Below are 49,438 nucleotides of genomic sequence, written 5' to 3'. Positions count from 1 at the left end.
GTTCGGTGCTCATTGAGGCGTTCCCGTTAAGTGCGTACTTGCCGTTACTCTAGCTTCCGACAAGAACCGGTTTCTTGTCATATCTCAATTTATTCAGATACTTAGAAACGTCAGAAGATCAAATTATCGGCGTTTCCAAGACACCCATCTGCCGGGAACAGATCCTGACATTGTCGCCTGGCTGGAGAAATTTGGGTGGTTTAAACCCGATCCCCGGACCAAGTGGTGAGCCGGTTGAGAAAATATCACCGGGCAACAACGTGATACCCCTGGAGAAATACTCGATCAGGTCCTGGGGTTTGAACAAGAGGTCGGCTGGATTGCCATGCTGACGTTTCTCGTCGTTGACATAGCATTCAAAGGCAAGCTGGTTGAGGTCGTAGATTTCATCCGCCGTGACAATCACCGAGCCCATAGGCATGTACCCGTCAAAGGACTTGCCAACGACCCATTGGTCATGACCTTTTTGCCAGTCTCTTGCTGTCAGGTCGTTGACCAGGAAGTATCCGAATATCGCGTCGCGGGCTTTCTCGCCGGACAGATGACGCCCACCACTCTTCAACACAAAAGCCAGTTCGGCTTCGTAATCCATTTCTTCTGTAACGTCTGGCTGCGCTTCGACGCTATCACCGGAACTGACCACGCATTCGGCAAGCTTGAAAAACGCAACAGGCTTGTCCGGTACTTCCTGAGCATCCGTTTTGTCGTAGCCGCTCTTGGAGTATTCGATCGCGTGATCTCTATAGGTTTTACCCGCACAAAAGATCGTTCGGCGAGGTCGGGGAATAGCCGCATGCGGTGTCAGGTCAGAAAGTGGCCCGACCGACTGATCTGTCGTGAGCAGTCCTAGTGTCCGTTTGACTGCGTCCAGGGTATGTGGTCCAGCGTCGATCAGGTCCAGCAGATGGCCATCGAAACCACACACATCGAGAGGGTAGACAAGTCCGTCTCGAAGGACGCCAAGACGAGGCATGTCCAGCCACTTGTAGCTTACAAACTGCATTGGAGTATCCCGTTGGGTTTGTGAAGCCGGGCGCGGGACCGCACCCGGCCGATATCAAAGGAACCGAGGGTCGAAAATGTCCGGCACCGTGAAGTTCTCGGTGAGAAAGCCATTTTCCCGCAGAACTTTGGTAGTCGAGTCCAGTTCTTCCTCACGCACCATGCCATCGACAGAAACCGCTCCCTTCACGCGGTCGCAGGCCGCCACGAGCACGTCGCGATCGATCTGCCCGAAGACATGGCTGACTGCATTGGCGACCTCTTCAGACGATTTTTCGACAATGAACTTCGAGGCGCTGTGCAGGGCCTTGACGACTTTGCCGACGGTTTCCGGGTGCTGATCAATAAACTGTGGCGTGACCCAAAGGCCTTCCATCAAGAAGTATGGAATGTTTGGATCTTCTCCCCGCGCATTGTCGATGAGCGTTATGCCATTACCGCGGGCGACAACCCGGTCACCGATTGGCACGGAAATATACATGGCGTCGATGTTGTCATTCTCGAGCGCGGCCGCCAGTGCACTGGCCCCACCGACACCGATGACTTGTGCGTCCGTGTCCGGATTCATTCCCGCATTGATGAGGTTCGAACGAGCAGTCTGCCAGGTCAGCGACCCTGGACGCGTGACGCCGATGCGCATGTTGCGCAGGGCAGCAACCTTGGCATCGAAGGGTGAGGATTCGCTCACACCCGCGGCTTCCGCGGCTCGCTTGCTCATCGTGACATTGATTATGGAGCGGTTCAAAAGGTTGAGGACACAAACAAGTTTCTGCCCCCTTTGAACGGCAGGCAGCACCTGCGCACCATCGTTGGTGGTGAAGTCGGCGCGTCCTGCCAGAACCAGCTGGACATCCGGGCCACCGCCACGTGTGTCGATGAAATGTGCGTTGAGGTCGTTCGTTTCGAAAAAGCCCTGACTGTCAGCGACATAATTCTGGATGAAGGCCAGCGCCGTGACAGCCTGGGTGATGGTGACCGGTTCAGCTGCGAATACGGAGCGGGTACCTGTTATTGACGCAAGAGCGGTTGCCGCTGCGCCAACTTTAAGAATTGATCTTCTGGTATGCATGTCAGTCCTCCTTCTTCAGGTGATATTTCAAAATCAGCTTGCAGTTTTCCTGTTCACCAAGGGAGCATGTCTTGGTGTTGCTTGTTTTTTTGCTTTTTATAACTTGTGGCGGGACTAGATTTCCGCGCCCAGGGTCTTCTGCCGTGGCCGCCAGGCGAGAAGGTGACGTTCCATATGGTCCAGTCCCCAATTCATCACCATGACGATCGTCATGAGAACGATCAGCCCGGCCATCGTTCCTGTTGTATTGTAGAGACTTGTTTCCACCTGGATTTTCCAGCCCAGGCCAGCGCTTGATGCCACGAATTCACCGATGATCGCGCCGATCAGCGCATATGGTATCGACAGCTTGATCCCGAGAAAGATGTAAGGCATGGCGGCCGGAAGGATGACCTTCCTGAACATCACCCGGTCATTGGCTCCCATCACGCGGGCCAGATCCAGATAGTGGCTCTCCACGCTCCTGACGCCTGAATAGGTATTGTAGAAGATCACGAAAAAAACCAGCGTGAACACCAGAACTATCTTCGGCATGAGACCGATACCGAACCAGACAACAAACAACGGCGCGAGAGCAACTCGCGGAATGCCGTTGATAGCAACCAGGAACGGATCCAGCACGCGCGCCCAGAACTCGGCACGACCGAGGATCAAGCCTGTAAAGAACCCCGTAATCCCACCGGCTGTAAAACCAATGAAGGTGGCGGCCATGGTGAACTTGAAGTGATGCCAAAAGTCACCCTGGAAGACCCAATCGGTGATGTAATGCGCGATATCGGTTGGCCGGGACACCCAGAACGGATCTATCAAGGTACCGGAGGCGAACTGCCAGAACGACAGGAGGCCGAAGCAAAGCAGAAGCTGGCAGGAAATCACCTTCTGTTTGACAGAGAAATTCCATTGCATCGGGTCTACCCCCCTCTTTTCGAAGCGACGGTAATCTTGATCTCCTCCGCCAATTCGTCCCCCAATCGGGTCAAAAGTTCGCGATAACTACTTTCCTCGTGGATGTGCGAAATGTCGCGCGGGCGCGGAATATCGACGTCGAGCAAACATTTTGCCCGTCCAGGCCGCGCGCTCATCACCATCACCCGATCCCCGAGAGCGATGGCTTCGGGAAGGTCGTGCGTAATGAAGATCACCGTCTTCTTCTCTTCTCGCCAAAGTTCGAGAAGTTGCATTTGCAACAGCAGTCGAGTCTGGGCGTCGAGTGGTCCGAACGGCTCGTCCATGATCAGCAGGCTGGGTGAAAAAGACAGAGCACGGACGATGTTGCCTCGCTGTCTCATGCCGCCAGACAGCTCGTAGGGATATTTGTCCTCAAAACCGTCCAGTTGAACCTTGGCCAGATATTCCTCGGCGATCGCCTTCCGTTTCCGGGCTGGTATCCCACGGATTTCCAAGGGAAACATCACGTTCTGAATGAGCGTTCGCCAGGGATACAGATTGTCGTTCTGCATCACGTAGCCGATTTCGCGCTGCGCTTCGGCAACAGGGCGCCCACGAAGCAGGATTTCTCCTTCGGACGGCCTCTCAAGTCCGGCCAGCATGTTCAGGAGCGTCGACTTTCCGCAGCCGCTCGGGCCAACAATCGTCAGGAATTCGCCATCCCGGACCTGCAGGTTCAGGTTGGACACCGCAAGCACGGCCCCACCACGTGTCTCATAGGATTTGCTCAGGTTGCGGAATTCCAGAAGGATCTCTTCTGTATCGGGTTGCTGCATACTGTCCATCGATAGTACCAGGCTCATGAGACGACCCTCTGCTCTTGAGCGCCGAGGCCCTCGATCTCGAGCCGCATGATATCACCAGGCGCGAGCCACCGTGGATCGGGTTTTTGCCCCATGCCCACACCGGGAGGCGTCCCAGTGCTAAGGATGTCGCCTGGCTCAAGTGTCATGTAGCTGCTTACATGGGCGATGAGTTCGGCAAGGCCAAATATCATCGACGATGTATTGCCGCACTGCATCTCCTTGCCATTCACTGACAGTTTGAGACTGAGGGCTTGAGGATCGTTAATCTCGTCCGCTGTGACGAGCCACGGCCCCACCGGACAAAACGTGTCTGCGCTCTTTCCCTTGAACCACTGGCCACCGTGATTGAACTGAAAGTCTCTGTCTGAAACGTCGTTCAGAATTGTGTATCCGGCAACAAAGGACAAGGCTTCGTCAGACGACACAGAACGTGCGGTCCGGCCGATGACGGCGGCAAGTTCAATTTCCCAGTCGAGCTGCGTCGATCCGGCGGGCTGAACGACCGGATCATTGGGACCACTCAGCGAAGAGGTTGCCTTCATGAACAGCGCAGGCTGTTCCGGGATCGGCAGGCCAGCTTCCAGGCAGTGGTCCCGATAGTTCATGCCCGCGCAAACAATCTTACCGATGCGCGCTACGGGCACACCCAGCCGGATGCCGTTGTTCACTTCAGGAAGACTTGAGGGGTCAACACCCCGCAACGTCGTGATCCCACCGGATGCCAACCAGGCTCCGTCGATATCGTCAATCACGCCTGAAAGGTCGAGTATTCTACCGTTGACGGAGATCATCGCGGGCCGTTCCAGGCCCGGGTCTCCTATTCTGCAAAGTTTCATTGCGGCCCCCAGCGACTAGGCGAGTGCGATTGCTTCGATCTCGATATCAAACTCCCACGGCCAGGCGCCGACAGTAGCAAAGGTCCTCGCCGGCTGATTATCCGGAAAGTACTCCGCATAAATCGCATTGATTTCATTGAAGTAAGCGCAGTTGACCGCGTAAATCGTGGTCTTGCATACCTTGCTCAGAGACGAACCGGCCGCCTCCAAAGTCGCCTTGACATTCTCAAGGCACTGACGGGTCTGGGTCTCGATGTCACCACGTACAAGCTCGCCGGTTTGCCAGTTGACCGGCGGCAGGCCGGACACGAAGACAAATCCGTTCGCTTTGGTCGCGGCATTGAGCGGGATTTTCCGCTTTGCAATTGCTTCGGTCAGTTTTCCGACAGTGATGATTTCCACGCTCATTTTCCCCTCGCGGTGTTAGAATTGATCCTTTTAGAGTACCAACAATCCGCAACCTTACAAGCACCTTTTTATTTTTAATATCTTTTTGAGTTCTTTTTGATCTTGGAAATTTTGTGCGTAACTGGCTAACTATCAGAAAAATAAGGAGATGGTGAATTCGAGCGAGCTTGCTAAATATAACCCTTTTGCCTATAATGATCCTCAAAAGGATATCATTAAGTGAATAATATTGAGCCATGAAGCCAGTTGAAGCAGAGCAGAATATACGCGAGCGCGCCCGGTCCGTAGCCGATGCGTTGCGCAGCTTTATCGAAACCGGTCTTAGCGACGGAACATTGAGCGTCGGAGACCGGCTCCCGACCGAAAAGGAAATGATGGAGCAATTCGGAGGTGGCCGGACCATCATCCGCAAGACGCTGACTGCACTTGAGGCGGAGGGAAAGGTTATCCGCCGCGTTGGCAGTGGTACGTTTGTTGCCGATTCAAGCGAGTTGGACCAGCAAGCGCAGGATCACGACGATTTTTTCGAGCAGATTGCGCGCAATTCCGGGCCGCAGGAAGTTATGGAGTTGCGGCTGACGATTGAACCCGACGTTGCCGCTATGGCAGCAACGCGCGGCAGCGCGAAGGAAGTTGGCAACGTTCGGGACGCCTATCAGCAATCGCTGAAGGCGATCTCCATCGCTGAATTCGAACAGGCCGACGACAAGTTTCATCGGGCTATTGCAATAGCTGCGAGAAACTATCTGTTCTGCAAGGTCTATGACATCGTCAGCGCAGTGCGCAACGAAACCGAATGGGGGGTCATGAAGAAGAACACCCTCCGGCCCGAATTGCGCCAGGTCCACAGTGACGAGCACGGAAAAATACTGGAGTGCATCGAAAATCGGGATGCTTCAGGCGCTCGACAAGCCATGGAAGAGCATCTTGTGAACGTCAACAAGATGCTGTTTGCCTCTCATTAAAAAGGCGCTAGGGCGCTCATAAGGTCAGTTCCCATTGTCCAAGAGGCGTTCAGACCCGGGCAAGCAGATTTCTGTGCTGGTCGCGCGCGGTCTCGATTTCACTGCCGATCCAGGCTCGCAGGTCGCGGTAACCCTCCGTGCCCGCATAGGCGGCCGTCGTGACAAGCCAGTATTTTGCTTTCGAGGCGACAGGCGGCCCGACGACTTCCAGAAATCCTGCCTCGATGTCGTTTTCGATCAGCAGCGTCCGACCGAGCGCGATGCCCATACCGCTGATGGCAGCCTGGATCGCAAGATCCGCCCGGGCGAAGGAGCTCACGGGCTTTGCAGGCGGCTCTGCCCAGTTCCGGCCCTTGAAATAATCGCTCCAGCTGAAGCCGGTCCCGTCCGATGTGCCGGACTTGTCGGCAAGCAGAGCGGACTGCTCCCCACCGGGAACCATCGGTCCTTCCAGGAGGCCGGGCCGAGCGACGGGCACCAGTTGCGCCGTCAGGAGCGCTTCGGCATGCAAACCGGGATAGGGGCCGGCACCGTAGCGGATCGCGGCCTGCGCTTCGCCCGCATGAAGATCAATGAGCCTGTCTTCCACATCTACCACGAGATCAAGGCCGGCAGATTGCGCCCGCTGGAGAGCCGGAACGATCCATTTCATGGCGACCGAGGACGACACGGACAAGCGGATGGTCCTGGACGTTTTTACGTCCGTTATCCGGGACAAGGCACTGCCCAGGATCTCCTGGCAACGTTGCGCGGCGTCGCAGACGATCCGCCCAGCTTCCGTGGGCACAATACGCCGGGTTGTCCGTTCGAAAAGCCGGATGCCAAGCGCGGCTTCCAGAGACTTGATGCGATGACTGACAGCTGATTGCTCCAGCCCAATCGCAAGAGCAGCCCGAGAGAAATTGCCTTCCTCCGCGATCGCGTGCAGCAACGATGCATTCAGCAACAACCGGTTTTGCAGCTCGTCCCGCTCATTCATGAAACTGACTCATGTATTAAGGCATTGAAAGAGTAATAAGTCGTCATCATTCTTGTGTCCAGTTAATGACGGAAAGGATGTTGAGATGAATGAAGCCAAAGAAATTGTCGCTCGTATCGTGAACGGGTTCGTTACCCGCCGCAACGGCTCGGAAGCCTTTGGCGGCAACCCGGCGGGTGTCGTCCTTGACGCTGACAGCCTGTCGGAAGCAGACATGCTGTCCGTAGCAGGCAAGATCGGGCTGTCAGAAACCGCATTCGTGTCCAAATCGGCGACGGAAGGGTTCAAGTTGGACTTCTTCACGCCGAACCGGCGGATCGCCCATTGCGGCCATGCGACAATCGCAACCTTCAGCTACATGGCGGAACTCGGCCGGGTACGGGAGGGTGTTACCTCGAAGGAAACCGTCGACGGCCCACGCAAGATCGTCATCAAGAACGGTGCGGCCTACATGGAGCAGCTCGCCCCGACATATGAACGGAGCGCGGAGTGGGCAGACCGCGGCGTCAGCGAAGCCGACGTCCTGGCGTCGCTCGGGCTGGACGAAGAGCAACTGGATGATCGCCTGCGTCCGGTTCTCGTGAATACAGGCAACAGTTTCATCGTGATTGCTGTCCGCGATGCCGATGTCCTGAAACGGATTGCCCCGGACCAGTCGAAGATCAACGACATCAGCAACAAGCTGGACCTGATCGGCTACTATGTCTTCACGACCGACCGCAGCGCCACGCAAGCCGACGCCACCACCCGCATGTTCGCACCGCGCTATGCGATTGAAGAGGAATCCGCCACAGGGATGGCTGCAGGCCCGCTTGCCTGCGTGCTCCATGACCTGCTGAACGAGAAAAAGTCTCGGCTCGTGATTGAACAGGGGCACTTCATGACCCCCGCTTCGCCGAGTGTCATTACCGTCGATCTTCATCTCGTGGACGGTAAAATCACCGGTCTGATGGCAGGTGGTTATGGATCTGTCATGGAGGAAATGACTGTCACGATCTGACGGCAAATGGCCGGTATGGTGCGGTTCGATGAAGAGCGAACCAGTGAAATGCCTTGCACAAGAGAGACCTGCGTGAGCAGGTCTCAAAGGCGACCTTCGACGGGCGGTTCAGTTGAAACTCATGTCAAGCAGACGCGTGAAGAAGTTTTGCGCCTTCTCATTGCCAGGTTTGTCTTTTTCCAGCCGAACCGGCAGAAACTCGAGCACCACTTGCCGGGAGGACTGCTTGCCAATGAAACATGTGCGGATGCGGTAGTGGCGCTTGAGGCCGATATGGCTTTGAACCTGCCACACGCGTCCGGCATCCCAGCCGACCTTGTCGAGAACAAGTGTCAGGTCGCGCACGTCGTTGGCACTCATGAGCGTGTCGGAAAGGCGTTCGGTTCCAATCTGCCTGGCGGACAGGCCAAGTTCGCCGCGGCCGGCCTTGTTGGCGTATTTGATCCGGCGAGAATCCAGATCCGCAACCAGAATTGGCGTAGGCACCGCATCCAGAACTTCGGAGGCGGAGATTTCCATTGAATGGGTGGCAAGTTCGCCGGCAAAGATGATGCCGCCGTTTGGATTGTCCAGCACCATCGGGTGGAGATCGTAGAGAACCTCGACAGGCTCTCCCTCGGAACGAGGCAATTTAAGCGTTCCCTTGGACGCAAAGTTGCTCCTCAAGATCTCGGCAAATGCCGAGGCGAGCTTCTTGCCTATGTAGTTGGGGATCGTTCTCGCATCCCGTCCAACGATCTGTTTGGCGTTATTGATGCCGAACAGTTTCAGGAACTGGCGATTGGCGGACCGCACCACCCCCTTGTTGTCGGTAATCAGGACTGCACTGGCGTTGGAAATGAAGACGTTGGACAGGTTCTGCAGAATGTCTGGCAAGTCCGCGTTTACGGGCGCTTCCGGCAGGCACTCCTTCATCAGCCCGATGATCAGAAACGCCGGCTTGCCTGAAATTCGAGAGGCTACCAGGTCGTAGGACTTTAAACTGCCATCCGTTTTCATGGTCACGCGGGTCGTCTGAGACAGACCGTGCTCCACCGCGTTGGAAATCACCTGCAAGAAGCGGGTTCTGTCCCGCTGCACGTAGTACTGAAGCGCCCTGTGAATGGACAGTTTTGCCAGACGATACCCTCTGACAGATGTCGGATCCGTTCTTTGCCAGCACAGCTCTTCTGCAACCGGGTCATAGGCCCAGTAGGAAACCCCCATAGCAGACAGGATCGCGCTCGTCTCCGGATTGGGTACCAGCTGACGCATGGAACGAATGAGGATGTTGACTTCTGTAGACATGCCGCGACTTCATGATTAGCGCCAACTTGCACCAGATCATTGAGCAATCTAAAGCTGAAGAAAGCCTGAATCCGCATTTCAGAAGTCGGCCTATTTAGTCGAAAATGTCGAACAAAAGTCTGGAATCACCTCGATTTGCCCGGGCCAATCAGGCCGATCAGACCAAGTCTTGCGATTTTGCTCCCAGCTCGAGAACAAAACGGGTCTTCGATAAACAATTGGCGCCGTTTCTTCTGTAAAATGCCGTCGCTTGCCTGTTCCAGTCAGGCGTCTGCCATTCAAGTCGAACACATCCGGCCAATTGCGCCGCTTCACGCACCTTGCAGAACAGCGCCTGGCCGACGCCATTGTCCCGATATTCCGCCGATACGAAGAGGCAATCGAGATGACCGTATCGCGCTCCGGACCAGAGCGAATAATCCGTCGTCAGCGCGGCATATCCTGCAATTTGATCAATCTCGGCAACAAAGATCCGAACCGGTGGAACCTCGACCTCAAGGATTCGATCCAACACGTTTTGTTCGATGGTGGCTGCCCCGCCCTCGTACCGTGCATGGTCCCGGATCAGCCGAAGCAGTTGCGGTAAATCCTCCGGCCGCGCGATCCGGACCATTATCGCTCGGCTCGCAGCATGCGCACGGCAATGTTGTGAAGGCATTTGGCAACGCAATCATCTTTTGAAGCTGGGGGCATTTAAGATTCCGCGTTCAATATCGACCCGCAGATGTGGCGGAAACTCCGTCTGGGAAGCAATCGGGTTCCAGGACTTAATGCGTAAAAATCATGCCAAGATTCCCGGTCGCCCGAGGCCTATTGGGGTGTCCCCCTTCAAATACTACTTAAGTACTCCCACGAATTGAGAACATTTCCGATCGCGCATAAAAAAGACGACGGTTTCAAGTGATCCCATCGCCAAAAAATAATTACGCCTTGGAGCTGCTTAGACGATAAAAACGGTGAGCCAAAGATGTCTTTAAACATAAGAATTCTTGAGCCATTGGAACAAAGCAGCGGCACAACGCTCGAGGACTTGCAGGAGAAAGGATATTCACTTTCCAGCTACTGCAAGTCTTGCAACAATCTCCACTCTCTGGAAATTGAATACTGTATTCAAGCGCTCGGAAGAGCGTTTCCGCTTTATCTCATCGATACCAATATCGAATTATTCGGGATTGACCAATGCCATCCCGAAACCAGGATCTGCTGTTTGTCGAGAAGCGCGGAAGACACCTGGGTGTAAGGCGCGCGCCCGGTTGCGGATGATAGCCCCGCCGGAGGGAGATCACGCCTGCATGAGAATGCTTGTCGCAAGCGCTCAGCTTCAAACGACACTTACGCAACGCAACGCATCGTCAGAAATTTGAGGTGTCGTCGCTTTCAGCTTCCGCGGGCGTTTGAAGATCCTCATTCTGTTCAACGCTCTTCTTGAGAGCCCCCAGCATGTTGGCTGCATAGGCGGCATAGGGACCGATCCATCGCTCGTGAACTGCATGAATTGGCAGGGCATCCAGATGGTTCCAACGTTCTCGTCCACGTCTTTCGACCACTACCAGCCCAGCTGTTTCCAGAACCTTCAGATGCTGCATGACGGTGCAGCGGTCCATCTGTGGCAACGCTTCGCAAAGCTGACCCGTGGTTTTCGGACCGTTCTTCAAAAGGTCCAGCATGCACCTGCGGGTCCTGTGGCCAAGCGCCTTGAACAGCGCATCATCCTGATCTTCTGTTGACATGTTATAATTCTATAACATAATAGCGTCGAAGAGCAAGAAGGACCGGTGCAGTGGAACTGAAATTCACAGTTGGCGGGCGGATATCCAAACCGGTCGCAGAGGTGTTTGAAGCAGTCGTCGAGCCGGATCAGCTCTCCGAATTTTTCACGACCGGCGGGGCTCGAGGCCGCATTGAACCAGGCACCGAGGTCACCTGGGACTTTCATGACTTTCCCGGCGCCTTTCCTGTTCTGGTGCAGGATGTGGTGCCGAACGAGAAGGTGGTTCTGCAATGGGAGGCAAGCGATGACGCTCGCACCTGGACCACCGTGACCATCACCTTTCAGGAACTGGAAGACGGGCGCACGTATGTCCGGATCAACGAATACGGCTGGCCGGGAACCGAAACGGGTTTGAAGTCCTGTCTGGGAAACTGCGAAGGCTGGACGGGAATGCTCTGCGCCATGAAGGTCTGGCTGGAACACGGCATCAGGCTGCGCGACGGATTTTACAAATAGGCAACACGCATCGAAAGAGAATTGAAAATGGAACCGGGCAAAAACATCGCGATCAAGGTGCCGCTGTATCGGTGGGACGAAACGGTGGCCTTCTACCGGGACAAACTCGGATTAAAGGTAACACGTGAACTCAAGGACAGCACCGGCTTCTCATTCGGCTCAATGACATTGTGGATCGACCGGGTACCGCATCAAAGCCAGACAGACGTCTGGATAGAAATGTTCGACGACGATCCCGTATCTGCCCTGGCGGCTTTGGGTTCTCCCAAACGCGATGAACTGGAGCCTTTGACCGACGTGACGGGTCACTGGACTTGCGATCCGGCAGGGACAGTCATTTTGCTTCGGAAAGAAGCCTGATTGTCCGGCACTTTCGCCATTGAACGCCCATGTTGAAAGAGACGCTTGCGGGCTCAGGCGATCAGGCTCAGAATTCCGCCCAGGATTTTTGTGCTGGTCGGCTGGGCAACACGCCGAAAGGCAGCAGCCAGTCAGACTGTCTTTCCCGCGTTTCCAGATTGGATCAGGAGCAGTTCCGCGCTCCCATGTTCCTTGAGGGCAGCCTCAAGCGCACTCTCATAATCGGGCTGCGCGGCTTGAAAATGCGCACGTCCCTTGTCGGTGAGAACGGTATAGACGCCGCGTTTGTCGTCAGGACAAAGATCACGAACCGTGAAACCGCCCCGCTCCAGACGCTCGACCATGCGTGATACGGAACTTTGGTTCAGTTGCAGATGGGTGGCCAGTTCCTGCATACGCAATTCGGAGCTGGGCGATCTGGAAAGGATCTCTAGGGCGCGATAATCCGAAAGGCCGAGGCCATGCCGGTCTTGCAGGACCTTGGCGAGATCAGCTTCGACATTGGCGACCGCGTGGATCAGCTTAAGCCAGGAACCACTGCTGTTGGACATGATCGATAAGACTCTTTGAATGTATCTGCGCTTGTTCAAACATATGTATGCTCATGCAAGCGCAGTAACAAGTGACCGCCTTCAGCTTTGACCTCTGGTACCAAAATCCAAGAATGGACGGAGAGCGTCCGGGACGGACAGTCTGGCCACATGAGGTGTCCTCCAGCTCAGCGGATCCTGGGCAAAAAGCCCATATGCGTCTCGATAGTCGAAACCATGCGTTGCCGCCTCATCACGATCTGCAGCGAAGAAGACCTGCGAAATACCTGCATAAAGCGCGCTCATGTAACACATGGCGCAAGGTTCTCCTGAAGCCAGAAGAATAGCCCCATGCAGGTGTGGTGTTCCGCGTGCGCGGCAAGCGTCGCGGATCGCTTCGACTTCCGCATGCGCGGTCGGGTCGTGTTGATCCCGGACGCGGTTGACCCCGCGCCCGATTATTGTGCCGTCCCGGTCAACGACAAAAGCGGTGAAGGGAATCCCGCCATTGTGGACATGGTCCACGGAGAAGGCGACCGCCGCCTCCATGAGCTGGCTCAAGGACCAGGAATGTTCCGAACACATCAGGCCGTTTCCGAGAGCTTGGCGCTATCAGCCAGCTTCAGCCAGACCACGCCTGCAATAATGACACCCAGCCAGACTGCCTGGATCAACGTCAGCGGTTGATCGAGCAAGATGCTGCCGAAGACGGCTGCGCCTACGGAGCCGATACCCGCCCACACCGCGTAGCCAATGCCCACATCAATGGTTCTCAGCGCGGCGCTGAGGAAGTAGAGCGTGAGCAGGAAGAATACGGCGGCGGCAAGTGACCAGCTCAGAACGGTGAATGCCTGGCTGCCTCCAACACTGAGCGCATAGCCGATTTCGAAAGCGCTGGCGAGCAACAGCATGCCCCATGCAGTGCCATTGCTTTGGGTCTTCTGGGAATTATCCATGATCTGCGGTTCCTTTTGTTCAGAATGAAATTGAAAGAGATAGTCCGTGTTTCAGCCTGTCAGGCAGCACCACTGAGGCGCAGGCCGACGACACCGCCGATGACGCAGACAATCCCCAGCGCCTTCTTCCAGTCGAGCTGCTGACCGAAGAACAGCGCGCCGAGAATGACGATCCCGACACCAGAGACGGACGTCCAGATTGCGTACCCCACGCCCACATCGAAGGTGAGAAGGGCAAGGCTCAGGAAGAAGGTGGCGATAGCCCCGCTGACCAGGGTTGCAACGGTCCACGAGAACCGGGTGAACCCTTTTGCATTCCCTGCACTTATTGCGACCGCGATCTCAAAGATCACGGCGATTCCGAGATAAAACCAGCTCATTGCATTTTCCTTTTGGAGTTGGAGGTTTGTGAAGGCGGATGCCTGTCGATTTGGCCGCGTCGTTTAACGGGAGCGGCCGCTATTGCCGGCGATGCTGCCGAGCCGGTCGATTGCCTGCTGCAATTCGCCCAGCGGGGGCACACCCCGGAAAACCTGTTGTCCGGCCACGATCGTGGGAACTGACGTAATCGCCCTGTCTTCGCTGGCGTGGCGCAGCGCCTCGCGGTGGCGGGCGGCAAAAGCTCCGCTTTCGAGAGCCTGCCGGGCGTGTTTGGACTCGATCCCCGCCTCCGCTGCCAATTCGATCAGGATTTCGGGATCGCCGATATCGCGATCCTCCTGAAAGAATGCTCGCAGCACTGCCATGGAATACCGATGATCCAGTCCCAGATCCTGCGCCAAGGCGAGGAGTTCAAAGGCCTTGCCTGTCCGCGGCTGCGGCGAAATCGACGGCAACTTGATGGGGACCCCGAGCCTGTTTGCGAGCGGATAGACGGACCGGTTCCAGATAGCCGGCAGGTAGGGATCTTCCGGCCTCAACGTCGGTACCGGCTCAGGTCGCAATTCGTAGGCGCGCCAGGAAATGGCTATATCCCTGCCGTCGATCGCGACCGTCACCACCTGTTCTGCCAGCAGGCAAAAGGGACAAACATAATCGGTGTAGACGGTAACAACGCTCATCGTGCGGGCTTTCATTTTATTTGTATGTGCATGCAATATAATAAGGCAATTATGATCGTCAATATATTTGCATGCGCATGCATGTTTTTTCTTGACCAATCCGCAACCTAGCCCCTTCTCACGCAACGTCGGGCGCCCTCTCCGGGGGCTGCATGTCGGCGAAGCCAATGGCGGCCACGACCGACGCGGTGTGATCGCTTCGGCGGCCGCGGCGATCAGCCGTTGTGGTGGGATGGGGAGATTTTGTTCAAAGGCTCGTTCGACGAGGTGCACGCGCGACTGAATATTCGGCCGAACCGAGCCGAGCGGCGTCACCATTTTCAGGCCTGTCGGGAATTTTCATGGTCACCCGACGTTGACCATCGGCGGGGAGCGGCTTGATCAGGTGCGACTAAGACACCAGAAGGTGGGAAGCCAATTGTCGCTTGTCAGGATCCACGCGTGTCTGTTCGGACAAATTGGTCAAAAGACAGGCGTTGAGAATGGACATGAGACCGTCACCACCTCTTTGGATCACCACTTCATTGTCCGACTACATTTCCGGATGAAGTGCGTGCCAGTTTTGCCAGAAGGTAGTCGGCTATGAGTGAAACGTGCGCTTTGCTTTCGACAGACCGATGAACCGAGATCACCACGTTGGGAAGTGATCGAAAACCCTCCCTTCCGTCGATGATTATGAGACTTTCGGGGATGGTTGAAGCCTCCATCACCAAGACACTGGAGCTTTCGAGAATGGCTTTCTCCATCAAGCCGATACTTCGGGGGAAAGTACCAGCGCCCGTCGCGGATCGGGAGGAAGCCGCCATCGTCGGTGCCCACCTCGTCGGCGATGAGATCATTGAGCAAGGTGTTGAGCGACAGGATCAGATCGGCATTCCGCTCGCGGTCCATCGCAAGATTGTCGACTTCCTGCGGATCCACCTCGAGATCATAAAGCTCGACGTCATTGTCGCGAAACAGGGCGTCGAGCGTGGTCGGCGTGTTGAAATTGAGCGGCGAGAAATACCGGTTGAACCTGTAGCGCCCGTCATAGACGCTGCGCGCCGCACCGGTCTTGAAAATCCGGTTCGTCGGCCAGCGCAGCATCGATCCGGGTCTGTGCGGGCACGGAGGCCAGATCCATGAATTCCGCCATTCGCTTCGACCAGGCGGCACCTGGCGCGACGTGGAACCCCTGCGTGTAGTGGCTGGCCGGTGGCGCGATATGGTCTGGAGACACGGGAGTAATCATCAAAGCCGTCCTTTGCAAAAGATCGTTGACAATTGCCGTTGCGGTCACGCGGGTCTCTCACCTCCGTCGGGAGTATCCACCTGGTCTATACCGTTCTGTTTCTTCAGTGGACACGGCCGGGCCTTATCCCGCCAGTTCCTCCTGCTCCAGGGCATCTCGGACCGACGGCCGCGCACCAACGTCATCGGAATGTCGCTGCAAGGCGGGCCAGTCCGCAATCGAAAGATTCTGGTCGCCAAGCCAGCGGCAGACGGTGAAAAGATAGGCATCAGTCAGCGCAAACGTCTGCCCCATCAGATATCTGTGTTGTTGGAGGTGTCGCTCAATCACTCTCAGCCGACGTGACAAGTGCGCGCGCCCTGGCGACAGAAATGCTTCTGGCGTTGAGGGGCGAAACAGCGGGCTGAAGCTCTTGTGAACTTCGGTCGCTATGTAATTCAGCCATTCCAGAGCTCTGAGGCGCTCGAATACCGCTTCGGGTAACAAGCGCGCCTCGGGGCTGATCATATCGACATATTGCAGGATCACCGGGACTTCGGTCAGATATCTGCCGTCGTGCAGTTCGAGTGCCGGAACGTACCCTTTGGGATTGATCTGGTGAAAGTCACACCCTTGCGCAGTCCGTCGCGAGGTGTAGTCGACCTTGACCAAACGATAGCGCAGACCGGCCTCGCGCAGAGCGATGTGCGGTGCCAGAGAGCAGGCACCCGGCATGTAGTAGAGTATCATTCCGGGTGCCCCCCGGGCGGCAGGTCAGGAATGCGATCCAGCAGGACGAGTGCAAGGTCGTACGCTTGGCCATTTGCTTCCTCCATCCTGTGCCCCGAGCCGTTCAGGTCCGCAGCCAGGAACTGATCACTGGGCGAAAGCAACCGCGTGTCTCCGTCGCTCGTTTCTATGCGAACTAATCCGCGGAGAACTGTCCCGAGAACAGGTACAGGGGCGCAATGCCATTCGTCCCTGTAACCGGAGGGGTGATGCATCATGAGAACACCGGTTGCACCCATGGTTTCGGTGACACTGTAGCCCGTCGGCGAAGGCGGTGTGAAATCCCCCTCCGAAAGCGTCCAGCGTTCATCCGAAAAATAGGAACCGCCATTTGCGCTTGAGCAGATTTTGACGAATTTCATTCTCTTGGTTCCTCTGCGAAACTGATTTCGCCGTTCCTGCTCGGGTCACTGTCATGCCGAGATTGGGTCACGCCGGGATCGGCAGGTTCAAGGACATCGCTGGCCGGCACCTCACTGTAATTGAGACGGAAGCCCTGTTGCGTCTGCCGAGGTGGAGCGCCCGTTGTCCGCGTGAACCTTGCGTGCTCCGCGGTTTTCAAGCGATGCGATGCTTGGGGCATCAGCGACAGTCCCGGCTGTGATCCCGGCTGCAATCCTGGCGGATGCGATCCCGGCGGCATCAAAGTAACCTGTGAAGATCGGCTTGAAACCGGTGAACCAGAGCCCGGGATTTCCCGGGTCCCGCTCACCCATCGGGTGGTGTGGCCGCCCGTTGGCGTCGAGCACACCGAGATGTCCCACCAGCGGTTCAAGCCCCGTGCGATAACCGGTTGCCGCGATGACCACGTCGGGTGCACAGCTGGAGCCATCCGAAAGGATGACGTTGCCGCCCTCGAAGCGATCAACACTGGGTACGATCCGGATTCGCCCGGCCTTCAGCGCGGCGACGAAGCCGTCATCTATTGCAAAGGTCACACCGTCCCGCAAAAGCCGGGTCCCGCCTCCCTCTGGGTGGGTGGTCAGCCCGTATCGGCGAAGATTGCCAAGAAACACCCGCTCGGTCAGCCGAAAGGCCGGATCCAGAACCCGGGCCGGCAGTGCGGCGAAGACCCGCGCCAGCCGGTGCAACGGAAATCCGAAAATCCGTTGCGGAACGACTGAAGGTCCGTATCGGACAGACACGATAACCTCTGCCGGGCGGTGCCGCGCGAGATGGTTGAGCGTGTCCGTACCCGAGTTCCCTGCCCCGACGACCAGAACGCGCTTGCCGTCGAAACGGGACACATCACCGAGGTCCGCCGTGTGCAGCAATTCACCTGAAAACTGGTCGCGTCCCGGCCAGTCCGGGATGCACACAATGCTTTCACGGCCCGTCGCAATAATCAGGTTATCAGCTTGATACTCACCGATCCCGGTGGAGACTTGCCACCCATCCGGAGTGCGGTTCACACCGGTCACCTTCTCGCTGTATCGGACTGGTGCGGCCAGTCCCTCTGCATAGGCTTCAAGATATTCCACAACGGTGTCACGCTTCAGGTAGACGCCATCGGTCTTGGGCGCCTCCTGGCCGGGAAGGCCTGCAAACTTGCGGTGTATATTAAGCCGAAGCTCCGGGTGGCGTGCCCGCCAGGGTTCAGCAATCCGGTCCCTTGCTTCCAGAACGGTGACCTGAAGGCCCCGTTCGGAGAGGGTGCGCGCCGCGGCAAGGCCCGAAAGTCCTGCCCCGATCACCAGCGTGCTGCCGTGTTGTTGGGATTTCATGATCAGTCCTTTCGGTGGTTTCTCAGCCATTGGTGAGGAATTGCAGGGTCCCGCAGTTGTGCGTACCGCTCGAGCCCCAGATCCCGCAGGAGATGGTCCGAGAGCCGCGAGAGATCTCCGAAATTCCGGCGAATGCGTCGTATTTCGCGGGCTTCTCTGATCCGGTGTCGAAGGCGCTCCACGCGACTTGAAACAGTCCTGCGTGGCCCGTCGACGAAGGGGGATATCATTGTCATGTCATGTGTCCTTGTCGGTGCCCGGTCAGATACGCGCGGCGAAATACGCATTGATGGGATCGTGCGGCAAACGATGCGTCTCGACCGATGCGAATCCGGTGTCGGCAAGGTACTCTTCGGCTGTTTCCACACCCCACATCGCCCCCAGGCCCGGACCTCCCTGGCCGATGGAGACCGGTGTGCAGTGCATGCTTGAGATCGTGTACAAGAGCGGCGCAAAAGGATTTGCGATGTTCTTTTCCAAATCGCGCGAACCGCCGATATCCTGCATCAGGAAGACGCCGCCCGAACGCAGTGACTGCCGGACGAGACGCAGAAACGCCTTGGGATCCGCCTGATCGTGAACTGCATCGAAGGCGGTCACCAGGTCGAACCTGCCCACTTCATTGGCGGAAGACAGATCACGCGCCTCGAAGTGCAGGTTCTCCAAACCTTCGGTTTGGGCTGCAGCGGCAGTCTCGGAGAAGGCGTCTTCGCAAAGATCGAAACCATGAAAGCGACTGTTTGGATACACCCTGGCCAACGCCATCATCGCCTGGCCTCGTCCACAGCCGAAATCGGCCACGTCGATGCCGTCCTCCAATCGCTGGATCAAGCCTGGCACCACCGGCAGGATAGCACTCACAAGGCTTGCGACGACCAACTGCGCGCTGTCCTCGGCCATCACTTCGTGAAAGCGATCAAAATGGTGATAGCAAAGGCCCTCGCCACTGCGGAACCGGTCCAGCAGCTCGGATTCGATGGACGCCGCGATGGCGATGAATTGTGTCGTGACGGCCATGTTGTTCGGGCTTGCACTACGGGTCAGAAATGCCGCGTGCTCCGGTGGCAAAGTGTAACTGCCCGTCCGCGGGTCATAGTCGACGACCCCCGAAGTCACCATCACGCCGAGCCATTCGCGGAGGTAGCGCTCGTTGACATCGGCCTTTTGCGAAAGCGCCTGAGAATTGTGGCCGGGATTGGCCGCAAGCGCATCGAATAATCCGGCACGGTGCCCAAGCGAGGTCATGATCGCAAGTGCCGCTTCGTTCAGCGTACCGACAAAGCGTTCGGCGAAGGCCTCGGCTTTCGCTTCATTGAATGAAAGGTTCGGGTTCTGGTAGGTCATCTGGTCCTCCTGCGTTGGTGACACGCGACACGATCTGCCGCAGTCCTGACCAGGGTGATGGACCAAACTCGCCAATCGCGTTAGAAGAGAAAAAGACCAAATCGGTGATTATCAGACCAAAACAAAGGGAAATTGCGCGAAATGAGCCTCAACACGACTGTTATCGGATCACGCTTAACCGGTACGTCCGTGCTGTTCTCGATCCTTGACGTGCTGGCCTCCGTTGGCCGCGATTGGGAAATGCTGCACGGGTTGCCTGCTCAAGTGCCAGTGTTTCAGGTCAACTTCAGAACCATTGATGGTGCCCCTTATTGGGATGTGAACGGGCGGAAGATCACACCCGACGGGATGCTCACCGAGGAGCCTAAACCCGATTTGATCATCGTTTCCGATTTGCACGTCGACCCGAACGGCGAGTTGCCCGAGGAGTTCCGCCCGGTTGCGGACTGGCTAGGGGAAGCCTATGCGCGCGGCGCCATTGTCACCTCCGTCTGCTCTGGCTCAATCCTTCTGGGCGCAGCGGGGGTGCTGGATGGCAAGGAAGCGACGACGCATTGGGGCTTTGCGGATATGCTTGGACGAAACTTCCCGAATGTGAAGGTCTGCCCTGAACGCATTCTCGTTCCGGCAGGGGAAGGTCACCGCGTTGTCACAGCGGGTGGGGCCTCTGCCTGGGCTGATCTCATGTTGTATCTGATCAGCCGGTTCGCCGGGACAGACGAGGCACGCAGGATCGCGAAGATCTACTTAATTGATCCACATGATCAGGGCCAATTGACCTACGCGTCCCTGGCCTCGGGGCGACAACATGATGACCAGCGGATTGCGGAGGCCCAGGTCTGGGCAGCGCGAAACTACCAGACACCAAGTCCTGTTGCCGCAATGGCGGAACAGGCGAATATGACCGAGCGAGGATTCCTGCGCCGTTTCAGGAAGGCGACCGGACAATCGCCAACGGACTATGTACAGACCTTGCGTGTCGAGGAAGCCAAACAACTGCTCGAGACGACTTCGATGTCGATCGACGAAATTTCAGCCGAGGTCGGATATTCCGAGCCTTCGAGTTTCCGGTCAGCCTTCCGAAAGCGGGTCGGGACCTCTGCATCTGCCTACCGAAAGAAGTGGCAAGCCCTGGCTCCGGTTACAGCCTGATTTTGGGCTTCTCCGTGTTGGCGGCCCCGTCTCAAAGATATTCGCGTTGACCGTGTCTTGAGATCTGGCTGTGAAAGAACACTCCTATATCCAGATGTTTTGCGTCATGATTTTCACTGCCTTTGTCGACAAGCTGAAGCGCCAAACGAAGGACCCTTCAAGGACAACAGGTCGAACCCCGGCTGATCATTCCGACAGCGCCTTGGTATTTGCACTATCCACCGAGCTTTTCGAACCTGAAGGAAATGTTCCTGGACCGCAGCTCTGAAGTGGGCAACAGCGCCGTCAACCGAAGAGTTCTGGCATCTGCACCGCTGATCGATAAGCGTTTGCGGCGACCCCGTTAGCCACATTGCAGCTCGGTCAAAATCCGGGGACAATGGCATTCGCCGGTTTCCGCCGGAAATCACCGTTCCGACGTTTTTTGGGAGAGGCGCACAGATCACATGTGACAGGGCTTGGATAGAGACTGTTAACCTAATTTTCCTACATCTCTTTCAAAGGCGTTCACCCCAAAACACTAGTCTTCTCAGTCCATGCGTATTTCCCGGAAGAACTTCTCAGTTTCGAATTCGAACGATGCCGGCCAGGCAATTCCCGTCGATGACATTCATCGGGAAGCACCGGGCGGAATCCATCTGGGGCAATCCGGCACCTCTGACGGTGAGCGGGCGGATGAGGCACGCCGGTTGCCGGGAGTGGCAGACACCCCGCAACAAGGTTCAGAAGATGGATACCGGGCGGTGGACACCCCTGCGGACGACTCCTGTCAGAGCTATTTCTATCTCGCACCCAACGTTCGCTTCACCCGGACGCCGGACCGCGGCGCGAAGCAGCGAGCGGCTGCAACGGAACCAGAAAACGAAGGCAATGCCGGTATAACGGTTCCCCCGGTCGACATGGAGCCCGTTGCGCAAGCCCCTCTGACCACGGCAAGCCCCTCGCCCGTCGTGCCGGCATCTCTGCCTGTTGCGCACATGCGCGCTCACCCTGCCGATGGCGGACCGGTGAATGTGCAAGCGGCTGCAAACGATGCCCACTCTTCCACGGCACCTCTCGGCTTCCTGTCCGATCATGCCTTCTTTGAATTCATGTCCGACGATGCCCTCGTTCCCCGGGCAAGCGCCGTTGTCCCTGATCGGAAGGTTGTCGAACCGGTGCGGCCGGTTACGACGGTATACGAGGAAGTTCCTGTTGCCGGACAAGTGGCACGGTCGCCGGAAGGTATCGTTTCGCTTTACCGGGTCGTCGAATGTAACGGGTCCGCATCCGCCAGGCCGGAGCTCTCCTCCGCCAGACAGGTTGCTGCAAGGTCCGCAAGTCCAGCCGCGCAGCAGGCCGGCCAAAAACCGGGGGCAATCCGGAGCGTCGAAAGCAATCAAGGTGAAGCCGTGCGGCCGAAAGTGCCGATTTCGATGCCAAGCCCCGCCGCCAGACCGTCCGGCACGCAGGCCCTCCCGCCAATTGGAGCAAGAGCCGGTCGACAGGGGCTGTTCGGCAGTTACGAATTACCGTCCGGAGATCTGCTGCAGCAGCCTGAGGACGGCCCCGGCTTCCTGATGACGCAGGAGCAGTTGGAGCGGAACGCAGGGCTTCTGGAAAGCGTTCTGGAAGACTTCAAGGTGCGCGGCGAGATCATTCACGTGCGGCCCGGTCCTGTCGTCACCCTTTACGAATTCGAGCCGGCACCGGGTATCAAGTCCTCGCGCATCGTCAACCTGGCGGACGACATTGCCCGCTCCATGTCGGCCATCTCGGCGCGTGTCGCGGTCGTGCCCGGCCGGAACGTCATCGGGATCGAGCTGCCAAACACGGAGCGCGAAACCGTCTATTTCCGAGAACAGATCGACTCGAACAGCTTTCGTGCCACCAATTGCAAGCTCGCACTGAGCCTCGGCAAGACGATTGGCGGAGAACCCGTTGTCGCCGATCTTGCGAAGATGCCGCATCTGCTCGTCGCCGGAACAACCGGTTCGGGAAAATCCGTCGCCATCAACACGATGATCCTGTCGCTGCTCTACCGTCTGAAGCCGGAAGAATGCCGCTTGATCATGGTTGATCCGAAGATGCTGGAACTCTCGATCTACGATGACATCCCGCACCTTCTGACACCGGTCGTGACCGATCCGAAAAAAGCCGTGACGGCGCTCAAATGGGCTGTCCGCGAGATGGAGGACCGTTACCGCAAGATGGCGCGCCTCGGTGTGCGCAACATCAACGGTTTCAATCAGCGGGCCGCTGCAGCAAGTCAGAAGGGCGAACCGGTTATCGTAACGGTCCAGGCCGGATTCGACAGGGATACGGGCGAACCGCTCTACGAGCAGCAGGAAATGGACCTCGCCCCGATGCCCTACATCGTCATCATTGTTGACGAGATGGCAGATCTGATGATGGTCGCCGGCAAGGAGATCGAAGGGGCTATCCAGCGGCTGGCACAGATGGCCCGCGCCGCAGGCATCCATCTGATCATGGCGACGCAACGCCCGTCGGTGGACGTGATCACCGGCACAATCAAGGCGAACTTCCCGACCCGGATTTCCTTCCAGGTCACCTCGAAAATCGACAGCCGCACGATCCTGGGCGAGCAAGGCGCGGAACAGTTGCTTGGCATGGGGGACATGTTGCACATGTCAGGCGGCGGCCGCATCAACCGTGTCCACGGTGCCTTCGTCTCGGACGAGGAAGTCGAACAGGTCGTCGCGCACCTGAAAAGCCAGGGCCGGCCAGCTTACCTCGAAACCGTAACTGCGGAAGAGGAAGAGGAGCTGGAAGAAGAGGAAGCTGTCTTCGACAAGGGAGCGATTGCATCCGAAGACGGTGATGATCTTTACGACAAGGCGGTGAAGATCGTTCTGCGCGACAAGCGCTGTTCGACTTCCTACATCCAGCGCCGCCTCGGCATTGGCTACAACCGTGCCGCCACCCTGGTCGAGAAAATGGAAAACGAAGGCCTTGTCGGTGCCCCCAACCACGTCGGGAAACGCGAGATTCTGGCGGGTAAAAGAGAACAGCCGGCGGAGGAATAGGCACGCCGGCAGGCCTGCCGATGTTCGATCGGGGCAGCGCCTCGTTCCTAATGGTTCTCACGCCTATTCGTTGGCACTGTTCCAGCTGTTGAGAGAGGCAAGGAGACGTTCCAGAGACGGCTTGATCCGGTCCGCATCCGATTGGTTCAGGGCGGAGAGCAAGGTTCTTTCGTGTTCCTTTGCCTCTTCGACCACTTCGGAGCTCAGCTTCTGCCCGGCCTCCGTCAGATGAACGCGAACACGGCGGCCATCGCCCTTGTCGCTTTTTCGTACGACCAGACCTCGCTTTTCCATCTGGTCAACAATGCGCGTCATTCTGGATTGTTCCAGAAGCGAATATTTTGCCAGCTGTGTGATCATCAGTCCGTCCTGATCGTAAAGGCAGGCCAGGACACGCCACTCCGGAACCCTGAGGCCCAACGCGCGGACGCGCAGGTGAAACTGGTGACTTGCTGCTTCGCTTGACGCCGCCAGCAGGTACAGCAAGTAAGAAGAAACGAATTTTTCCGGCGTCAGGGTCAACACCCCCTCCAACTATGCACCTGTTTTCTAAGTGTCATTTATCCCGGACCGATCGGGAAAAAAAGAGGCTTGACTCATTTTATATGAAATTTCATATTTTTTAAAGGAGGAGGCATTGCGGTGAAACTTGTTCTTGAAAGTGTGGAACCGGAAACCGATCAGATCCGGGTTTTCAGGTTTCGGGCGGAAGCAGGCGGGCCATTGCCCGGCTATGAGCCCGGTGCGCATGTCAAATTCGATCTCGGCCCCCTGGGTGAGCGGGAGTACTCCCTGATCGACTGGCCGGAGCCTGACGACCTCTATACGGTCGCGGTTCAGCGGGAAGAGGACGGTGCAGGCGGTTCCAAGGCGATGCACACCTTGAGTGTCGGCCAGGCGATCTCCGCAAGCGAGCCCAAGAACGACTTTCCGCTTGCAGAAGACGTGGCCCACGTCCTGCTTCTGGCTGGCGGCATCGGCATCACGCCGCTGATATCAATGGCGACACGGCTGAAATCGAAGGACCGGTCCTTCGAGCTGCATTTTTCCGCCCGGACGGCATCCCGGATGGGCTTTGCCGGCAAGCTGAAAGCGGCCTTTGGCGACAGTGCAAAATTTTATTTTGACGACACGGACCCGCTCGATCTGGCCGCATTGATGAAAGCCCAGCCCTCCGGAACGCATCTTTTTGTCTGCGGCCCCAAGGGGATGATCGATGCCGCACGCGCTGCCGCGACCGCAGCCGGACTGGCGGAAGACGCCATTCATGTTGAACTCTTCACCGCCCCCCAGGCGCAGTCTGGCGATGCGGCATTCGAGGTGGAGGTCCACAGTACGGGACAGGTTGTGACCGTCGCCCCGGACCAGACAATCATCCAGGCACTGGAAGATGCCGGCCTCGACGTCATGTATGATTGTCAGCGCGGCGACTGCGGCATCTGCCAGACGGATGTGATCAGCGGTACGCCCGATCATCGCGACGTCGTGCTGTCGGATGCCGAGAAGGCATCGGGAAAGGTCATGCAGATTTGTGTCAGCCGCGCGAAGTCCGCGCGACTTGTCCTCGATCTTTAGGGTTTCGCATTCCAGGGAGGAGCCAGCATGCAAACGGCCAGCCAAATCGCCGCTCTGTTCACGGGGCCGCAGGTGCATCGGGACGTCTACACGAGCCCGGAAATCTACAAGCTGGAAATGCAGCATCTGTTCGCAAACACCTGGGTGTTTGTCGGCCATGACAGCCAGACCCCGAACAAGGGCGATTATTTCACCACGCAGATCGGCGACCAGCCTGTTATCCAGGTGCGCCACTCCGACGGCGAAATCCACGTTCTTTACAATCGCTGCCCACACAAGGGCACCAAGATCGCGATCGACCGGGAAGGCAACACGGGCAAGTTCTTCCGGTGCCCCTATCACGCCTGGTCGTTCAAGACGGACGGCTGCCTGCTCGCGATCCCGCTGAAGAAGGGTTACGAGAACACCGGCTTCGAAAACACCGAAAATGCCAAGGGCATGACAGCCGTTGGTGCGGTCAAGAACTATCGCGGTTTTGTCTTCGCCCGCCTGGCTGCCGAGGGCATCAGCTTCGAGGATTACTTCGGCGACAGCCTGAGTTCCATCGACAACATGGTCGACCGGTCTCCGGAAGGGCGCCTGGAAATCGCCGGTCCGCCGCTGCGCTACATGCACAAGTGCAATTGGAAGATGCTGGTCGAAAACCAGACCGACACCTGCCACCCGATGGTTGCCCACGAAAGCTCCGCCGGAACGGCGGTGAACATCTGGAAGGAGATGGGCAACCCGGAACCGCGTCCGCCCGCGATGGAGATCATCGCGCCCTTCATGTCGCCCTACGAGTTCTTCGAGAACATGGGCATCCGCACCTGGCCGAACGGGCACGGGCATACGGGTGTGCATCACTCGATCCATTCCGACTATTCAGCCATACCAGGCTATTTCGAGGCCCTGAGCGAAACCCACGGCGAGGAGCGCGCGAAGGAAATTCTCGGCGAGAACCGGCATAACACAGTCTATTTCCCGAACATCATGATCAAGGGACCGATCCAGCAGCTGCGCAACTTCATTCCACTGGGGCCCGACAAGACGCTGGTTGAAAGCTATATCTACCGCCTGGTCGGGGCTCCGGATGAACTGCTGGCGCGCACCGCCATGTACAACCGGATGATCAATGCACCGACGTCGATGGTCGGGCACGACGATCTGGAAATGTACGAGCGCGCCCAGGAAGGCCTCATGTCCAACGGCATGGAATGGGTCAACGTACAGCGTCTGAGAACCGAAGAGGAAGACTTCAGCGAGGAGGCCGTTGAAAACGGCACCACGGAACGGCAGATGCGCAACCAGTTCGATGCCTGGGTGAAATTCATGACAGCTACGATGGAGAAGGCGTGATGGCGGTTTCCAGAGAAGAGGTCATCGACTTCATCTATGACGAGGCAAGAATGCTGGACGAGGGGCGCTACAGCGAATGGCTGTCGCTATGGCTGGAGGACGGCCACTACTGGATGCCGCTCGACTACAAGCAGACTGATCCGCACCTCGTGACGTCACTGCTCTTTGAGGACATGTTCATGCTGCGTTTGCGCGTGGAACGACTGAACGGGGCCAGAACCTTCAGCCAGAAACCCAAGAGCCGTTGTCACCATGTCATCCAGCGCCCCTTCATCGATGAGATGGACGGTGACCGGATCATCACCAATACATCCATGCATTACGTCGAAACGCGCCTCGATGAGCAGTTCCTGCTGGCGCTCACGGCAACCCACGAACTGAAAGTGGTCGATGGAGCGATCAGAATCGCCGACAAGCGGGTCGATATCCTCAATTGCGATGCCGCCTTCGGCAATATTCAGTTGCTGCCGTGACCACCATGGCAGCTGATACAGTTTATGATGCCTTCGCCGCGACGGCGGAGAAATACCCGGACCGGCCGTTTCTGAACGTCCAGCCCGGGACCGCGGACATCTACGGCATACCGGCCGGTGAAAAGACCTACGGAGCCGCCCGCCAGGTGGTGGACGCGCTCGCACGGGATCTGGCGGAGGCAGGTTATGGCGTGGGCATGCGCGTTGCCCTGCTTCTGGAGAATCGGCCGACGTTCTTCCTCCATTGGCTTGCGGTGAACCGGATCGGCGGCTCCGTGGTGCCGATCAATCCGGATCTGAGAGCCGCTGAGCTGGAATATCTGATCGGCCATTCCGAACCGGCGCTGATCGTCTCGATCGCGGACCGCCACAAGGACCTTGAGGCCGCCGCCACCGCTGCCGGCATAACGGCAGCCGTGATTGCTCCCAGTGACCCGATCCCCGCACCAAGGAAACAGGCAGTCACCGCCCGGCTGCTGGACGGCGAGGCCCGCGAGGCCGCCATCCTCTACACCTCTGGCACCACCGGCAAACCGAAAGGCTGCGTGCTGCCCAATACCTATTTCCTGCTCGCCGGACGCTGGTATGCCGGTGTCGGCGGACTGGCGACGCTAACGGAAGACGGCGAGCGCATGATCACGCCCCTGCCCGTCTTTCATATGAACGCCATGGCCTATTCCTTCATGGCGATGGTCATGGTTGGTGGTTGCCTCACCGTTCTGGATCGTTTCCACCCGCGCACGTGGTGGCAGGACGTCGCCGCGTCCCGGGCAACCTGCCTGCATTACCTGGGCGTAATGCCGTCCATGCTGATGGGGTTCGACCCTTCCCCTGAAGAGAGCGCGCATCAGGTACGCTTCGGCTTTGGTGCTGGCGTCGATCCGAAGCTGCAGATCGCATTCGAGGACCGTTTCGGCTTTCCGCTGGTTGAAGCCTGGGCGATGACGGAAACCGGTGCCGGGGCAGTAATCGCCGCCTCGGGTGAAGACCGGCTGGTGGCCCAGGCAAGCATCGGCAAGCCAAGCACCGGTGTCGAATGCCGGATCGTCGACGACAGTGGCAAGGAAGCGGATCAGGGCGAGTTGCTGGTGCGCCACGCGGGGCCGGATCCACGCTACGGCTTCTTCTCGGAATACTACAAGGACGCTGCCGCGACGGATGAGGCCTGGAAAGACGGCTGGTTCCATACCGGCGACATCGTCCGCCAGGGCAAAGACGGCAACCTGTTTTTTGTCGACCGCAAGAAAAACGTCATCCGGCGGTCGGGTGAGAACATCGCCGCCGTGGAGGTGGAATCGATCCTGATGCGCCATCCCGACATCGAGGCGGCCGGTATCGCCCCTGTGCCCGACCCTGTTCGCGGCGACGAGGTGTTTGCCTGCCTGAAAGTGAAGAACCCGAGCCGAGACAAGGCCGAGGCGATCACACGCTGGTGCCTGGAGCAGATGGCCTATTACAAGGCGCCGGGATACATCGCCTTTGTCGATAAGCTGCCGTTGACGCCGACCCAGAAGATCCAGCGGGCTGCCCTGAAGGAAATGGCGCTACAGCTTCTGGAAGATCCCGATACAATCGTCACCGGTCACATGAAAAAGCGGCAGGCCAGTTGATGGGGAAACGTCAGAGCTATGAGGGCGTCGCGGTCACCGCACCGGTTTCAGTTCCCTATCAGCGTTACTCCATCGAGACAGCCCATTGGTGGATTGCAAGCGCATTGCGTGGCTCCCTTCAGGCTGCCGGATTGAAACCTGCGGACGTCGACGGATTTTCGGTTGCAAGCTTCACCCTGTTTCCGGATACGGCTGTCGGGCTGACGCAGCACCTCGGCCTGTGTCCCAGGTGGCTGGACAATATTCCGATGGGTGGTGCCAGTGGTGTGGTTGCCCTGCGCCGGGCTGCGCGTGCGGTCCAGGCAGGAGACGCAGACATCGTGGCCTGTGTGGCCGGCGACACCAATCATATCGATAGCTTCAGAAATCTGCTGTCCAGTTTTTCCCGCTTCGCCCAGGATGCCTCTTACCCTTACGGCTTTGGTGGTCCGAATGCCAATTTCGCGCTTCTGACCGACAGGTACATGCAGGAATATGGCGCGACGCGTGAGGATTTTGGCAGGATCTGCGTGGCGCAACGTGCCAATGCCCTGCGCAATCCGAATGCAGTGATGAAGAAACCGCTGACGCTGGAGCAATATCTTGAAGCGCGCCCGATCGCCGATCCGATTGCGTTGTTCGACTGTGTCATGCCCTGCGCCGGGTCCGAGAGCTTTCTCGTCATGTCCGTTGAAGAGGCGCAGCGGCGGAACCTGCCCTTTGCCGTGATCGGTGGCACGATCGAACGCCACAACGCCCATGCTGAGGATCCCGTGCAGTTGCGCGGTGGCTGGACGCTCGACGTCGAAGAACTCTACGCCATGGCGGAATGTACGCCGGACGACATCGACCTCTTGCAGACCTATGATGATTATCCCGTCATCTCGATGATGCAGATCGAGGATCTCGGGTTCTGCGAGAAGGGCGGCGGCGCAGACTTTGTCAGAAACCGCGACCTGACGATTACCGGAGATTTTCCGCACAACACGTCTGGCGGCCAATTGTCGGCAGGACAGGCTGGCGCTGCGGGTGGCTTCATCGGCCTGGTGGAAGCGCTTCGCCAGGTTCAGGGCAGTGCCGGAGGCACACAGGTGGCAGATGCCACCACTGCAATGGTGTCCGGCTTCGGCATGATCAATTACGACCGCGGCGTCTGCACCAGCGCGGCTATCCTGAAAGCAGGGAGCACGGCATGAGCACACCGCTTACCCCTCCCCTCAAGAAAGATCCGCAAAAGCGCACGCAGTCTCCGCTACGTCCCCCGGAAGCCCGCTCCCGCGCGGCTCTCGGTCTGACGGCGGCTGCGGCGGAAGGCCGTTTCGCTCTTCAGGTCTGTGACGACTGCGGCACGGTGCAATATCCGCCCCGGGATGTTTGCGGAAGCTGCCTGTCGGCCGGGCTGGAATGGCAGGACATCTCGCCTGCCGGCACACTGCTGGCAGAGACCCGGATCCGCACGTCGATCAATCTCTACTTCCGGGAGAGAACACCCTGGCGCATGGGCTCGGTGCAACTGGATGCCGGTCCCGTGGTCCTGTGCCATGTGCATGGTGACTGCGAGCGCGGCGGGGAAGTTACACTTTTGAACCGTCTGGACGCGTCGGGCCAGGGCGTTTTGCTGGCAGTGCCCAAGGACAGGACAAGCAATATGGAAGACGATCCGCAAATGCGTGCCCTTTCAGCCGACCCGAAGCACAGGCGCATCCTGATCACGGACCTGCGAAACCCGAACACACCGGCTCTGGTGACGTCTCTGTTGGAAGCGGGAGCCGCCGCCATTTTCGTGGGTGAGGCCGAAAGCTGGCGCCCACATGCCAATCACGAACTGCTGTCCGGGATGGAAAAGGTCAGCGTGCTTCCGCTTGATGTAACGGATACGTCTTCGGTCCAGCGGCTGGCCGGGGAAGTTGGCGGCAAGACTGACATTCTGGTCAACAATGCCCGGTTCCTGAGGCCGGGCGGCGTTCTGGCGCGCGGCGACACCGCCTTTGCACGCGAAGAAATGGAGACCAACTATCTCGGCCTGATGCGTCTTGCCCAGGCTTTTGGGCCGGGCATGTGCGCCCGCACCAACGATGGCGTCAATTCGGCGGTTGCCTGGGTGAATGTCCTGTCTGTCTTCGCCCTGTCAAACACACCGGAGTTCGGCTGCTTTTCCGCCTCCAACGCTGCGGCCTATTCGCTGTGCCAGTCCCTGCGCGGGGAATTCCGTACATCGGGCCTACGCGTGATGACTGTCTTCACCGGACCGGATGACGACGACTGGACCCAGCCGGTGCCGCCGCCCAAGGTCACGTCAAAGGCGTTGGCGAAGGCAGTCGTGACAGGGCTGCAGCAGGGTCTTGAAGATGTGTGGTGCGGCGATGTCGCCATGGAGATCCGCGAACGCTGGCGGCGGGACCCGAAAGTTCTGGAACGTGAACTCACGCAAGGGGGAGAAAGCGCATGAGCGATCTGGACACGCTGGTCTCCGGTCTTGCCTCCGGAGCCGTCAGGATTGTCGATCTGACCCACACGCTCGATCCGGATTTTCCGGTTATCGTGTTGCCGCCGGAGTTCGGTCAGTGCGCCCGCTTCCGGATGGAGGAAATCAGCGCCTACGATCACCGCGGTCCAGCTTGGAAATGGCACAACATTTCCATGAGCGAACACACAGGCACCCATTTCGATGCGCCCTCCCACTGGATCTCGGGGAAGGATGTGCCGAACGGGTCGGTTGACGAGATTCCGGCAGCGGCTTTTGTCGGGCCTGTAGTGGTGATCGATTGCTCCAAAGGCGCCGCGGAAAACGACGATTTCGAACTGACACCGGAGATCATCGCCGACTGGGAAAGCGTCCATGGCCGTATTCCGGAAGATGCCTGGGTGCTGATGCGCACCGACTGGTCCAGGCGCAGAGGTGCCGAGTATCTGAACATGCGCGCGGACGGACCTCATTCGCCCGGGCCGACGCCGGACGCGATCCGATTTCTGATCGACAAGCGGAACATTCGCGGTTTCGGCACTGAGACCGTCGGAACGGATGCAGGTCAGGGTGCGCATTATGTGCCGCCCTATCCCGCTCACTACTTTCTGCATGGCTCGGGAAAATACGGGCTGCAATGTCTGGCCAATCTCGATCAGCTGCCCGCGACGGGTGCCGTGCTGATCGCGGCTCCCCTTAAAATCAAGAATGGAACCGGCAGCCCGCTTCGGGTTCTGGCGATGGTGACGGAATGAGTGAATTTACGGCAGTCGTTACCGGCGGCAACAAGGGGATTGGCGCGGATCTCGCCGAACGGCTTCTCGGGCAGGGTTATACGGTGGTCTCGGTGGCGCGGTCCGCGCCCGAAAAATCTCACCCGAACCTGCACTCGGTCGAAGCCGACCTGCTCGACCCGGAGGCTGTTGCGGAAGCTGCCAGCGCCATTGCGGCGGATTTCGAGGTCACCCACCTGATCCACAATGCAGGGCTTATCTGGCCCAACCTTGTCGAGGATGCCAAGCCAGAGGACATCACCGGTCTTGCTCAGTTGCATCTGGGATCGGCGCTAACGCTGCTTCAGGCAGCCTTGCCGACAATGAAGGCACGCGGGTTCGGCCGTGTCATGTTCAACGCTTCCCGAGCGGCCCTCGGTGCACCGACCCGCACGGCCTACAGCGCCAGCAAGGCCGGCATGATCGGCATGGCGCGCACCTGGGCTCTGGAGCTTGCCCCCCACGGCATCACAGTCAATGTGGTCGCCCCCGGTCCAATCCTGACCGACAACTTCTGGGGTATCGTCGAAAAGGACAGCCCGCAACAGGAAGCCCTTGCCAAACGCATTCCGGTCGGGCGCATTGGTAACGTCCGGGACGTGACCAATGCCTTCCTGTTTTTCTGCGATCCGGAAAACAGCTTCGTAACCGGACAGACGCTTTATGTCTGCGGTGGAGCAAGCGTCGGAACCCTGACGATCTAAATCGCCTGAGCGTTCAGCTTTTGTCTTGTTGTTGCGGCATACAGGCCAGCAGAGCCGCCTTCACGTCCTCCGGCCAGGGGATGGAGCAATGCTTGTCGAGATTGCTGGCCGCAAGCACCTGCGTGCTCGACCAGCGCTTTTCGCCCTTGCAGCTGATTTCGTGATGCATGGTGACCGAGGACCGGCCGACACGCTGCACCGTTACCTCGAATTCCAGCTCCTCCCCGAAGAAGGAAGGGCTTGAGAAGTCGCTGGAAAGATGAACTGTCGGCGTGCCCCAGCGCTCTTCCCAGATGATCTTGTGCCAGGGATAGCCGAGGTGCAGCCAGAATTCCTCGTTCACACCGTTGAGGATGTTGAGATACGAGGGAAAATACGCTGTCCCGGAGATGTCGCAATCACCGAAATTGAGCATGCGGGTGGTTTTGAATGGTACGTCCAAGATGCGCTTCTCCATGCCTTTGATCAGCTCTCCACATTACGGCGGCTGAAAAATAATTTATTTGATTTTGCACATATCGCGACATGGCTACAACACAAGCATCATCGGCAAGGATATCTTTTCTATGCTCATCAAAGACTGAGGTAGAGCTGGGAATGCAGTCTATCTTATTGAAATAACTATGCAAAAAATCATTCCTTCCAGCTTCCGGCGTATCGCTGACTAGATTGCAATCTAGCACAGGATTCCATTTCAAATTGCAAAAAATACATGCAGTTTCATATTTATTGACAAGACATGTTCATCGATGAAAGTATTCAGAACCGGCCTCGGGCCTGCGGAGGAGCCCAGCCAAGGAGACGCATCATTCAAGGGAGAGGAAGATGAAGTCGCTATTCAAGATTGTTGGCGCTGCCGCAGTTTCACTGAGCCTCAGCGTTTCGGCGCTGTCGGCGGAAACCGTTCTGAAGATTTCCAGCTGGCTGCCGCCCACTCATGGCGTAAACACCGATATATTTGCAAATCTCATCACCATGATGGAGGAAGCCTCCGGAGGCGAAGTCACCGGTGAGCTGGTTTTCGGCCTGGCACCACCGCCGGCACAAATGGATCTGGTCCTTGATGGCGCCGCAGACATGGCGATCATCTTTCACGGCTACCAGCCGGGCCGTTTTGTCGGAACGAAGCTGATCGAACTGCCGGGCTACGAAGGCAGCGCCGAAGCGGCATCCGTCGCCTACTGGCGCGTCTATGAGAAATACCTCGCCGCCCTGAACGAACATCGCGGCGTCAAGGTCATTTCACTCAACACCCATGGCCCCGGTCAGATCCATTCCAGCAAGGAAGTCACCAGTCTTGCGGACATGAACGGCCTGAAAACACGTATCGGCGGTGGTGTGGCCGGTGACGTGGGTTCGGCGCTCGGTCTGATCGGCATCAACGTTCCGGCCCCCAAGGTTTATGAAACGCTGGAATCCGGTGCAGCCGACGCTGTGGCGATGAACGTTGGCGAGCGTGTCGGCTTCAAGCTGAACGAAGTTGCCAAGTATCTCTATGACATGCCGGGCGGTCTGTACCGCGGCTCGTTTGCCATCATCATGAGCCAGGAAAAGTTCGACAGCCTGCCGGAAGATGTTCAGAAGGCACTGGACGAGCAAGTCTTTGGTGAGCCCGCCAGCCGCATGGCAGGCGCAGCTTGGGACAAGTCCGACACAATTGCCTACGAAGCGACCAAGAACGCAGAGGGCACGAAAATCACGCCCGCGAGCGACGATGATATCGCCGCGTTCAAGGAAATCAGCAAGGAAGTGACGGACAAGGTTCTGGCCGAGCTGCAGGAAGCCGGGGTGGACGCGAAAGCGGCCTACGAGATGGTCAAGCAGGAAATGGCCGGGAACTAACGAGACAGAGACAGGGTGGTCCGGCTTGACCGGGCCGCCCGCAGTTTAAGGATCTGGACGTGTCCCGTCTTCTGAAGTTTGCGGCCAGTCTGCCGGCACTGCTCGCCTCGTTTGCCTTGTTCCTTCTCATGGTCATGACGTTCTGCGACGTGGTGCTCCGGTCGGTGTTCAATGCACCAATCGAAGTTGCCGCCGACATGACGCGCCTGCTCATGGCAATCATGGTTTTTTCCGTTCTGCCGGTCGTTTCGGCAAAGGATGGCCACATCTGCGTCGACCTGACGGATGGCATGTTCAAGCGGGCCGGACTGACTCGCTGGCGCAACGCTTTTACGGATCTCTTTTGCGGACTGATGCTTGTCCTGCCGGCCATGCGCGTGTTTGATCTGGCCGAACGGAGCCGGTCTTACGGCGATGTCATGGAATATCTGCGCCTGCCCCTGCACTATGTCGGATGGTTCATTTCCATTGTCACGGCAATTACCGCCGCAGTCCTCATTCTCCGCGGGCTCGGTCATATTTTCGCACCGAAATTAATGAGCCAACGGCATGCTTGAAGGACTTCTCGGATTCGCAGCGGTTCTCGGACTGGTCTTGCTGCGTGTGCCCATCGCCTTCGCCATGGGCTTTGTCGGCATGATCGGCTTCATGATTGAATCGGGCTACCGCGCCTCGATTTCCATGACCGCTCGCCTGATCATCGACACCAGCCAGGACTACGGCCTTTCGGTCGTGCCGCTTTTCATTCTCATGGGCCTGTTCGTCAACAAGGCGGGCATCAGCCGCGAACTCTATGCCGCTTCCAATGCCTTCCTCGGTCATTTCCGGGGCGGACTGGCCATGGCGACCATCGTTGCCTGCGGTGGGTTTGCCGCCATCTCCGGATCGTCCCTTGCGACCGCCGCCACCATGTCGAAGGTTGCCATGCCGGAAATGCGCCGGTTCGGTTATGCCGACAAATTGTCGACGGCCTCGATAGCCGCCGGCGGCACGCTCGGCATCCTGATCCCGCCTTCGGTCATCCTTGTCATATACGGCCTTCTGACCGAAACCTCGATCGGCAAGCTTTTTGTCGCCGGCATCCTACCCGGTCTTCTGGGGGTCATTCTTTACCTCGTCGCAGTCCAGTTCACGGTCTGGCGCGATCCGAAAGCCGGTCCGGCGGGCGAACGCGTGAACCTGAGCGGCAGACTGTCCGCCTTGAAGGAAGTCTGGGCCGTCCTGTTGCTGTTCTTCCTGGTGATCGGCGGGCTTTATGGGGTCTTCGACGTGCCCCCGATCAACCTGACCTTCTCGCCGACGGAAGCGGCCGGCATGGGCGCCATGGGGGCTTTTCTGATTGCCCTTGCCCGCAAGCGCCTGTCGCTCTCCGATGCTCTGGAAGCGCTGCGCGAAACGGCCATGACGGCAGCCAGCCTGTTTGCGGTTCTGATCGGTGCCTGGATCTTCTCGAACTTCGTCAATATCGCAGGCTTGCCGTCCGCGCTAAGCAATTTGGTAACCGCCTACAATCTGCCGCCATGGATGGTCATGGGGCTGATCCTGCTGATCTACATTGCCCTCGGCTGTGTCTTTGAAAGCCTGTCGATGCTGCTGTTGACCGTGCCGATCTTCTTTCCGGTCGTCACGGGTCTTGGTTATGATCCGATCTGGTTCGGCATTATCGTCGTCGTGGTGACGGAAATCAGCCTGATCACACCGCCGGTCGGCCTGAACGTCTTCGTGCTGCGGGCGGTTGTCGGCGACGTGCCGACGGCCACTATCTTCAAGGGCGTCACGCCGTTCTGGATGGTTGATATTCTTCGGCTGATCATCTTGCTGACGCTACCGGGACTTGTGCTGTTGCTGCCTAACCAGATGTAGGGCCAGATGTAGGGCCAGATGTAGGGCCAGACGCACGCTGACATCTGCCGGCAGGCCACTGGCTTCAGAGCCGACAAAGACCGCGCAATCACCGTATCCTATGGTTTTGTGCGATCTGAAATTTTCCTGGGAGGAGAAAATGGAACGCACTGCGCGCCCTGCGGATGTCAAGTCAGGCGGAAAGCCGTCGGACGGCAAACGGGACAATCCGGCCGCTGCGGAAGCCCAGTGCCCGTTTTCCAAAAAGGCTGCCGAATTCGACGCTTTTGCCGGCCCCTACCAGGCGGATCCGGCGGAAGCATTGCGCTGGTCACGCGATCAGTTGCCCGTCTTCTTCAGCCCCAAGCTCGGCTATTGGGTGGTCAGCCGCTACGACGACATCAAGGCGGTCTTCCGCGACAACATCCATTTCTCGCCCCGAAATGCCCTTGAAAAAATCACCCCGGCAACGCCGGAGGCCATGGAGGTTCTGAAGGGCTACGGCTATGCCATGAACCGGACCATGGTGAACGAGGACGAGCCGGTTCACATGGAGCGGCGGCGCGCCCTGATGGACCATTTCCTGCCGGACAATCTGGAAGCCAGGCAGGAGATGGTTCGCCGACTGACGCGCGAAAAGATCGATGCCTTCATTGATCTCGGCCGGGTCGATCTCGTCGAGGCCATGCTCTACGAAGTACCCTTGAATGTCGCCCTGCATTTCCTCGGTGTGCCGGAAGACGACATTGCCGTCCTCAAGAACTTCTCGGTTGCCCACTCTGTCAATACCTGGGGCAAACCCACCGACGAACAACAGGTTGCCATCGCCCATGATGTCGGCCAGTTCTGGAACTACGCGGGCAAGATCATCGAAAAGATGCGCAAGGAGCCGGAAGGAACCGGCTGGATGCATGAAACGATCCGCAAGAATGCGGAAATGCCGGATGTCGTTCCGGACAGCTATGTGCATTCGATGATGATGGCCATCATCGTTGCCGCGCATGAAACGACGTCCCTTGCTTCTGCCAGCATGTTCAAGACGCTGCTCACCCACAGGCAGGCCTGGCAGGATATCTGCGAGGATCCGAGCCTGATCCCCAATGCGGTGGAAGAATGCCTGCGCTATTCCGGCTCCATCGTTGCGTGGCGGCGGCAGGCGATGGCTGCAACCACGATCGGCGATGTCGCAATTCCCGAAGGGGCGAAACTGCTGATCGTTCAGGCGTCCGGCAATCAGGATGAACGGCACTTCGAGGATGGCGACAAGTTCGATATCTACCGCGACAACGCGGTCGATCATCTGACGTTCGGCTATGGCAGCCACCAGTGCATGGGCAAGAATATCGCCCGCATGGAAATGCGGATCTTCCTTGAAGAGATGACACGCCGATTGCCACACCTGCAACTGGCCCAACAGCAGTTCACTTACCTCGCCAACACCTCCTTCAGGGGGCCTGATCATGTCTGGGTCGAGTGGGATCCCGCGAAAAACCCCGAGAGAACGCAGCCCTCGATCGCATACGGCAATCATCACTTTCCTGTCGGTGCGCCAGCGCGTCGCGACATCGCCCGCAAGATCCGCATCAAGAATGTCCGCCGGGAAGCTGACGGTATCCTCGGGCTGACGATTGAAGACGCCAAGGGGCGTGCCCTGCCGCGCTGGAGCGCCGGAGCTCATATCGAAGTGTGCGTGGACGGCTTTGACCGAAAATATTCGTTGTGCGGCAAAGCTGATGGCAAGGATTACGATATCGCCGTCCTGCTGGAAGAAGACGGACGGGGTGGATCCCGCCGTCTCCACGAGGTGGCTGCCGAGGGACTTGAACTGCGCCTGCGCGGCCCCAGCAATCTCTTCCGGCTCGATGAACTTGCCGCCTCTTATGTCCTGATCGCCGGAGGGATCGGCATCACGCCAATTCTGGCCATGGCGGACCGTCTGAAGGCATTGGGACGGGATTACTCAATCCATTATTGCGGACGATCACGCAGTCGCATGGCTTTTCTGGACCGGCTCCAAGCCGATCACGCTGAACGGGTTTCGGTTCATGTGGGAGATGAAGGCCGGCGCGCGGACCTCTCGGCCGTCGTCGCCAGCCTGAGCTCGGGCGGGCAGATCTATGCTTGCGGTCCGGAACGGATGATAACCGAACTGGAAGACCTGACCGCAAACCTTCCGGACGGAACCTTGCATTTCGAGCATTTCTCGGCACAGGAGACCGGTCTAGATCCGTCAAAGGAAAATGCCTTCGAGGTCGAACTGAAAGATTCGGGACTGACGCTCGAGGTCGCCGCCGATGAGACATTGCTTGATGCCATCCTTGCTGCCGGAATCGACATATCCTGCGATTGCCGTGAGGGGCTTTGCGGCAGTTGTGAGGTCGAGGTTCTGGAGGGAGAAATCGATCATCGCGACGTGGTGCTGACGCGCACCGAACGCGCGGAAAACCGGCGCATGATGTCCTGCTGCTCGCGTTCGGTGAACGGTGGCAAGGTCAAGCTGGCGCTGTAGGCGGACCGACCGGATTGTTCAGGGCGCTATACAAGTGAGACAGGTGACCAAGGGAACGTGTCACTGATTTTTCCCTTAGCCCAAACGCCTACTCTGTGCCGGGCCATTCTTCCGGCAATTTCAGAGTGAAGGTCGACCCTATTCCCGCCTGGCTTTCAAAGGACAATTCCCCTCCGAGAAGCCTGGCAACCTGGGACGAAATGCTGAGACCGATACCAGTGCCGGGTATGTCCGTCGTGCCGTGACCTCGAAAAAAGCGGCTGAACACACGATCCTGCTCTTCGTGCGGAATACCAACTCCGCGATCGTGAACGGAAATGAAGATGTACCTGTTCTGCGCCCGGACACTGACGGCAATCGGTTCGGTCACCGGTGAATATTTGACCGCGTTCGACAAAAGATTGTCGAGGATCTGTTCTGCCAGCAAACGGTCTGTCACGATCGACTGCGGAACCTTGTTGCCAACTTCCACGGAGAAAACCCGCTCCGGCGCATCTTCACTCTGACGGGCGATCACCCGTTGAACGAGATCCTCGATGCGGCAGTTTCCAGGAGTGGCAGCGACCTGTCTTTCTTCGAGACGAACGACATCCAGTGTCGCCTCCAGCAGGCTTGTCAGCCCCCGAACCTCGGAGCGAACCTGTGTTGCCCGTTGTTTGACTTCCTCGCCGGGCATCTGGCTCCCGCTTCGCAAGACACGCTGCATGGCTGAATCGATGACCGCCAGCGGCGTACGGAACTGGTGAGAAACCAGTGTAACGAAACTGCGATAGATCTCGGCGGTTTCGCGTTCACGCAAGAGCGACAGCCGGATGCGTTGCTGTTCGGTCATGGCCCGCAACATCGTAAAGGACAGGAAGGCGCCGAGAACAATGATGGCAACGATGGAGATGATGACCTGCACAATAGCCGAACGTTGTTTGTCGAGCCGTGCGCCTGTTGCCTCCCATTGCCGGACCATGGACTGGTTCCCGGCACGGCCGAGGTCCTGGATCAAGGGCTGGAGAATTTCATGAACGGAAGAAGCTGTCTGGATATCGCCATACGCCAGGTTCAGGATTTCTGCCTCAAGTGCCTGTAATGACCGGGCCGCCTTTTCCAGCTCCCCGTCCAGACCAAGGTCACGCATGTAGCGTAGCTGCGGTCCTTCCGACAGCAGGTTCAGGCGGCTGAGCATCACGTTGTAACGCTTTTCCAGTTCAGCGGATTTCCCGGAGATGGGGCCGACATGACGGGAAACCTCGGCGTCGAACAGAAGCGCGGCGGACTGGGTTCGCGAGATTGCCCAGAGCATGTTGTCCCCCTCGTTGCGCCGCAGTTCCGCTTCGGTATCCAGAAGCCGCGCGAGGGAAAATACCAGAAGCAAGGCAAAGGCAACCGTTGCCGTACCCGCAACGATATAGGCGACAAGGTCGCTCTTTCGCGTCATTTGACCTTCAGTTGGATCAACTGCCACACCCAGCGGTAATCGTAACGGATGTCTTGAAGATCGGAATGATTGTCCCGGGGATAGACAATCCAGAACGGCCCCTTGCCCGAAGGTTTCAACCGCTCGCCGTCCATATGGGTTGCGACGAGAACATCGTACTGCTCGAAATCTTCCATCGGGATGTCGATGGAATAATCGTTGAGTGCGCTGGCGGTGACCATCGTGCCGTCGGCGCCAACGTATTCAAGCAGGTCTCGCATCAGGAAGCCTTCGAAGCGCTTCACCCCGTCCGTTACGACGGTTGAGGTCTCGAGAGTGTGATGAGGCAAGGTTTCCAGCATTGCATCGTCAAGAAGTGCTGCGCCCTCTGAATTTGTTATGCGGATATTGCCGGTGACCGTCAGTCTGACCTCGCCCGCAGGCGCGGACAAAGACACGTTTTCCGATCGTGCCGTCGGAGCGCACAAGCTGATACCGGCCAGCATGAACGCAGCTCCTGCCAGTGCGTTTGAGCATTTGCGGGAGGAAAGCACACAGGTGAGGCTGAATGGCCAGATGCGGTGACCGCACCGCCGGATCGCGGCCGGAACCGCACCGTTTCGGCGGGGTTCCGGCAACACTTGTTTTTCAAATGTTTCAATCAATGATCGGGCCCGCAATGGTCAAAAAATCATTATGGCACCGGTTGTTGATGTTGGAAACATTCAACAGGGCCAGTCCGCGAGAGCCGACGTAGCTGAAGACGGCCCCTCCTCGGCAAGGCCAGATGTGCCCGATTGGGCGGCGATCAGCCAACCGCCGCGGACGGATCGTTGGCCCGGGGCGGCTGATAGGACGCCGCCTTTTCCTTCAGACTGGAAAATTTTGCCGAAAGCTGCTCGAGCTTGGCTTCCCAGGCCGGATCAGGCTGCTGTCCCTCGATTGTCCGGAAGTAGACCTCCATGATGCAAGTGACTGCAAATGGCTCCAGCAGGGCGGATTTGACCGACCACGCGAACAGCAGCGCAAACACGATACCGCCAGCCGACCAGCTCCCGGGAACGAGATATGCGACCAGTGTAGCCGGGGCCAGCACGACGAGGAAAACCAGAAAGGACAGGCCGTAGACGATGAGCGTAAGCCAGGCGGCATTCTTGAGCATGGGTTTGTAATTCTGTGCGTAGAGAACAAGCCCGCTCCGGGACGACGCCCACACATTGTCCGAATTGGTCCGGATCGTATAGGCAAGGATAACTTCATCGATGAACCCGACGGCAATGCGCAGGAACGCCTCGACTATCGAGATCAGTTGCCGCGCTCCGGGGATCGGCAGGAGCGTGAAGACGCCCCGCACCAGACCCGTGATTGCGCGCAGGACACCTTTTATCAGCTGATCGACGCCAAAAAGCACGCTCGCCTGCACAAACCTCTGAGAAATCTCTTCACGGGCGTAGGCGATTTGCGAACGGCCGTTCGGCATCTCCTCGCCGTCAAGCAGCTTCACCAAAACGGCAATGTGTCCGGCCTTGACGACATAAAGAATGTACTCTCTCAGCAGGTACATCGCGACGGCAACCGCACCGAACCCGATGACACCGCCCCACGTCGTGGTGGTCGCCTGGAAATCCGTATCGCCGAACCCGCCAATGCCCCAGCCGACCCCCGCGCCAACCCCTGTTGCAAGAATGTAGGCAAGGGCCGCGCCGAAATAGACGGCCATGCGCAAAATAATGAATGGCAGTGTCTGAAACATCAGGCCAAATGCACGCCCGATAGAAAAATCCCACATATTGGCGTCTCCCCGAACGCTCGATTGCAATATGGAGCGAGAGTATTGTTCAAGGCGAATGCTGTCCCCCTGCGTTTGAAGGGGGACAAGAGAACGAAACCGCGTCAAGAGTAAGCGTCTGTTGATAGCGACACCGTCAGGCCTGTTACGGCTCGCCGGATATTTGCCGCTTGGGCGCAAAAAGTTTTTGACGCAGATGGCCATGAGACCGACTATTGGGAAGGTCGCGGTCTGATTTGGATGTTGTCTGGTTTGAAGAGCATTTCATGGCATCAATGTACAAGGCCAGATCGAAACTGACGGTTCTCTGTGTTGAGGACCAGCGCCATCTTCGTCAGGACATCCTCGATGAACTTTCCGCAGCAGGCTATGAAGCGGTCGGGGCCACCGATGGCCGTGAGGCGCTGGACGCGCTGAGAACGATCCGTCCGCATCTCATCTTGTGCGATATCTCCATGCCTCGGCTCGACGGTTACGGATTGCTTGAGGCGGTCAGAAGCCGGCACGCGGACCTCGCCGATGTCCCTTTCGTTTTCCTGACGGCCCTCAATCAACGCGACGAGATTATCCAGGGCAAGCGCGCGGGTGCGGACGATTATCTGGTCAAACCCATAGATTATGACCTGTTGCTGGCGACGATCGAGGCACGCCTTCGCCAGGTCAGCCTGATCGATGACAGGCAAAAAAACGAACTGGAAACACTTCGGCAGGCTCTGGTTGGCGATGGCACGGATCGGTCGCTTGGAATGAACGGTATGGAGAGCGTGCTCAACGTGCTTTCCTTCGGCATCGTGCTGGTATCGTTTTCCGGCGTCGTCTTTGCAAATCGCGCGGCTCAGGAAATTCACATGGCCAAGGATGGGCTGGTGATCGACCGGACGCTCCATACCGGGTCATCGCAACTTGCCAACGATATCAGGCAACTGCTGGCAAACGCCTGCGCGGCCGCCTGCAAGGGGCAGGACCATCTGGCCAGCTTGACGGTGCCGAGACCGTCCGGGCTTCGCGATTTTCTGCTCACAGTGTGTTCTCTCCCCGACAGCACGGGACGGCCGAACGATGGCGCAAAAGCAGTGGTATTCGTTTCGGATCTGGAACACCGGCCGAGGATGCGGGACGAGATTCTGGCGGGCCTGTTCGATCTGACCCCGACTGAAGCGGAAGTCGCCCGGGCATTGGTTCAGGGTCGGCGGACGGACGAAATCGCGCAGGAACTGTCGATCGCGCAGACAACGGTCGCCTTTCACTTGCGCAACCTTTTCGACAAGACCGGAACCCATCGGCAGGCAGACTTGATCGCGCTACTTCTGACGGGTCTTGTCTCGATCAAGGAACCACGGCAGAACGGCGTGAAATGCGGCGAGGCTGAAAGTGGACCGGCCGTGACCTCACCCGGCCAGCCCTAACGCCCCTGAATTGAGACCGGCTCGCGACCAGCGTGAAATATCCGGTAATAGCCCTACCCTTTCGGACCACCATCGCAATTCTTGACGACTTCCGGGCCGGATTGTACCGGACCGTCACTGATCCGGCTGCTTGCTTCCTGGCCCTGCTTCCTGTCGACCCACTGGAGGGCGGCCGTAATGCCGTCGAGAGAAAAGTCCGCGTACAGGAATTCCTCTCGGCAACCGCCGAATTCGAAATTGAGGATGTCTCCGAGGCGCAGACGCTCCATCACGGCCTCCGCACTCGGACCGGAAAAGAGGAGTTTGTAGCTTTTGGCAGTTCCCGGGACTGGACTGTCGTCAAAAAGCCTTAGCGTTTCCTCGGTGAAATGGTAGATGGGCGAGCCGTCATGTCCATATCGGATCACGCTCGGCATTACTCCTAAAGATAGCTTCGGCTCAATCCTGTCTAAGGTGATCGACATCGCCCAGTCAACGCCGTCCTTCTTGCGTTCCAGCGTGAAAAGATGGCCGCTTTGAGGGTTACCGTCAGTGCCGGAATAGGTGTAGGCGGCGCACAAGAGCTCTTTGTCACAGAATGTGTGCCACTTGCCAAAGACTGCGCCGGAGTGCCCCTGCGCGCCTGCAGCAGCGAAGAGTGCGGAGACAGCGAGGCAGGTTGCGGAAAGGCAGGCGGTCACCAGTCCGGGAACATGGAAGTCTGCAAAAGTCTCGCGCATCTCACTTGCCTTTCCTGAAACGGAACCCGTGCCGGCCGGCAGTCCGCCATGATTTCTGCCTGCCGCCCCCGGAAGATCCGTGGGAGCGGCAGGCCGGCGGAGCCCGGGAGGGGCATTTCTGTGTCTTTTGTTGCCGTGGCGACCTTCTCCTGTTTCCGGCGCCGCCTTATGTTCCTGCGGTGCGAGCGACTATTGCCCCGTAACGAACCGGCAATTGACAATCCCGACGTGGTCGGTGCGGCTCAACGCCGTCAACTCGATCTGGCCTTCCACCAACGCAGTCTCACGGTCATCCAGGACCGACTGTGGTGCTTTTGTTTTGCCTTCCTGAAAACATGAGACCGGCGGTCTGCCGTTGCTGGAGCTACTGTCCTTCAGATCGTGTCTGGTGCGATTGCTCGCGCCTGACCAGCTACTGCCCCGAAAGTAACCCTTTACACGGACTGTCTTTCCGATCGGCTCGAACACGGCGTCATGGAAAGCCTCGATTGCCACGGGTTTGTCGCCAGGTTCCCAGGGATCGCCGCCTTCCGGCATCGGCTCGCCCACGGAGAGTATGTCACATGTCGTCAGGGCGATCTGGTGCTGCAAGGCCCCTGAGGGCGCGGCCTCGCGTCTTGAAAACGTGCCCCGGAAAACGACTGCGTCCGTGCTGGCAATCTTGCCGGCAGGAGGCGTGAGCGTTTCGCAAACGACCAGCGCTGGAGAATTCAGCCTGGGTTGCGCGCCGAACGTCATCAAACGGTCCGGCCAGTTTGCAGGTGAGATGACCAGCGCCGGATAGGCCGCCAGGGTCACCTGCCTGCCCTGCCAATGGTTGTAGGCGGTAAACAGCTCGCCGGGCGACACGGGACGCTCCTGTGCTTGACCTGCGAATGGAATTGCCGTGAGCAGGAGCGTCAGGAAAGATCCGCAGAAACCCCAGTTGAAGCTCATTCCGTTTATCCTTCGAAAAACATCATTCGCCGTCATCCACGTCGCTGCAGGCGTCGAGGGCGGCAACGAGCCTTTGCGTGTCCTCGTCGCTCAGGTCGTCGTCACTTGCCGTAAACAGACGATCGGCGTCGTCGCCGAGTTGCGCGACCATGCATTTGGCCGTCGCGGCGGGGGCCCCTTCCGCAATCATGGCGGCCGCAACATCTCCATCTTGCGCGAGCGCATGTCCCGCCGTGGCAGCAAGAAACACGGTCACCGCGACCAACTGGTTATTCGCGCGTCTCATGGCTGCTCCACCCCCTGCTCCGTACCGCCCGTGCGCCGAAATCTGCCGGCGGATACACCATCTTCATCCGAACGTACCGGCGACGTATTTGGCCGTCTTGGACTGAGCGGTCTCTCGGTTTGGACAATTCGCGCACATCCGCAAGGGCGTCTCAGACCGGCCGGCCCTGACATGGCTGCCTTTCTCGATCCGGCGATCGAGCAGGACTGATGGTGTTCTGGAAGTAAAAACCGCAATTAGACCGACCGCCCCCTTCGAATGAACGGGGCAGGCCCCGTTTTTTGATGATTTTCTTTTTCAGGACGCTTTTACGAAGACCGTTCTTTGAAAGAGAAGACCGACATTATGGAAGCTCAAAGTTCATTGGGACATCGCGGGGTGATGTCTGCTTCTGTCTTCCACGAGGGAGCCCGGCTCAATGCCTGGAGGGAATTGTTCGGAAGGCAGTTTCTTCGGCTGGATATTGATCCGATCGGCGATGAACCCTTCCGTCATGACATCAGTTTTCTCGCAATGCCGGACTTCAACGTCTCGCATGGCTCGGTCAGCGCAGTCCGGTATGAACAGACACGTGATATGCTCGCCGATGCGAGTGACAACCTGACCCTGATCGTTCCCCAGATCGGGGAGATGGAGTTGCACGAAGGGGGCAAGGAAGCGCAGATCGGACAGGGCGATGCTCTTATCCGGCGCTCATATGAAGTCGGCACGACCTTCTCGACCGGCGGTGAACACCTTGCCCTCATGGTCTCTCGGGAAAATGTCGCCCGCTACGTCAGCAACGTAGACCGCTTCGGTTTCGCAGTCGTTCAGAACGAACACCGGACGCTGACGCTGTTGAAGAATTATCTTGTCATGCTGATGGGTGAAAACTCTCCGACACCCCTGCCGGATGACGAACTTGGCCGATACACCGCTGAAATGATCTCGCGCCACGTTCACGAGGTCGTCGGCCTGCTGATCGGCGCGTCCCGCGACTTCTGGGAATTTTCCGGCGAAGAGGGCGGCGGGCTTTTCGCGACGCGGATCGCGGCAATCCGGGCTGAAGTTGAACAGCACGCTGCGGATCCCAATTTTTCCGTGCACGATGTTGCCCGGAAGCTGGATATTTCTCCCGGATATATCCGCAAGTTGCTGGCGTCGCGGCAGCAGCGCTTTTCCGATCTGCTGCGCTCGACCCGCCTCGATGCTGCGCACCGGATGCTGCGCGCGCCCCACTTCAGACAGGTGGATATTACGGAAATCGCGCTTCAGAGCGGCTTCAACGACATTTCCTATTTCAACAGGTGTTTCAAGCAGCGCTTCGGCATGACGCCGAGCGATGTTCGCAATGGATCTGCACATTCGTCTGCTGAAAGATCATGAGGGACGGCGCTCCGAACGCGGCCAGTGAAAGGCAGCCGGCTTCAATTCGTCACCTTACGGGCTGCCCGGAAAGTCGCGTTTTGGACAAGCGGTGCGAGCGTCTGGTCCAAGTCTGCGCCTGTGAGGAAAGTTATTCTGAAGGGGTTGAAGGACCTCCACCAAGGAAAGCAACACAATGAGAATTCGTCAGACCCTGATTTCAACTGCAGCTACGGCTTTGTTCATCCTTGTCTCACAGGCATCTGCCCAGGAGAAACATTGCAAACTGTGGCCGGAGGGTGGGCTTCTGGCACACTCCTACGAGCTCGTTGGCCCCGAGGCCTGCAAAATTGCCTGCACCGAGACCGACGGCTGCACAGCCTGGTCCTATCAGCCGCACAACTTCAACCCGAAAAGCAGTCCGGGCGAATGCCGCCTGATGGCGGCTGTGTCGGAAGAAGAGGAAAACCCGAAGGACTTCTGCGGACGTTTGTAAACCTGCGGAAGACCATTTCAATTTCATTTTCTGGAGTCAAAATGATGAAACAGATTGTTGCTGCAATTTTTTTCGGAGCCCTGGTAACGGCGGCCCATGCCGATGACAGCGCCGATGCTTCCGCAAATTTTGAACATTGTTCCATCACGCCGGTGGATCAGGTCGGTTTTGTCGAAACATTCACACAGCCTGCCGAATGCGAGACCGCCTGCAAGGAAACGGATGGCTGCGACAGCTGGAGTTTCCGGCCACACAGTTTCGACAAGTCCGCGCCCGGTCAGTGCAAGCTGATCGCAGGGATATTCAAGCAAGAGGAATCGACGAGCACTTTCTGTGGCAAGGTTTGAGACACTCATGGCCGTGCGGGACGCATTGGTTTCCATGATGCTTGCCGGCGTTTTCTTCTCAAGTCCGGCGGCCGCTGCGCCGCCGGATTGCAGGGATTTCACCACCAACGACCGGCTCGATACCCGGGATCAGCGTTGGTGCCAGGCGCTTGCATTCAGGGAAAAGTATCTGGAGGGCGGCAAATTCGTGGAAAAGCCCCCGTCAAGAACATCAGGCAGCGCTCGCGACATACACTCCAGGCTTGCCACTTCCTTTGCCAGCAGCGGTTCGTCCAGCGTGACTGGATCGGTCACGATCGGGCAACTGAAGGGGTTCTTTCGCCTGAAACTGGCAGGAACCAGCAACACGCTCTATTACTCCAGGAAAATCCGGATATCGGGAAGTGCTTCCACCAGCGAAGGCAGCCTGGAAATATACAGCCCCATCGACATCAACCTCTGGGATATGGCCGCGGTGCTCGTCGATAACCCTGACCGCAATGCGCCGCCGCCGGAAGAGGGTCTCATTTTGAAAGGCTATGTGGTGACCAAGATCACCCCGGGAGCTGCAACACCCTTCTCGGCAAACCTTCAGCCGATGGCCGGCGATTATCTGTTGTTGCTCAACGCGCCGGACGGGACCGCCGGAACCATATCGATCGATATCGACGGGTCGTGAAGATCGACTGCCGCACCTGGCAGGCTGCCGATCGAGGACGCCGGAGAAACAGTGCAAGCACGGGAAATCCAATGCCAGTCAGGGCCGTTATAACGGCCTGGGCAAGCAAGGGTACGGACCCGAGAGGATCAAGCGGCATCCAGAAAGCCAGGGTGACGATCCAGACGAGAAGAGGGCAGAACAGCAGCAGCGTCGACAGCACCAGCGGGATGAATGCCCATTGCTGTTGCACCAACAACCCAACACACCCCAGAGCTCCCACGGCCCCACCCAGCCGGCGTGGCAGCGTCGTCAGCAGGGCAAGGCCCGAATAGGCGAAGCTACGGCTGACATCCCCGCCCCCCGGCGCGTCCGATACCAGGACCCTTGCACCGTAGATCAACTGGCCGAGATCATATCCGCTGAGCAGAAGCACGTTCCAGGCAAGCCCAAAACCGACGAGCGGAATGAACCAGACCCCGAGACCCGTTCGGCTGACCCTAATTTCCGGCAGCATCGGAGTTGGGCAGGTCATCGACACAGGCCGCGGGATGAACCAGAAATTTCTCGTCGTCAGGTTTCGCAGATAGGCGGAAAGACAGATCGCTCCCACATTCCGTCAGAGAAAGTGCGCTGCTTTCCAGGGTGAGCAGGAGCGACCCTTGCGAACCGGATCGGCGAAGGCTGAGGACGCCCGCGTCGCATTCTCCGCCGCAGATGATCCTGCCCTGGCTGTCTGCATGACACAGGCCGACTACCGAACCGCTACGTTCGCGTGTTTCGATGTCGACGGCAAAATTGTACTCCCCTTCACCGGACTTGTGATGGTCCATTTCATGGTAGGCGAGGCTAAAGCGAACAGATGTCACTTTCTGCCGGGGATGGTCGGCCAGATGCGTATCCGGGTACACACGCTGCCAACAGGCAGAAGTGCCGGCGACTGGCGCCAGTATCTCGTCCAGCGTCTCGGCACCCGCCTGACCTGCCAGCCCGAGCAAAAGAGTAAAGACCATGATGCGCAGGGTCGCGAAGTGCATTGTTCTTATTTCCCCCGTTGATCCAGGAACGGCCCGAAAGGCTGAACGGTGCAGGTACGTGTGGATGCAGGTTGTAGCTTGAATATCCTGTCATCGGGTTCGGCCTCGATCGCGAATGCGGGTGCACCGCCACCGTTCGCGCAGTGTGCATTGACCATCAGCCGTCCGGTTTTGCCGATTTCCAGCAGGATCGCGTTGCCGGAGCCGGATCGCTTCAGCATAACCTCGCCACTGTCGCATGTGAC

Annotated in this window: 55 protein-coding genes (1 of these 55 only partly in view); 23 read left to right on the top strand and 32 right to left on the bottom strand. The window is 58.1% G+C overall.

Features of this window, described 5'->3' with window-relative positions:
* Positions 1–118 precede the first annotated feature (118 nt).
* The 6 genes from ACYQ54_RS25540 to ACYQ54_RS25515 all read right to left on the bottom strand — a co-directional run bounded on the left by ACYQ54_RS25540 (position 119) and on the right by ACYQ54_RS25515 (position 5,069).
* Positions 119–1,003: a fumarylacetoacetate hydrolase family protein gene (locus tag ACYQ54_RS25540; protein WP_460087494.1), complete on the bottom strand. Its 885-nt coding sequence runs from the start codon at positions 1,001–1,003 to the stop codon at positions 119–121.
* Between the two features lie 54 nt (positions 1,004–1,057).
* Positions 1,058–2,071: an ABC transporter substrate-binding protein gene (locus ACYQ54_RS25535; protein WP_460087492.1), complete on the bottom strand. Its 1,014-nt coding sequence runs from the start codon at positions 2,069–2,071 to the stop codon at positions 1,058–1,060.
* A gap of 114 nt (positions 2,072–2,185) precedes the next feature.
* Positions 2,186–2,977: an ABC transporter permease gene (locus ACYQ54_RS25530; RefSeq protein ID WP_460087491.1), complete on the bottom strand. Its 792-nt coding sequence runs from the start codon at positions 2,975–2,977 to the stop codon at positions 2,186–2,188.
* 5 nt (positions 2,978–2,982) lie between these two features.
* Entirely contained in the window at positions 2,983–3,822 is an 840-nt protein-coding gene (locus ACYQ54_RS25525) for an ABC transporter ATP-binding protein (protein ID WP_460087488.1), read from the bottom strand.
* A complete protein-coding gene (locus ACYQ54_RS25520) occupies positions 3,819–4,616 on the bottom strand; it encodes a fumarylacetoacetate hydrolase family protein (protein ID WP_460087487.1) in 798 nt (265 codons plus the stop codon). Before ACYQ54_RS25520 ends, ACYQ54_RS25525 begins: the two co-directional genes overlap by 4 nt.
* 60 nt (positions 4,617–4,676) lie before the next feature.
* Positions 4,677–5,069, bottom strand: coding sequence for a RidA family protein (locus ACYQ54_RS25515; protein WP_460087484.1), 393 nt, complete (start codon positions 5,067–5,069; stop codon positions 4,677–4,679).
* 236 nt (positions 5,070–5,305) lie between these two features.
* On the opposite strand from ACYQ54_RS25515, the gene ACYQ54_RS25510 reads away from it, so the two are divergent.
* Positions 5,306–6,034, top strand: a complete 729-nt coding sequence (locus ACYQ54_RS25510; RefSeq protein ID WP_460087483.1) for a FadR/GntR family transcriptional regulator — start codon at positions 5,306–5,308, stop codon at positions 6,032–6,034.
* A 49-nt stretch (positions 6,035–6,083) separates the two neighbouring features.
* Here ACYQ54_RS25510 and ACYQ54_RS25505 read toward each other — a convergent pair whose 3' ends face one another.
* A complete protein-coding gene (locus tag ACYQ54_RS25505; protein WP_460087481.1) occupies positions 6,084–7,013 on the bottom strand; it encodes a LysR family transcriptional regulator in 930 nt (309 codons plus the stop codon).
* 85 nt (positions 7,014–7,098) lie between these two features.
* Here ACYQ54_RS25505 and ACYQ54_RS25500 point away from each other — a divergent pair, with 85 nt between their 5' ends.
* A complete protein-coding gene (locus tag ACYQ54_RS25500; protein WP_460087478.1) occupies positions 7,099–8,013 on the top strand; it encodes a PhzF family phenazine biosynthesis protein in 915 nt (304 codons plus the stop codon).
* Between the two features lie 108 nt (positions 8,014–8,121).
* Here the strand turns inward: ACYQ54_RS25500 and ACYQ54_RS25495 are convergent, their stop codons facing one another.
* From ACYQ54_RS25495 to ACYQ54_RS25485, 3 genes are all read right to left on the bottom strand, one after another.
* Positions 8,122–9,300 (bottom strand): PAS domain-containing protein, encoded by a 1,179-nt coding sequence (locus ACYQ54_RS25495; RefSeq protein ID WP_460087477.1) that lies wholly within the window; start codon positions 9,298–9,300, stop codon positions 8,122–8,124.
* 157 nt (positions 9,301–9,457) lie between these two features.
* On the bottom strand, positions 9,458–9,913 hold the full coding sequence (locus ACYQ54_RS25490) for an N-acetyltransferase family protein (RefSeq protein WP_460087476.1): 456 nt from the start codon (positions 9,911–9,913) through the stop codon (positions 9,458–9,460).
* A gap of 739 nt (positions 9,914–10,652) precedes the next feature.
* Entirely contained in the window at positions 10,653–11,030 is a 378-nt protein-coding gene (locus ACYQ54_RS25485; protein ID WP_460087473.1) for an ArsR/SmtB family transcription factor, read from the bottom strand.
* A gap of 50 nt (positions 11,031–11,080) precedes the next feature.
* On the opposite strand from ACYQ54_RS25485, the gene ACYQ54_RS25480 reads away from it, so the two are divergent.
* The gene (locus ACYQ54_RS25480; RefSeq protein ID WP_460087472.1) at positions 11,081–11,527 is read left to right on the top strand and encodes an SRPBCC family protein; all 447 of its coding nucleotides are present in this window, start codon (positions 11,081–11,083) and stop codon (positions 11,525–11,527) included.
* 27 nt (positions 11,528–11,554) lie between these two features.
* Positions 11,555–11,887: a VOC family protein gene (locus ACYQ54_RS25475; RefSeq protein ID WP_460087470.1), complete on the top strand. Its 333-nt coding sequence runs from the start codon at positions 11,555–11,557 to the stop codon at positions 11,885–11,887.
* Between the two features lie 131 nt (positions 11,888–12,018).
* Here ACYQ54_RS25475 and ACYQ54_RS25470 read toward each other — a convergent pair whose 3' ends face one another.
* The 11 genes from ACYQ54_RS25470 to ACYQ54_RS25420 form a co-directional block, all read right to left on the bottom strand.
* Entirely contained in the window at positions 12,019–12,438 is a 420-nt protein-coding gene (locus ACYQ54_RS25470; protein ID WP_460087469.1) for a MarR family winged helix-turn-helix transcriptional regulator, read from the bottom strand.
* Positions 12,439–12,519: 81 nt separating this feature from the next.
* The gene (locus ACYQ54_RS25465; RefSeq protein ID WP_460087466.1) at positions 12,520–13,002 is read right to left on the bottom strand and encodes a nucleoside deaminase; all 483 of its coding nucleotides are present in this window, start codon (positions 13,000–13,002) and stop codon (positions 12,520–12,522) included.
* Positions 13,002–13,373 (bottom strand): DMT family transporter, encoded by a 372-nt coding sequence (locus tag ACYQ54_RS25460; RefSeq protein ID WP_460087465.1) that lies wholly within the window; start codon positions 13,371–13,373, stop codon positions 13,002–13,004. The genes ACYQ54_RS25465 and ACYQ54_RS25460 overlap by 1 nt, the downstream gene beginning before the upstream one ends.
* A 59-nt stretch (positions 13,374–13,432) precedes the next feature.
* Entirely contained in the window at positions 13,433–13,753 is a 321-nt protein-coding gene (locus tag ACYQ54_RS25455; protein WP_460087462.1) for a DMT family transporter, read from the bottom strand.
* Between the two features lie 63 nt (positions 13,754–13,816).
* Entirely contained in the window at positions 13,817–14,752 is a 936-nt protein-coding gene (locus ACYQ54_RS25450) for a DsbA family oxidoreductase (protein ID WP_460087459.1), read from the bottom strand.
* A 195-nt stretch (positions 14,753–14,947) separates the two neighbouring features.
* Positions 14,948–15,520: a hypothetical protein gene (locus ACYQ54_RS25445; RefSeq protein ID WP_460087458.1), complete on the bottom strand. Its 573-nt coding sequence runs from the start codon at positions 15,518–15,520 to the stop codon at positions 14,948–14,950.
* The gene (locus ACYQ54_RS25440) at positions 15,462–15,665 is read right to left on the bottom strand and encodes a hypothetical protein (protein ID WP_460087455.1); all 204 of its coding nucleotides are present in this window, start codon (positions 15,663–15,665) and stop codon (positions 15,462–15,464) included. The genes ACYQ54_RS25445 and ACYQ54_RS25440 overlap by 59 nt, the downstream gene beginning before the upstream one ends.
* A 123-nt stretch (positions 15,666–15,788) precedes the next feature.
* Complete coding sequence (gstA, locus tag ACYQ54_RS25435; RefSeq protein WP_460087454.1) at positions 15,789–16,394, bottom strand: glutathione transferase GstA; 606 nt, start codon at positions 16,392–16,394, stop codon at positions 15,789–15,791.
* A complete protein-coding gene (locus ACYQ54_RS25430) occupies positions 16,391–16,795 on the bottom strand; it encodes a cupin domain-containing protein (protein WP_460087452.1) in 405 nt (134 codons plus the stop codon). The genes gstA and ACYQ54_RS25430 overlap by 4 nt, the downstream gene beginning before the upstream one ends.
* 111 nt (positions 16,796–16,906) lie before the next feature.
* Positions 16,907–18,157, bottom strand: a complete 1,251-nt coding sequence (locus tag ACYQ54_RS25425) for a flavin-containing monooxygenase (protein ID WP_460087450.1) — start codon at positions 18,155–18,157, stop codon at positions 16,907–16,909.
* A gap of 261 nt (positions 18,158–18,418) precedes the next feature.
* A complete protein-coding gene (locus tag ACYQ54_RS25420; RefSeq protein ID WP_460087448.1) occupies positions 18,419–19,501 on the bottom strand; it encodes a class I SAM-dependent methyltransferase in 1,083 nt (360 codons plus the stop codon).
* A gap of 141 nt (positions 19,502–19,642) precedes the next feature.
* On the opposite strand from ACYQ54_RS25420, the gene ACYQ54_RS25415 reads away from it, so the two are divergent.
* Positions 19,643–20,653 carry a GlxA family transcriptional regulator gene (locus tag ACYQ54_RS25415; protein WP_460087446.1) on the top strand — a complete coding sequence of 337 codons (1,011 nt, stop codon included), beginning with the start codon at positions 19,643–19,645 and terminating at the stop codon, positions 20,651–20,653.
* Between the two features lie 536 nt (positions 20,654–21,189).
* Complete coding sequence (locus ACYQ54_RS25410; protein ID WP_460087445.1) at positions 21,190–23,679, top strand: DNA translocase FtsK; 2,490 nt, start codon at positions 21,190–21,192, stop codon at positions 23,677–23,679.
* Between the two features lie 63 nt (positions 23,680–23,742).
* Here the strand turns inward: ACYQ54_RS25410 and ACYQ54_RS25405 are convergent, their stop codons facing one another.
* Entirely contained in the window at positions 23,743–24,204 is a 462-nt protein-coding gene (locus tag ACYQ54_RS25405) for a MarR family winged helix-turn-helix transcriptional regulator (protein WP_460087443.1), read from the bottom strand.
* A 117-nt stretch (positions 24,205–24,321) separates the two neighbouring features.
* Between ACYQ54_RS25405 and ACYQ54_RS25400 the strand changes: the two genes are divergently transcribed.
* The 8 genes from ACYQ54_RS25400 to ACYQ54_RS25365 are packed head-to-tail and all read left to right on the top strand — an operon-like array spanning position 24,322 to position 32,595.
* The gene (locus tag ACYQ54_RS25400; RefSeq protein ID WP_460087442.1) at positions 24,322–25,254 is read left to right on the top strand and encodes a PDR/VanB family oxidoreductase; all 933 of its coding nucleotides are present in this window, start codon (positions 24,322–24,324) and stop codon (positions 25,252–25,254) included.
* Positions 25,255–25,281: 27 nt separating this feature from the next.
* The gene (locus ACYQ54_RS25395; protein ID WP_460087441.1) at positions 25,282–26,592 is read left to right on the top strand and encodes an aromatic ring-hydroxylating dioxygenase subunit alpha; all 1,311 of its coding nucleotides are present in this window, start codon (positions 25,282–25,284) and stop codon (positions 26,590–26,592) included.
* Positions 26,592–27,065: an aromatic-ring-hydroxylating dioxygenase subunit beta gene (locus tag ACYQ54_RS25390; RefSeq protein WP_460087439.1), complete on the top strand. Its 474-nt coding sequence runs from the start codon at positions 26,592–26,594 to the stop codon at positions 27,063–27,065. The genes ACYQ54_RS25395 and ACYQ54_RS25390 overlap by 1 nt, the downstream gene beginning before the upstream one ends.
* 5 nt (positions 27,066–27,070) lie before the next feature.
* Entirely contained in the window at positions 27,071–28,675 is a 1,605-nt protein-coding gene (locus tag ACYQ54_RS25385; protein ID WP_460087438.1) for an AMP-binding protein, read from the top strand.
* Positions 28,675–29,850: a thiolase family protein gene (locus tag ACYQ54_RS25380; RefSeq protein WP_460087436.1), complete on the top strand. Its 1,176-nt coding sequence runs from the start codon at positions 28,675–28,677 to the stop codon at positions 29,848–29,850. Before ACYQ54_RS25385 ends, ACYQ54_RS25380 begins: the two co-directional genes overlap by 1 nt.
* On the top strand, positions 29,847–31,103 hold the full coding sequence (locus ACYQ54_RS25375; RefSeq protein ID WP_460087435.1) for an SDR family NAD(P)-dependent oxidoreductase: 1,257 nt from the start codon (positions 29,847–29,849) through the stop codon (positions 31,101–31,103). The genes ACYQ54_RS25380 and ACYQ54_RS25375 overlap by 4 nt, the downstream gene beginning before the upstream one ends.
* On the top strand, positions 31,100–31,873 hold the full coding sequence (locus ACYQ54_RS25370; RefSeq protein ID WP_460087433.1) for a cyclase family protein: 774 nt from the start codon (positions 31,100–31,102) through the stop codon (positions 31,871–31,873). Before ACYQ54_RS25375 ends, ACYQ54_RS25370 begins: the two co-directional genes overlap by 4 nt.
* On the top strand, positions 31,870–32,595 hold the full coding sequence (locus tag ACYQ54_RS25365; RefSeq protein WP_460087431.1) for an SDR family NAD(P)-dependent oxidoreductase: 726 nt from the start codon (positions 31,870–31,872) through the stop codon (positions 32,593–32,595). Before ACYQ54_RS25370 ends, ACYQ54_RS25365 begins: the two co-directional genes overlap by 4 nt.
* Positions 32,596–32,608: 13 nt before the next feature.
* Here ACYQ54_RS25365 and ACYQ54_RS25360 read toward each other — a convergent pair whose 3' ends face one another.
* A complete protein-coding gene (locus tag ACYQ54_RS25360; RefSeq protein WP_460087430.1) occupies positions 32,609–33,037 on the bottom strand; it encodes an acyl-CoA thioesterase in 429 nt (142 codons plus the stop codon).
* 383 nt (positions 33,038–33,420) lie between these two features.
* Here ACYQ54_RS25360 and ACYQ54_RS25355 point away from each other — a divergent pair, with 383 nt between their 5' ends.
* From ACYQ54_RS25355 to ACYQ54_RS25340, 4 genes are all read left to right on the top strand, one after another.
* Positions 33,421–34,437, top strand: a complete 1,017-nt coding sequence (locus ACYQ54_RS25355; protein WP_460087428.1) for a TRAP transporter substrate-binding protein — start codon at positions 33,421–33,423, stop codon at positions 34,435–34,437.
* Between the two features lie 59 nt (positions 34,438–34,496).
* Positions 34,497–34,994 (top strand): TRAP transporter small permease, encoded by a 498-nt coding sequence (locus tag ACYQ54_RS25350; RefSeq protein ID WP_460087427.1) that lies wholly within the window; start codon positions 34,497–34,499, stop codon positions 34,992–34,994.
* On the top strand, positions 34,987–36,300 hold the full coding sequence (locus tag ACYQ54_RS25345) for a TRAP transporter large permease (protein WP_460087425.1): 1,314 nt from the start codon (positions 34,987–34,989) through the stop codon (positions 36,298–36,300). Before ACYQ54_RS25350 ends, ACYQ54_RS25345 begins: the two co-directional genes overlap by 8 nt.
* Before the next feature lie 139 nt (positions 36,301–36,439).
* Positions 36,440–38,788, top strand: coding sequence for a cytochrome P450 (locus ACYQ54_RS25340; protein WP_460087423.1), 2,349 nt, complete (start codon positions 36,440–36,442; stop codon positions 38,786–38,788).
* 88 nt (positions 38,789–38,876) lie between these two features.
* Here ACYQ54_RS25340 and ACYQ54_RS25335 read toward each other — a convergent pair whose 3' ends face one another.
* The 3 genes from ACYQ54_RS25335 to ACYQ54_RS25325 all read right to left on the bottom strand — a co-directional run bounded on the left by ACYQ54_RS25335 (position 38,877) and on the right by ACYQ54_RS25325 (position 41,985).
* Entirely contained in the window at positions 38,877–40,217 is a 1,341-nt protein-coding gene (locus ACYQ54_RS25335; RefSeq protein WP_460087422.1) for a sensor histidine kinase, read from the bottom strand.
* The gene (locus ACYQ54_RS25330) at positions 40,214–40,702 is read right to left on the bottom strand and encodes a putative pterin-binding protein (RefSeq protein WP_460087420.1); all 489 of its coding nucleotides are present in this window, start codon (positions 40,700–40,702) and stop codon (positions 40,214–40,216) included. The genes ACYQ54_RS25335 and ACYQ54_RS25330 overlap by 4 nt, the downstream gene beginning before the upstream one ends.
* 302 nt (positions 40,703–41,004) lie before the next feature.
* On the bottom strand, positions 41,005–41,985 hold the full coding sequence (locus tag ACYQ54_RS25325) for a hypothetical protein (protein WP_460087419.1): 981 nt from the start codon (positions 41,983–41,985) through the stop codon (positions 41,005–41,007).
* A gap of 266 nt (positions 41,986–42,251) precedes the next feature.
* Between ACYQ54_RS25325 and ACYQ54_RS25320 the strand changes: the two genes are divergently transcribed.
* A complete protein-coding gene (locus tag ACYQ54_RS25320; protein ID WP_460087417.1) occupies positions 42,252–43,391 on the top strand; it encodes a response regulator in 1,140 nt (379 codons plus the stop codon).
* A 53-nt stretch (positions 43,392–43,444) separates the two neighbouring features.
* Here ACYQ54_RS25320 and ACYQ54_RS25315 read toward each other — a convergent pair whose 3' ends face one another.
* From ACYQ54_RS25315 to ACYQ54_RS25305, 3 genes are all read right to left on the bottom strand, one after another.
* The gene (locus tag ACYQ54_RS25315) at positions 43,445–44,110 is read right to left on the bottom strand and encodes an invasion associated locus B family protein (protein ID WP_460087416.1); all 666 of its coding nucleotides are present in this window, start codon (positions 44,108–44,110) and stop codon (positions 43,445–43,447) included.
* 189 nt (positions 44,111–44,299) lie between these two features.
* Positions 44,300–45,046 carry a hypothetical protein gene (locus ACYQ54_RS25310; protein ID WP_460087414.1) on the bottom strand — a complete coding sequence of 249 codons (747 nt, stop codon included), beginning with the start codon at positions 45,044–45,046 and terminating at the stop codon, positions 44,300–44,302.
* 22 nt (positions 45,047–45,068) lie between these two features.
* Complete coding sequence (locus ACYQ54_RS25305) at positions 45,069–45,332, bottom strand: hypothetical protein (RefSeq protein ID WP_460087413.1); 264 nt, start codon at positions 45,330–45,332, stop codon at positions 45,069–45,071.
* Between the two features lie 381 nt (positions 45,333–45,713).
* Between ACYQ54_RS25305 and ACYQ54_RS25300 the strand changes: the two genes are divergently transcribed.
* From ACYQ54_RS25300 to ACYQ54_RS25285, 4 genes are all read left to right on the top strand, one after another.
* Entirely contained in the window at positions 45,714–46,697 is a 984-nt protein-coding gene (locus ACYQ54_RS25300; protein WP_460087411.1) for an AraC family transcriptional regulator, read from the top strand.
* A 175-nt stretch (positions 46,698–46,872) separates the two neighbouring features.
* A complete protein-coding gene (locus tag ACYQ54_RS25295) occupies positions 46,873–47,172 on the top strand; it encodes a PAN domain-containing protein (RefSeq protein WP_460087410.1) in 300 nt (99 codons plus the stop codon).
* 44 nt (positions 47,173–47,216) lie between these two features.
* A complete protein-coding gene (locus ACYQ54_RS25290; RefSeq protein WP_460087408.1) occupies positions 47,217–47,519 on the top strand; it encodes a PAN domain-containing protein in 303 nt (100 codons plus the stop codon).
* 7 nt (positions 47,520–47,526) lie between these two features.
* Positions 47,527–48,177, top strand: coding sequence for a hypothetical protein (locus ACYQ54_RS25285; RefSeq protein ID WP_460087406.1), 651 nt, complete (start codon positions 47,527–47,529; stop codon positions 48,175–48,177).
* Here ACYQ54_RS25285 and ACYQ54_RS25280 read toward each other — a convergent pair.
* The 3 genes in view from ACYQ54_RS25280 to ACYQ54_RS25270 are tightly spaced (at most 5 nt apart) and all read right to left on the bottom strand, a layout consistent with a single transcriptional unit that may run on beyond the window.
* Complete coding sequence (locus ACYQ54_RS25280) at positions 48,122–48,691, bottom strand: hypothetical protein (RefSeq protein WP_460087405.1); 570 nt, start codon at positions 48,689–48,691, stop codon at positions 48,122–48,124. The two genes, ACYQ54_RS25285 and ACYQ54_RS25280, sit on opposite strands and share 56 nt — an antisense overlap.
* Positions 48,657–49,193, bottom strand: a complete 537-nt coding sequence (locus tag ACYQ54_RS25275) for a hypothetical protein (RefSeq protein WP_460087403.1) — start codon at positions 49,191–49,193, stop codon at positions 48,657–48,659. Before ACYQ54_RS25275 ends, ACYQ54_RS25280 begins: the two co-directional genes overlap by 35 nt.
* A 5-nt stretch (positions 49,194–49,198) precedes the next feature.
* Positions 49,199–49,438, bottom strand: the 3' end of a protein-coding gene (locus ACYQ54_RS25270) for a hypothetical protein (protein WP_460087400.1). The gene runs 309 nt beyond the window's last position; 240 of the gene's 549 nt are visible here — the last part of the coding sequence; its start codon lies off the right edge, out of view — the gene reads right to left on this strand; the stop codon is at positions 49,199–49,201.

The sequence above is a fragment of the Roseibium sp. LAB1 genome (assembly GCF_054658235.1).
Note: the sequence above shows the minus strand (reverse complement) of the source record. Positions and strands in the feature narration are given on the sequence as shown.

Excerpts from the sequence above, each read along its gene's own strand:
- ACYQ54_RS25330 (WP_460087420.1), bottom strand. The coding sequence starts at position 40,702 with ATGCTGGCCGGTATCAGCTTGTGCGCTCCGACGGCACGATCGGAAAAC.
- ACYQ54_RS25325 (WP_460087419.1), bottom strand. The coding sequence starts at position 41,985 with ATGTGGGATTTTTCTATCGGGCGTGCATTTGGCCTGATGTTTCAGACA.
- ACYQ54_RS25490 (WP_460087476.1), bottom strand. The coding sequence starts at position 9,913 with ATGGTCCGGATCGCGCGGCCGGAGGATTTACCGCAACTGCTTCGGCTG.
- ACYQ54_RS25410 (WP_460087445.1), top strand. The coding sequence starts at position 21,190 with ATGCGTATTTCCCGGAAGAACTTCTCAGTTTCGAATTCGAACGATGCC.
- ACYQ54_RS25355 (WP_460087428.1), top strand. The coding sequence starts at position 33,421 with ATGAAGTCGCTATTCAAGATTGTTGGCGCTGCCGCAGTTTCACTGAGC.
- ACYQ54_RS25310 (WP_460087414.1), bottom strand. The coding sequence starts at position 45,046 with ATGAGCTTCAACTGGGGTTTCTGCGGATCTTTCCTGACGCTCCTGCTC.
- ACYQ54_RS25430 (WP_460087452.1), bottom strand. The coding sequence starts at position 16,795 with ATGAAATTCGTCAAAATCTGCTCAAGCGCAAATGGCGGTTCCTATTTT.
- ACYQ54_RS25495 (WP_460087477.1), bottom strand. The coding sequence starts at position 9,300 with ATGTCTACAGAAGTCAACATCCTCATTCGTTCCATGCGTCAGCTGGTA.
- ACYQ54_RS25465 (WP_460087466.1), bottom strand. The coding sequence starts at position 13,002 with ATGTGTTCGGAACATTCCTGGTCCTTGAGCCAGCTCATGGAGGCGGCG.
- ACYQ54_RS25510 (WP_460087483.1), top strand. The coding sequence starts at position 5,306 with ATGAAGCCAGTTGAAGCAGAGCAGAATATACGCGAGCGCGCCCGGTCC.
- ACYQ54_RS25395 (WP_460087441.1), top strand. The coding sequence starts at position 25,282 with ATGCAAACGGCCAGCCAAATCGCCGCTCTGTTCACGGGGCCGCAGGTG.
- ACYQ54_RS25515 (WP_460087484.1), bottom strand. The coding sequence starts at position 5,069 with ATGAGCGTGGAAATCATCACTGTCGGAAAACTGACCGAAGCAATTGCA.
- ACYQ54_RS25485 (WP_460087473.1), bottom strand. The coding sequence starts at position 11,030 with ATGTCAACAGAAGATCAGGATGATGCGCTGTTCAAGGCGCTTGGCCAC.
- ACYQ54_RS25375 (WP_460087435.1), top strand. The coding sequence starts at position 29,847 with ATGAGCACACCGCTTACCCCTCCCCTCAAGAAAGATCCGCAAAAGCGC.
- ACYQ54_RS25450 (WP_460087459.1), bottom strand. The coding sequence starts at position 14,752 with ATGGTGACGCCGCTCGGCTCGGTTCGGCCGAATATTCAGTCGCGCGTG.
- ACYQ54_RS25280 (WP_460087405.1), bottom strand. The coding sequence starts at position 48,691 with ATGACCTGCCCAACTCCGATGCTGCCGGAAATTAGGGTCAGCCGAACG.
- ACYQ54_RS25500 (WP_460087478.1), top strand. The coding sequence starts at position 7,099 with ATGAATGAAGCCAAAGAAATTGTCGCTCGTATCGTGAACGGGTTCGTT.
- ACYQ54_RS25470 (WP_460087469.1), bottom strand. The coding sequence starts at position 12,438 with ATGTCCAACAGCAGTGGTTCCTGGCTTAAGCTGATCCACGCGGTCGCC.
- ACYQ54_RS25505 (WP_460087481.1), bottom strand. The coding sequence starts at position 7,013 with ATGAATGAGCGGGACGAGCTGCAAAACCGGTTGTTGCTGAATGCATCG.
- ACYQ54_RS25295 (WP_460087410.1), top strand. The coding sequence starts at position 46,873 with ATGAGAATTCGTCAGACCCTGATTTCAACTGCAGCTACGGCTTTGTTC.
- ACYQ54_RS25335 (WP_460087422.1), bottom strand. The coding sequence starts at position 40,217 with ATGACGCGAAAGAGCGACCTTGTCGCCTATATCGTTGCGGGTACGGCA.
- ACYQ54_RS25440 (WP_460087455.1), bottom strand. The coding sequence starts at position 15,665 with ATGATTACTCCCGTGTCTCCAGACCATATCGCGCCACCGGCCAGCCAC.
- ACYQ54_RS25380 (WP_460087436.1), top strand. The coding sequence starts at position 28,675 with ATGGGGAAACGTCAGAGCTATGAGGGCGTCGCGGTCACCGCACCGGTT.
- ACYQ54_RS25460 (WP_460087465.1), bottom strand. The coding sequence starts at position 13,373 with ATGGATAATTCCCAGAAGACCCAAAGCAATGGCACTGCATGGGGCATG.
- ACYQ54_RS25340 (WP_460087423.1), top strand. The coding sequence starts at position 36,440 with ATGGAACGCACTGCGCGCCCTGCGGATGTCAAGTCAGGCGGAAAGCCG.
- ACYQ54_RS25300 (WP_460087411.1), top strand. The coding sequence starts at position 45,714 with ATGTCTGCTTCTGTCTTCCACGAGGGAGCCCGGCTCAATGCCTGGAGG.
- ACYQ54_RS25540 (WP_460087494.1), bottom strand. The coding sequence starts at position 1,003 with ATGCAGTTTGTAAGCTACAAGTGGCTGGACATGCCTCGTCTTGGCGTC.
- ACYQ54_RS25305 (WP_460087413.1), bottom strand. The coding sequence starts at position 45,332 with ATGAGACGCGCGAATAACCAGTTGGTCGCGGTGACCGTGTTTCTTGCT.
- ACYQ54_RS25455 (WP_460087462.1), bottom strand. The coding sequence starts at position 13,753 with ATGAGCTGGTTTTATCTCGGAATCGCCGTGATCTTTGAGATCGCGGTC.
- ACYQ54_RS25345 (WP_460087425.1), top strand. The coding sequence starts at position 34,987 with ATGCTTGAAGGACTTCTCGGATTCGCAGCGGTTCTCGGACTGGTCTTG.
- ACYQ54_RS25370 (WP_460087433.1), top strand. The coding sequence starts at position 31,100 with ATGAGCGATCTGGACACGCTGGTCTCCGGTCTTGCCTCCGGAGCCGTC.
- ACYQ54_RS25390 (WP_460087439.1), top strand. The coding sequence starts at position 26,592 with ATGGCGGTTTCCAGAGAAGAGGTCATCGACTTCATCTATGACGAGGCA.
- ACYQ54_RS25445 (WP_460087458.1), bottom strand. The coding sequence starts at position 15,520 with ATGCTGCGCTGGCCGACGAACCGGATTTTCAAGACCGGTGCGGCGCGC.
- ACYQ54_RS25425 (WP_460087450.1), bottom strand. The coding sequence starts at position 18,157 with ATGAAATCCCAACAACACGGCAGCACGCTGGTGATCGGGGCAGGACTT.
- ACYQ54_RS25535 (WP_460087492.1), bottom strand. The coding sequence starts at position 2,071 with ATGCATACCAGAAGATCAATTCTTAAAGTTGGCGCAGCGGCAACCGCT.
- ACYQ54_RS25475 (WP_460087470.1), top strand. The coding sequence starts at position 11,555 with ATGGAACCGGGCAAAAACATCGCGATCAAGGTGCCGCTGTATCGGTGG.
- ACYQ54_RS25320 (WP_460087417.1), top strand. The coding sequence starts at position 42,252 with ATGGCATCAATGTACAAGGCCAGATCGAAACTGACGGTTCTCTGTGTT.
- ACYQ54_RS25275 (WP_460087403.1), bottom strand. The coding sequence starts at position 49,193 with ATGCACTTCGCGACCCTGCGCATCATGGTCTTTACTCTTTTGCTCGGG.
- ACYQ54_RS25385 (WP_460087438.1), top strand. The coding sequence starts at position 27,071 with ATGGCAGCTGATACAGTTTATGATGCCTTCGCCGCGACGGCGGAGAAA.
- ACYQ54_RS25285 (WP_460087406.1), top strand. The coding sequence starts at position 47,527 with ATGGCCGTGCGGGACGCATTGGTTTCCATGATGCTTGCCGGCGTTTTC.
- ACYQ54_RS25525 (WP_460087488.1), bottom strand. The coding sequence starts at position 3,822 with ATGAGCCTGGTACTATCGATGGACAGTATGCAGCAACCCGATACAGAA.
- ACYQ54_RS25420 (WP_460087448.1), bottom strand. The coding sequence starts at position 19,501 with ATGACCTACCAGAACCCGAACCTTTCATTCAATGAAGCGAAAGCCGAG.
- ACYQ54_RS25415 (WP_460087446.1), top strand. The coding sequence starts at position 19,643 with ATGAGCCTCAACACGACTGTTATCGGATCACGCTTAACCGGTACGTCC.
- gstA (WP_460087454.1), bottom strand. The coding sequence starts at position 16,394 with ATGATACTCTACTACATGCCGGGTGCCTGCTCTCTGGCACCGCACATC.
- ACYQ54_RS25520 (WP_460087487.1), bottom strand. The coding sequence starts at position 4,616 with ATGATCTCCGTCAACGGTAGAATACTCGACCTTTCAGGCGTGATTGAC.
- ACYQ54_RS25290 (WP_460087408.1), top strand. The coding sequence starts at position 47,217 with ATGAAACAGATTGTTGCTGCAATTTTTTTCGGAGCCCTGGTAACGGCG.
- ACYQ54_RS25365 (WP_460087431.1), top strand. The coding sequence starts at position 31,870 with ATGAGTGAATTTACGGCAGTCGTTACCGGCGGCAACAAGGGGATTGGC.
- ACYQ54_RS25315 (WP_460087416.1), bottom strand. The coding sequence starts at position 44,110 with ATGCGCGAGACTTTTGCAGACTTCCATGTTCCCGGACTGGTGACCGCC.
- ACYQ54_RS25530 (WP_460087491.1), bottom strand. The coding sequence starts at position 2,977 with ATGCAATGGAATTTCTCTGTCAAACAGAAGGTGATTTCCTGCCAGCTT.